We start from the raw sequence: 54,773 nt of genomic DNA, 5'->3' as shown, positions 1-54,773 counted from the left end.
ATGTCGGAGCCCATGTCGCGGCCGAACTGCTCGAACAGATATGGGTTGTGGTTGCGGTAGGAGCCGGGGTGGATTTGCAGGACGAGCCCGTCATCGAGGCTCATCTTCGCCATCTCGGTCAGCATCTGGCCGCGGAAGAGATCGGCATCCTCTGCGGAGAACTTGCCCTTCAGGATCTTGGCGAAGAGCTTTTCGCATTCGGCCGGGGTCAGGTTGGCGGTGCGGGCCGTGGCATGGCCGTGATCGGAGGAGGTCGCGCCGCGCTCGATGAAATAGCCGCGGCGCTTGCGATGAGCTTCGAGGTAGCCGTTCCAGCTCCCGACATCCTCGCCGGTGAGCTCGCCGAATTGATCGAGATTGTCCCTGAAGCCCTCGAACTCGGGATCGACGACGCTGTCGGGACGATAGGCCGTGACGACCTTGCCGCCCCAGCCGGACTCCCTGATCATGTCATGCCACTTCAGCGGGTCGAGCGCGCCCTCGGTGGTGGCGATCGCCTCGATCCTGAAGCGTTCGAACAGCGCGCGCGGGCGCATCGCGTCCTGCTCCAGCTGCTCGGCGATGCGGTCATAGATGCGGTCGGCGCTCTCGGCCGAGAGGCGCTCGGTGATGCCGAAGATCGAGAAGGCGGCGTGCTCGAACCAGAGCCGCGTCGGCGTGCCGCGGAACAGGTGCCAGTTGCTGGCGAAAAGCCGCCAGATCTGGCGCGGATCGGCCTCGACCTCGCCACCATCCTTGCGGGCGATGCCGAGCTGCTCGAGCCTGATCCCCTGCGAATAGAGCATGCGGAAGATGTAGTGGTCAGGCTTGACGAACAGCGTCGCCGGATCGGGAAACGGCTTGTCCTCGGCGAACCAGCGCGGATCGGTGTGGCCGTGCGGCGAGATGATCGGCAGGTCGCGGACGCCGGCATAGAGGCGGCGCGCAATGCCGCGCGTCACCGGTTCGGCAGGCAAAAGACGATCGTCGTGCAGCAGCATCGCTGGCGTTTCCTCTATCGGGCCGGACCATAGGCCCGGCGCTGGTGATGTCAATATACTAATATACTAGTATGCGCAGCTTGGCCGTGGTACGCCCTGATTGGCCGCGGAGCGCGCATCGTGGTCCAATAAGGAGGCGATCATGGCCGGGATAGGACGATGTCGGAGGCGCTAGGGATAGGCGAGACCGGGGGCTCGCGTCGCGAGCGCAAGCCGCAGCGCCTCGCCGGAGCGTCGGCAGGCCGCGCCACGGCCGCATCCGTCGTGCAGGACGACCTGCGCCGCGAGATTCTCGACATGGTGCTGCGGCCGGGCGTGCCGCTCTCCGAGAAGGATCTCACCGCCCGTTTCGGTATGAGCCGTACGCCGGTGCGCGAGGCGCTGATTCGGCTGAAGGAAGAGGGGCTCGTCGAGATCTTCCCGCAGGCCGGCACCTTCGTCGCCCGTATCCCGACCGGCGCGATCCCCGAGGCGGTGTTCATCCGCCAGGCGCTGGAATGCGCCACGGTCGAGGTGCTGGCGCGGACGGCCACCGCTGACGACATCGCCCGGCTCGATGCGACGATCGCCGTGCTGCACGAGTCGCATGAGGCGAACGACCAGGAGCGTTTCCACCTCGCCGACGAGGAGTTCCACGAGGTGCTCGCCGACATCGCCGGCTATCCCGGCGTCTGGAAACTCGCCCAGGCGGCCAAGAGCCAGATCGACCGCTGCCGGCGGATGACATTGCCGGTGCCGGGGCGGATGGCGATGGTGATCCGCGAGCACCTCGCCATCGTCGACGAGATCAGGCGGCACGATGCCTCCGCTGCGGTCGTCGCGATGCGCCAGCATCTCGGCACGCTGCTGCCCGATCTGGTGCATCTCAAGGCGAGCTATCCGGATTATTTCGTCTGACCGGGTTGCGCGCCGGCGCTCTTGCCTCCCGCTTCGTTCCCGCGCCATCTTGCGCCGCAACGACTATGGAGGCGGGACGATGACGACGCGACGCGATCTTCTGGCGGGAGCGGGCCTTGCCGCGCTCGCAACCCAGCTTCCGCTCGCAGCGCTCGCGCAGGCCAGGGACAGCGTCACCATCGGCATGACGCTCGAGCCGCCGACGCTCGATCCGACGTCGGGGGCGGCACAGGCGATCCGTGAGGTCGTGCTGCAGAACATCTTCGAGGGGCTGGTGGCGATGGACCGCACCGGCAAGCTCGTACCGGCGCTGGCCGAGAGCTGGACGCTCGCGCCCGACAACCTCACCTACACCTTCAAGCTCCGGCCGAATGCCCGCTTCCATGACGGCACGCCGTTCTCCTCGCGCGACGTGAAGTTCTCCTTCGAGCGCGCGGTCGCGCCCGATTCGACCAATGCCCAGCGCTGGATCTTCACGCCGATCGCGAGCATCGAGGCTCCCGATCCGGTCAGGCTGATCATCACGCTGAAGCAGCCGACGGCGAATTTCGTCTACGGGCTCTCCTGGGGCGATGCGGTCATCGTCTCGCCGGCAACCGCCGCCAACAACAAGACCGATCCGGTCGGCACCGGCCCGTTCAAGTTCGCGCGCTGGAACCGCGGCGACCGGCTCGAACTGACGCGCAATGACGAGTACTGGGGCGCCAAGCCTTCTCTGGTGAAGGCGACCTTCCGCTTCATCTCCGATCCGCAGGCGCAGGTCGCGGCGCTCAGGGCCGGCGACATCGACGTCTTCACCAATCTCTCGGCGCCGGAGGCGATCCCGCAGCTCAAGGCCGATCCGAAGCTCAAGGTCACGCTGGGCAAGACCGAGGGCGAGACCATCCTCGCCATCAACAATGCCAAGGCGCCGTTCAGCGATATCCGGGTGCGCCAGGCGATCTCGCATGTGCTCGACCGCAAGACGATCGCGCTCGGCATCTACGGCTTCGATCTCGACTATATCGGCAGCCATTTCTCGCCGCTGCACCCGGCCTATGTCGACCTGACCGGGACCTATCCGGTCGATCTCGCCAAGGCGAAGGCCCTGCTCGCGGCAGCCGGCTTCCCGAGGGGCTTCGAATGCACGCTGCGTTTGCCGCCGCCGGCCTATGCTCGGCGCGGCGGCGAGATCGTCGCGGCGCTGCTCGCCCAGATCGGGATCACCGCCAAGATCGAGCCGCTGGAGTTCCCGCAATGGCTGGAGCGGGTGTTCAAGAACAGGGATTTCGACCTGACGATCATCTCGCATACCGAGCCGCTCGACATCGCCAACTACGCCCGCGACGACTATTACTTCCAGTACCGGAATCCCGAGTTCAAGGCGCTGATCGAGACGATCGACCGGACCGTCGACGAGGCGCAGCGCAACAAGCTCTATGGCGACGCCCAGCGCATGCTGGCGCGCGATGCGGTCAACGGCTTCCTCTTCATCCTGCCGAAGATCACGGTGACCAGGGCCGATCTGGAGGGCATGTGGACCGACTGGCCCCTGCCGCTGACGCCGCTGGCGGAGGTGCGCTGGCGCTGAGGCCTCCGCGATGATGGGTTACCTCCTGCGCCGGCTGGTGGCGTTCGCCCTGACGCTGCTCGGCGCGGCGATCGTCATCTTCCTCGTGCTGGAGATCCTGCCGGGCGATCCGGCGGCGGTGACGCTCGGGCTTAATGCGGCGCCGGAGGCGCTTGCGGCATTGCGGGCCGAGATGGGCTTGGACCAGCCGGCCTTGCTGCGGTTCTTCTCCTGGATCGGCGGGCTCGTCACCGGCGATCTCGGCCTCAGCTACACCTATCGCGTGCCGGTGACGCAACTGATCGGCGAGCGCATGGTGGTGACCTTGCCGCTCGCCTCGATGGCGATCCTGCTGGCGTCCGCCATCGGCATCCCGCTCGGGGCGCTCGCCGCGGCCAACCACAACCGCGCCGGCGACGCGGCGGTGATGGTCTTCGCCCAGGCCGGGCTCGCCATCCCGAATTTCTGGTTCGGCCTCCTGCTGGTTCTGGTTTTCGCCGTCGGCGCCGGCTGGCTCCCGGCCGGTGGCTTTCCGGGCTGGCAGGCCGGCTTCTGGCCGGCGCTGAAATCGCTGCTGCTGCCGGCGGTGGCGCTCGCTCTGCCGCAGGCGGCGATCCTCGCCCGCGTCACCCGCTCGGCCATGCTGGAGACGATGCAGGAGGATTATGTCCGCACCGCCCGCGCCAAGGGCGTCAGCCGGCGGCGCACCATGCTGCGCCATGTGCTGCGCAATGCGCTGATCCCGGTCGTCACCGTACTGGGCCTGCAATTCTCGGTGCTGCTGGCCGGCGCGATCATCATCGAGAACGTCTTCGCCTTGCCGGGGCTCGGCCGGCTGGTCTTCCAGTCGATCGCCCAGCACGACCTGATCGTGGTCAAGGACCTCGTCATGCTGTTCTCCGCGCTGGTCGTCTTCATCAATTTCGCGATCGAGCTGCTCTACGGGCTGATCGATCCGCGCCTGCGGCAGGCGTCATGAGCGCGGTCGCGCCTCGCTCCCGCCCACGGCGCTGGTGGGCCTCGCCGTCCTTCCTTGCCGGATCGCTGCTCGGCGGGCTCGTCATCGCGATGGCGCTGGTCTCCTATCTCTGGACGCCCTATGAGCCGACGCAGATGGCGATCCTGAAGCGCCTGCGGCCGCCCTCGGCCGAGCACTGGTTCGGCACCGACCAGTTCGGGCGGGACGTGTTCTCGATGATCATGGTCGGCGCGCGCAATTCGCTGGCGGTGGGCCTGGGCGCGGTCGGGCTCGGACTGACCGTCGGCAGCGCGCTCGGGCTGATCGCCGCGATCCGGCGCGACGGCCTGCTCGACAATCTGATCATGCGCATGGCCGATTTCAGTCACGCCTTCCCGGCGGTGCTCTCGGCGATCATGATCAGCGCGGTCTGGGGCCCGGGCATGATGAACGCGGTGATCGCGATCGCGATCTTCAGCCTGCCTTACTTCGCACGATTGGCGCGCGGGGCGGCGCTGCAATGCTGGGCGCTGGACTATGTGCTGGCGGCGCGTGCCGCTGGATTGACCGAGATGGCGATCACGCGCCAGCATGTCCTGCCCAACATCGCCGGCGTGCTGGTGGTGCAGGCGACGATCCAGTTCGCGCTCGCCATCCTCGCCGAAGCCGGCCTGTCCTATCTCGGCCTCGGCACGCAGCCGCCTGCGCCGAGCTGGGGGCGGATGCTCAACGAAGCGCAGACCTTCATGGCGGCGCAGCCCTGGCTCGCAATCTTCCCGGGCGCTGCGATCGCGCTCTCGGTGCTGGCCTTCAATTTGCTGGGCGATGGCCTGCGCGACGCGGTCGATCCGCGCATGCGCCGTTCTCGCGATTGATTACGGATATGCTTGCGGAGTTTCACCCATGATCGAGTTCGCCGATCTCAGCGCCGTCGACATGCTCCGGGCCTTCCGTTCGCGCGAACTCTCGCCGGTCGAGGTCACTGAAGCCGTGATCCAGCGCATCGCGCTCTGGGAGCCGTCGCTGAAGGCGCTCTACGCCTATGACCCGGATGGCGCCCGCGCCGCCGCCAGGGAAAGCGAGGGCCGCTGGCGCCGGGGCGAGGCGCTGCCGCTCGATGGCGTGCCCTGCACGATCAAGGAGAACATCGCGACGAAGGGCGTGGCTGTGCCGCTCGGCACGGCGGCGATGGAGCTCGCCCCCGCTGCTGCGGACGCGCCGCCGGCGCAGCGCCTGCGCGAGGCCGGCTGCGTCATCCTCGCCAAGACGACCATGCCAGATTACGGCATGCTCTCCTCCGGCCTGTCGAGCTTCCACGCGCTCGCCCGCAACCCGTTCGATCTCTCGAAGAACCCGGGCGGCTCCTCGGCCGGCGCGGCGGCGGCCGGTGCGGCCGGCTACGGTCCTTTCCATGTCGGCACCGATATCGGCGGCTCGATCCGCCTGCCGGCCGGCTGGTGCGGGCTTGTCGGGCTGAAGCCCAGCTTCGGCCGCGTGCCGATCGACCCGACATATTACGGCCGCGTCGCCGGGCCGATGACGCGCACCGTCGCCGACGCGGCGCTGATGATGGGCGAACTCTCCAGGCCGGACGAGCGCGACCCGATGTGCCTGCCGCCGCAGGAGATCGCCTGGACCGATCTGGAACGCGAACCGCGCGGGCTCAGGATCGGCCTTCAATTGGAAGCGGGCATCGGCCTGCCGGTCGAGCCGGAGGTGCGGGCGGCGATCGCCAGGGCAGCCGATGCCTTTCGGCGGGTAGGGGCGATCGTCGAACTGGCGCCGCCCTTCCTGACGCAGGACATGCTCGACGGGCTCGACGATTTCTGGCGCCAGCGCGCTTGGGCGGAGATCGGTTCGCTGCCGAGGGAGCGGCAGGACAAGGTGCTGCCCTATATCTACGCCTGGGCCGAGCGGGGCCGCTCGCTTACCGGGGGACAGGTGCATCGCGGCATGAGCCAGATGCTGGCGATCCGCCATGCGGCGCTGAAGGCGGCCCAGCCCTTCGATTATGTGCTCTCGCCGGTCTCGCCGGTACCGAGCTTTGCCGCCGAGCTGGCCTCGCCGATCCATGATCCCGAGCGGCCCTTCGAGCACATCGTCTTCACGGTCGCGGCGAACATGTCGGACCAGCCGGCGATCTCGGTCCATGCCGGCATGACCGCATCCGGCCTGCCGATCGGCCTGCAGATCACCGGCAAGCGCTTCGACGATCTCGGCGTGCTGCAGATGGCGCGGGCTTGGGAAAGGCTGCGCGGGCAGGGGCCGGAGTGGCCGCGCGCTCCCCGGCACGCGGGTTGATCAGGCCTTCTTTGGTTTCGTCCCGGCGGTATTCAGCGCTACTGCCGCTTGGATCAGCGCCGCCAGGGCCGCCTCGTCGATCGCAGCGCCCTCATGGATGTCGATGGCGCGCCTGGTGTTGCCGTCGAGGCTGGAATTGAACAGGCCGGCAGGGTCGGGCAGCGAAGCGCCCCTGGCGAAGGTCAGCTTCACCGCGCCTTTGTAGGTCTCGCCGGTGCAGATGATGCCGGCATGCTCCCAGACCGGGACGCCGCGCCATTTCCAGGTTTCCTCGACCTCGGGATCGGCCTGCCGGATGATGGCGCGGACCTTGGCGAGCGCAGCTCCACGCCAGTCGGTCAGTTCCGCGATCCGGGCGTCGATCTGTCCGGAGGCCGAGATTGCATCCCCGGCCTTGTCGTTCGCCTTCGTCATCGGGCCGATATCCTCATAGTCGTCACATCTTCTCGCCGGGCAAGGCGGCGGCCTGCTTCACCCAGGCGGTGAACTGCGCCTCGTCGAGCTCGCCTTCATGGATGTCGAGATAGCGGACATCCTCATATTTCGACCTGCCCAGCGGCGCGGGCTCGAGCGCAGCGCCGCGAAAGAAGGTCACCTTCACGTATCTGTTGAAGCAATGAAAGCTGACGAACCAGCCTTGGCTCTCGTCCGCAACACCATAGAAGGGCGAGTTCCACTTCACCGCCTTCCTGACGCCGGGGACGGCAGCGCTGATCAGCGCATCGAGGCGGGCGCCGAGAGCGCTCTTCCAGCCCGGCATCGCGGCGATATAGGCCTGCACCGGCGCCTCGCCATAGCCCTTGGCGATCTGCGGATTGCCGCCCGAGAGCAGCACGGGCTGCCCGCCTTCGACTTTCGGTTTCGCTGCCGCTTTCGAGGTCTTGCCAGCCATCGCGCTCCTCCTAGCCTTCCGCCCGTCGCCCTTGTCGCCAGCCGGCGGCATAGGGCAGGGCGAACATGTAGAGGCCCGAAAACATCAGCAGGAACAGCGGCGGCAGCGGGGAGTAGACGATCCAGGCCGGCGGCTGTCCCAGCGCCATGGCGACGAAATTGGCGATGACGGTCGCCGTGAAGATGATGGCGAGCCAGCGATGGCCCTGCCGGATGACGTTGTTCAAGGTCATGAGTGCGCCCTTACAAACATGGCAGTCGGCATGGTCATTCTGCCCGCTCGAGCACCTGCTCGAGCTTGCCGAGGAATTCCTGCCAGCCGGCTTTGGCGCCGCCGAAGGCCTGCTTCTGTTCGGGCCGGAAGCCTGCCTGCTCCATGCGCAGCAGCGTGCCCCTGGGCGTCGGGGTCAGGGTGAAGGTCACCACGCTCTTCAGGTTGAAGGCCGGATCGTCATGGGCGAAGTCCTAGCTGTAGGACAGCATCCGGTTCGGCTCGATGTCGAGGACCTCGCAATCGAGCACGCCGCCCCACTCGCCGCGCAGGTTGAAGCGATGGCCGACGACCGGCGCGAAATCGTTCTTCATCAGCCATTCCGCGATCAGATGCGGCTGGGTCAGGGCGCGCCAGAGCCTTTCCGGCGGATGGGCGATCTCGCGCTCGACGATGACGGAGCGGGTCTGCGTGGCGGTGGTCATTGATCCATCCTTGCGAGCAAATTTTCGAGGTCGTCGAACCGCGCCTCCCAGAACCCGGCCATCTGGCTGGTCCAGTCGATCAGGGGGCTGAGCGCGCCGAGCTGGGCGCTGTAATGGGTCTGCCTGCCGGCCTGCCGGTCACGCACCAGCCCGGCCTGCTTCAGCACGCCGAGATGCTTCGAGACCGCCGGCTGCGAGACGCCGGCCTGCGCGGTCAGCGCGCCGACGGTCAGCTCGCCGTCGCGGCACAGGCGCTCGAAGATGGCGCGCCGCGTCGGGTCGGCGAGCGTCCTGAACAACATGTCGTGGGCGTCTGCCATCTCAATCAATAACCCGTTGGCTATGAGTTAATTCATAACCAATGAGATATGAGTTAGTCAAGCGCCCTCGCGAGCAAAGCAGAACGGGGCTGTGAGAGGCGCGCTGGACCAGGTCGTGCGGCTCACGCAGGATGCCCTCGAAACTGCGGGGACCGTCGCAGTCCACGCGCCCCGCCATCCCGCCTTCGAGGACCTCACCATGGATCTGATGCTGAACGGCAAGCGCGCCCTGGTCACGGGCGGCAGCAAGGGGATCGGCCGCGCCATTGCGCGCCAGCTGGCACTGGAGGGTGTCGATGTCGTCATCGCCGCACGCAATCAGGCGGAGCTCGACGCCGCCGCAACGGAGCTCGCGCAGGAGACCGGCCGCAAGGTCGTCGGCCTGACCGTCGACACGCAGGACGATGCATCGGTCAAGGCGGTCGTGGCCGGCGCCGTCGCGGCGCTGGGCGGGCTCGACATCCTCGTCAATGCCGCGGCGAAGCCGGGCGGACAGGCGCCGCCGCCCAAGCTCGCCGAGATCACCGACGCGCTGTTCTTCGACGACGTCAACGTCAAGGTGATGGGCTATCTCAGGATGGCCCGCGAGGCCGCGCCGGTGATGGCGGCGGGCGGCTGGGGCCGGATCATCAATATCAGCGGGCTGGCGGCGCGCCTGACCGGCTCGACCATCGGTTCGATCCGCAATGTCGCGGTCGCGGCGCTGACCAAGAACCTCGCCGACGAGCTCGGCCCGCAGGGCATCAATGTCACCGTGGTGCATCCCGGCACGACGCGCACGGAGAAGACGCCGGGCGTGGTCGCGGCACGAGCGGCGGCATCAGGGCTGGCGGCTGAAGAGGTCGAGCGCCGCATGGCCGCCAATGTCACGATCGGCCGGCTGGTCGACATGGCCGAGGTCGCCGACATCGTCGCCTTCCTCGCCTCGCCGCGCAGCGTCGCGATCAATGGCGACGCCATCGCCTGCGGCGGCGGCTCGAAGGGCGCGATCCACTACTGAGCGGATCGCGCTCGATCAGAACAGCGCAGTCGGTGCGACCTCGGCGACCACCATCAGCGCGAGCCCGAGCGCGCCGAGGCCGACGCCGGTCCAGGCGAGCAGGGCGACGCCGGTGATGATCGCGGCCGAGGCGACGACGATCGCGATCTGCAGCAGGCCCGAGACGATGTCGTATTTGTCGTCGCGGGCACTTGAGATGTCGCGCCTGGCCTCGGCCGCCTTGGCGCGGACGATCAGCTCCTTGCGGCCCTCATTGGTCTCGGGCTCGGAGTCGTAGCGGGCGATCGTCGCTTTCCAGCCGTCGATGCGCTTCTGCAGGCGCTCGCGTATGGCCGGGTCGGTCGCGCCGGCGAGCTCGACCTCCATCGCGTCGGTGGCTGTGCGCAGCGTCGTGCCGCGGATCGTCTTGGCCTGGAAGAAGGCCCAGAGATTGGACGCCTCGATGTTCCTGGCGAGCGCGTCCTGCTCGGCGTTCTTGCCGCCGATCTCGGAGAAGGCGAGCAGGAGCGCGAGCACGCCGATCAGCAGGGCGATGCGCTTGTTGGTCTTGCTGGTCGGCTGATTGTCTTCGGTGACGTCTGTTGCGGCTGAGGCCATCGGTGATTCCCTCGGAAAGGCCGGGCCTGATGGCTGGTCCGTGAGACGGAATCAAGACGATTTTACCGAAGGTAAGGGAGTTATCCGCGGGCTCGTGGATGGGCGGAATCATAGGCCGCGAGTAGGCGGGCGGAATCGATGCGGGTATAGATCTGTGTCGTCGAGAGCGAGGCATGGCCGAGCAACTCCTGGATGGCGCGCAGGTCCCCGCCGCGACCGAGCAGATGGGTGGCGAAGGAATGGCGCAGCGCATGCGGCGTCGCGCTGCCCGGTAGCCCGAGCGAGCCGCGCAGGCCCTCGACCGCGAGCTGGATGATGCGCGGCGAGAGCGCGCCGCCTTTGACGCCGACGAAGAGCGGGCCGTCGGGCGCGAGCCGCCAGGGGCATTGCGCGAGATAACCGGCGATCGACTCGACCACGACCGGCAGCACCGGCACCATCCGGGTCTTGCCGCCCTTGCCGAGCACGGTCAGCGCATCGGCGGTGCTGACCGGCGCCTGCGAACGCTTCAGGCCGAGCGCCTCGGAGATGCGCAGGCCGCTGCCATAGAGCAGCGAGAGCACGGCGGCATCGCGGGCCAGCACCCAGTCGGGGCGTTCCTCGCCGGCGCGGCTGTCGGGTCTGGTTACCGCGGTGGCGGCCTTGGCGTCGAGCGGGCGCGGCAGGCCCTTGCCGAGCCGTGGCCCGCGGGTCGCGGCGAAGGCGGCGGCAGTCAGTCGTCCGCTGCGCTCACCGAAGCGGGCGAGCGAGCGCAGCGCCGCGAGCTGGCGCATCAGCGTGCGGTTACCGACGCCGTCACGGCGGCGATAGCCGAGAAAGGCGCGCAGGTCGGCCGGTTTCAGTGCGGCGACCGCCTTGAGTGTCGGCGGGGCATCGAGATGGTGGCTGAGGAAAGTGGCGAATTGCTCGATGTCGCGGCCATAGGCCTCGAGCGTCTTCAGCGAGAGCCGGCGCTCATGGCCGAGATGGGCGAGCCAGTCGCGCCGCAGGGTGTCGAAATCGCTCATGCCGTCGATCTTGCCGCGCGAGGCTTAACAAGCGTTGTCCGGCGCGATCATCGCCTGCTATGAACCCTGCAGACATTGTTCAGGGCTGACCAAATTGCACGCTCCCGATCCGCACGGCCTGACCTTCCCCTTTCTCGAACCGCCGGCCCCGGGCCAGCTGATCGAGGTTGCGCCCGGCATCTTCTGGGCCAGGATCGCGCTGCCGTTCCGGCTCGACCACGTCAACATCTACCTGATCGAGGACGGCGACGGCTTCGCCGTAATCGACACAGGCATCGGAGACGAGGCGACCAAGCAGGCCTGGCTCGCGCTGATGGCCGGGCCGCTCGCCGGCAAGCGGTTGACCCGGCTCTTCGTCACGCATTTCCACCCTGACCATATCGGGCTCGCCGGCTGGCTCTGGGAGCGCTTCGGCACGCCGCTCCTGACCAGCCAGACCGGCTATCTCGGCTGCCTCAACATCTCGCTCAGCCCGGGTGCGTCCGAGGCGCCGGTCTACAAGCAGTTCTATCAGCGCCACGGCCTGTCGGCCGAGGTGACGCAGGTCGTCTCGACGCTGGGCCATGGCTATCTCCGGCAGGTCACGCCGCTGCCGCCGACCTTCACCCGCGTGGTCGCCGGCGATGTGCTGCGGATCGGCGGCCGCGATTTCTTCGTGCTGGCTGGCGATGGCCATGCGCCGGAGCAGTTGATGTTCCATTGCCCGGAGGCGAACGTCTTCCTCGCTGCCGACCAGATCCTCGCCAAGATCACGCCGAACATCAGCGTCTGGGCCGTCGATGCGGAAGGCGATCCGCTTGGCCTTTATCTGCGTTCGCTGCGAGCGCTGCCGCAGGCGATCCCGCCGGGGACGCTGGTCCTGCCCGGGCACCAGCTGCCGTTCTATGGATTGCAGGAGCGCTGCGCGGCGCTCGCCGCCCACCATGCCGAACGCTGCCGGCTGATCGCGGGAGCTGTCGCCAAGGGGCCGCATTCGGTCGCCGAGCTGGTGCCGGTGATGTTCACGCGGCCGCTCGATCCGCACCAGCTCTCCTTCGCCTTCAGCGAGGTCTTCGCGCATGTGAACGCGATGCTGAGGCTCGGCGAACTGCGCTGGGCCGAGCCGCAAGGCGGGATCATGAAGGTGATGGCGGCCGGCTGATCGCGGCATCGTCCTCCCCGCGCGGGCGAGGGGAGGAGACACTCATCCTCTCAGGCCGCCGCCATGGCCTGCTGCTCGACCGCGGTCACCGTGAGCACATGCTTCTTGCCGTCGCGGGCGGTCCAGGCGATCGACTGGCCGGCGGCAAGGCCGATCAGCGCCGCGCCGATCGGGGTCAGCACCGAGATGCGGCCCTGCTCGATATCGGCCTCGCCGGGATAGACGAGCTGGACGCGGCGATGCTGGGCGCTGTCGGAATCGAAGGTGACGAAGGAGCCCATGCGCACGACGTCCGCCGGCAGCTTGGCCGGCGCGACGACCTTGGCGCGATCCATCTCGGCGAGCAATTCCTCGGCGACCTCCGGAATGCGCTCGAGTGCGGTGGTGGCGAGGCCGGTCAGGCGCTCATGGTCGATCTCGCCGACGATGATCTTCGGCTTGCGATGGGTCTTCTGGTTCGGCTGGGTCATGGGTCTGGTGTCCTGCGATGACGCGCGCGACGGCGGCGCCAGGGCGCGACCGGCAAGGTCTGGAAGGTTCTTTTTTGGGGGGAGACGCCTTGGACAATCGTGCTGCCATGACGGCGGACAGCATCGACGGCACCCCTGGACTCGGGGCGCGCTCTGGCCGAGTCCGGGGCTAGGATTCCGCGATCGGGGCGACCCGGAACACGAGGCGATGCTTCGTCGTCATACCCATAGAGTTGGGCGCGGACGCGTTGCTGTCAAGGCCGGGAAGGCTTGCCGCCGACCGATGACGAAGTGAAGAGAGATCACAGGCGAGCGAGCTTTCGACAACTCGCTCGATAGCGATGAGAGAGGCCTTTACCGCCAGCTCAGCGGCGTGCCTGAGGCCGGCGCACCGGAACCGGGATCGGCTTCAGCTGCGGCTGCGCGGGGGCGAGGAGGGCGCCGAGGCGGAGAATGAAGCGGGTGAGCAGGTTCATGGCGTCCCTCAGTTCTGAGCAGCGGAGATCGCGAGAATCAGCTCGCCACCATCGATCTTCACTGCATCGTTCCCAGCAATATGGTGCTTCGATGTCGACGGCGCCACTGCATCGGTGGGAACCGTGAACAGATTCGACGATGGAAGCGTGGTCATCGGCGCTGGCATTCCGCGTGGCTGATAAGGCTCAGGATCCCGCTGAAAATACTTCAAATGCCTTACGCTACAGAGGCTTATCGACCTATAGCCTTAACGATGTGCTGCACCGGGCAGCGAAACTCGCCAGCGACGGCGCAGCGACGAGCGCGGTCGGACGCTTTTGCGAGCAAAGCAGCGATTGAACCGCGTCGGCGGCTCGCTTATGGCTAATGAATCGTTAACCGGGGCGTCATCCGAATATGGCCAGCCTGTTCCGGCTCGTGCCCGATGCACGCGCCGAACTCCTGCAGCTGAATTCCTGGGCTCGGCCGCATCAGGCCGGCTTTGCCGCAGCGCAACGCGCGGCGCGCTATGGCGCGGCCGGGCCGGAAGCCTCCGCCTTCATGGCGGCGCGGCGCGAGGCGGCTCTGACGCGGCTTGGCGAAGGCGCAGCAGCCTGGAATGGCTGGGCGGGCGAGATGCTGCGCTTGCGCGGCCGGATCGGTGCCGACGGCGCGCTAGAGGCGCTCTGGCGCCTCTTTGCCGATGTCGAGCTGATCGACGAGATCTTCGAGGGCGATTTCAATGTCGCCGGCATCATCTTTCCGGCCGCTGCCCGCTTTTCCGGCAGCGCCTTCTGCGGCGACGCTTGGTTCACCGAAGCGCATTTCCATGGGCCGGCCAGCTTCCGCGATGCCAGCTTCCGTGCCGATGCCTTCTTCGACAAGGCGCATTTCGCCGGTGATGCCGATTTCGGCGCGGCGACCCTGCACGGCACCGCCGAATTCCGTGACATGCGCTGCGAGGGCGTAGCCTGCTTCGTCGAGGCGGAGTTTGGTGGCGATGCCTGGTTCCGCGGCTCGCGCTTCGACGGCGTGACGCAGTTCCGCGGCGTGCGCCATGCCGGCGAGGCGGGCTTCGGCGATTGCCGCTTCGCGGGCGCGGCCGATTTCGGCGAGGCCGAGTTCGCCGGCAATGCCGGCTTCGAAGAAGCCCGTTTCGGGCAGATGGCGAATTTTGCCGCCGCCCGTTTCGAGCGTGGCGCCTGGTTCAGCAACGCCGCCTTCGACGGCCGCTCGAATTTCGAGCGCGCCCGCTTCCGCGGCCGCCGGCATTTCGAGGGCATCTCGCTGGCGGCGCAGGTTTCGCCCGTAGCGCAGCAGATCGCGGCGCTGGAGCAGTTCCGGCTCGGCCGGCGCTGAGCGCGTAGTCTCTTCATCTCCCGGCCGTTCTGGCCCGTGCCTTGCTAGTCGTCCCGCCGACGGCCGTCACCCGCGGCTGCGACCGGCGAGGACGAGATGAAGCGCGAAGAGCTCACCGAGAAGATTCTCGACATCAAGCGCGAGAAGGGCTGGAGCTGGAAGCACATCACCGACGAGATCGGCGGCATGTCCGAGGTGCTGGTGATCGGCGCGTTGCTCGGCCAGATGAAGCTGGTGAAGCCGCTTGCCGAGAAGGCGGCGGCGCTGTTCGGCCTCTCCGAGTCCGAGAAGCGCATGCTGAACGAGGTGCCCTATCGCGGCACCGGTACGCCGATGCCGCCGACCGACCCGCTGATCTATCGCTTCTACGAGATGGTGATGGTCAACGGCCCCGCCTGGAAGGCGCTGATCGAGGAGGAGTTCGGCGACGGCATCATGTCGGCGATCGACTTCAACATCGCCTTCGAACGCGAGCCGAACCCCAAAGGCGACCGGGTCAGGATCACCATGTCCGGCAAGTTCCTGCCGTATAAATATTACGGCAACGAGCAGGGCATTCCCGACTATGGCTTCAAGGAGGAATAGGCCTCCTCAGGGCATCTGGCCGGGCTCCAGCGTGCCGTCCTTCTGCAGGGTCCGTTGCAGCCCGGGCCGCTCCATCATCCGGCCCATATAGGCCTCGAACACCGGCAGGCGCGGCAGCACGCCGACGATGTTCATGCCGAAATGGATGCCGGCGCCGAGCTGGGTGTCGGCGGCGGTGAAGCGCTCGCCGGCGGCATAAGGATGTTCGCCGAGCTTCTTCGCGAGATTGGCGACCGTGTCGGCATGCGAGCCGAAGGAGAAGCCGCGCGCCTCGTACTGGAACTTGTGGACCGAGGTCGCGATGATCGGGTCGAGCACGGCGTCGGTATAGACCAGCGAGGTGAGGAAGGCCGGGCGGTCGGCATCGCCGATGGCCGGCGCCAGCCCGGCGTCCGGGAACTGCTCGGTGAGATAGAGGCAGATCGCGGCGCGTTCGGTGACGGTGACGCCGTCATGGACGATCGCGGGCACCTTCTTGTGCGGCTGGATGGCGCGATAGCTCTCCGGCGGACCGCTCTGCGCGCGGATGTCGACGATCTCCATCTCATAGGGCTGGCCAAGCTCCTCGAGCAGCCAGAGGATCGAGAAGGAGCGCGACTGCGGCGCGTGATAGAAGGTCAGCATGCGATGTCCCTTTCGGCGTTTCCTCGTGCGATGACGAGGCTGATAGGGCGGCGATATGTCAGGAGTTGTCAGGAGAGTCCTGGCTTGCCCGATGCTCCCTGATCGAAACGCGAGCGTGTGCGAATAGCTCCGTCCGGTCCCGCCTTCTCACGCTATGTCCTGCGCGCGACGATGAAGGGGCGAGTGTCCTTGCCCTTGCTCGCATGGCGTTCCGTGCTGGCGACCTCGAAGCCTGCCGCGGCGATGAGGTCGTTCAGCTCCTGCGCGCTGAAGACGCCGGCATAGGGAGCCTTCCCGATCATCTGCATAAGGGGCAAAGCGAGCTTGATCAGCGGGTTCATGTCGCCGAGGCAGGGTGTCTTGGAGATGAACAGGCCTCCGGGCGCGAGCAGGGCATGGATGCTGCGCAGCGTGCCGGTGAGGTCGCGGACCATGTGGAGATAATTGAAGCCGAGAACCGTATCGAAGCGAGCGGCTTCTGAAGCAAGCGCCTCGGCCGTCGCGGCGCGGAAGGCGAGACCTGCGATCGGGCTTGCGGCGAGCTTCTCCTGCGCAATGGCGATCATGCCGGCGGAGAGATCCGCTGCCAGATAGCTCTCGACCCCGTCTGCGAGGCGCAGCGCCGTCGTCCCGGTGCCGCAGCCGAGTTCGAGCACGCTGTCGTCCGGCTTCAACAAGCCGCTCGTCCGTTCCAGTGTGCGCTCATATCCAGCCTGATCCGAGATCCGCGACCTGGCATAGCTCTTCGAAGACCGGTCCCAGAAGCGGGCGTCGCTTGCGGTGCTCATGCATTGTCTCCCATCGCGATGCGGGCTTAGCACAGGTCCTGCTACAGTTCGTTGCTTGCCGGATGCAGGAAGAAACCAAGTTCGGCTTCGACGATCTCGGCAATATTGAAGTGTTATAACATAACAAATATAACCGAGATCTCAGTAATCACCCTGTCATCTGACGCTCCTAACGCTCTGCCGACCTGGCTTTCCCATGGGGCGGAGACGATCATGCAGAAGCGAACCTGGCTGATGGCGGCGGCGATGCTCGCCAGCGTGGCGCCGGCGACGGCGCAAACCATCTATCCGCTGACCCGGGCCGAGATTCTCGAGGGCTCGCGCTTCGACTTCAAGGTCGAGTTCCCGAACGCCCCGGCCTCGGCCGACGTCAAGGTCACGATCAACGGCAAGCCGATCGCCGAGGCCTTCGGCCGCGAGGTCCAGTTCATCCAGAACGAGGAAGGCCAGAAGCATTCGGCGCTGTGGCTGCGCGGCGCGCAGCTGCCGGCCGGCCAGTACGTCATCGAGGCGACGCAAGGCAGCGAGAAGGCCACCGTCAACTGGACCGTCTACGCGACGGCTGAGCGCAAGGCCAAGAACGTCATCCTCTTCGTCGGCGATGGCCTCTCCGTTGCGCATCGCACCGCGGCGCGCATTCTGTCGAAGGGCTGGGAGCAGGGCCTCTATGGCGGCGAGCTCGCCATCGACGACATGCCGCACATGGCGCTGATCTCGACCTCGGGCACCGACTCGGTCGTCACCGACAGCGCCAACTCGGCGAGCGCCTACACCACCGGCCACAAGTCCTGCGTCAACGCGCTCGGCATCTACTGCGCCAAGAACGCGCTGACGCTCGACCATCCCAAGGTCGAGACGATCTCCGAGGTGATCAAGCGCAAGCGCTCGGGCATGGCGATCGGCGTCGTCACCAATGCCGAGATCGAGGATGCGACCCCGGCCGCGATGGTCGCCCATACCCGCCGCCGCTCGGACTACAACGACATCGTCAAGATGTTCTTCGACGTGAAGCCGGACGTGATCATGGGCGGCGGCTCGCCGAACTTCCTGCCGAAGTCGACCCCGGGCACCAAGCGCACCGACGATCTCGACTTCATCGCCAAGTTCAAGGAGGCGGGCTACACCCTCGCCACGACCAAGACCGAGATGAACGCGGCCGTCGCGGGCGGTTCCAAGAAGCTGCTCGGCCTCTACAACACCTCGAACATCGACGGCGCCTTCGACCTGCGCCTCGCCAAGAAGGGCTCGATCTCGAAGTTCCCGGATCAGCCCGACGTGGTCGAGCAGACCAAGGCCGCGATCGAGATGCTCAAAGGGGCACAGGACGGCTTCTTCCTGATGGTGGAATCGGCTCGCATCGACAAGTACAGCCACTCGCTCGACTGGGAGCGCGCGGTGTTCGACACGATCATGCTCGACAACGCCGTCAAGGTCGCCAAGGAGTTCGCCGGCGATCGCAACGACACGCTGATCATCGTCGTGCCCGACCACGCCCATCCGATATCGATCATCGGCACCTATGACGACGATCGCCCGGGCCAGCTCCTGCGCGACAAGCTCGGCACCTACCACGACTCGCTGCCGCCGAACTACGGCCCGCGCGATGCCGATGGCTACCCGACCAAGGTCGACACCTCGCGCCGCCTTGCCATCGCCTTCGGCAGCTATCCGGACACCTGCGATACCGGCCGGCCTTATCTCGATGGCGAGCGTGTCCCGGCCGTGAAGGGCCCCGACGGCAAGACCAATGTCGCCAACGAGAAGGACTGCACCTTGCCGCTCGCCACCCGCAAGCAGGGCAACCTGCCCTTCGACGCCAATTCCGGCGTCCATGCGGCCGACGACGTGCTGCTCACCGCCATGGGCCCGGGCGCCGAGCGCTTCCGCGGCCACAAGCCGAACGTCTTCGTCTTCCGCGTCATGGCGGAGGCGCTGGCCCTCGGCGGCAAGTGATAAGCGACGCATCAGACCGGCGCCCGTCAGGGCGCCGTGCACTCTCCCGCCGCGGGCTCCTCACCGGGCTCGCGGCGTTGCCCGTTTCGCTGCGCGTAGTCGCGGCCGAGGCAGAGATTCTGACCTTCGACGGTCTCTACAAATCCTTCGGCGTGCTCGGCTTCCAGTTTTCCGACCGGGCGACCTCGCTGCGCGGCAAGCCGGTCAGGATGCTCGGCTACATGGCGCCGCCGCTGAAGCCGGAGAGCCATTTCTTCGTGCTGACGCGCGAGCCGCTGGCGATCTGCCCGTTCTGCCAGTCGGACGCCGATTGGCCGGTCGATATCGTCGTGGTCTTCATGCGCGCGGCGACGCCAATGGTCAGCGCTGGCCAGAAGGTCGCGGTCAGCGGCCGGCTCGAGATCGGCTCCTCGACCGATGCCGAGACCGGCTTCGTCAGCCAGGTCAGGCTCGTCGATGCCGGCTTCCACAGTGTCTGAACGGCTAGTCAGCGCGGCGCAGCCGCTGAATTTCTCCGGCATCCAGGTCGATCATCGCGACGGTGACGGGCGGCCCTTCCGGGTGCTCGACATTCCCGATTTCAGGGTGCCGCCCGGTGCGCTGATCGGCCTGCGCGGCCCCTCCGGCTCAGGCAAGACTTCGCTGCTGCATCTCGCTGCCGGGTTCTTCCTGCCCGATGCCGGCAGCATCGGCTGGGGCGATGTCGTGGTCTCCGCATTGCCGGGGGCGGCGCGCGATCGCTGGCGGCGCGAGACGGTCGGCTTCGTCTTCCAGGATTTCCATCTCGTGCCCGAGCTCGACGTGCTCGCCAACATCACCCTGCCCGCAAGCTTTTCGGGCTGGCGGCAGACGAGCGATCAGGTCGCGCGCGCCACTTTCCTCGCTGAGCGCATGAGGCTGACCGATCTGCGCCGGCGCGCCGCCGTGCTCTCGCGCGGCGAGCAGCAGCGCGTCGCGATCGCACGGGCTTTGTTCAACGCACCGGCGCTGATCCTCGCCGACGAGCCGACGGCGAGCCTCGATCCCGTCCATGCGGCCGAGGTCGGCTCGCTGCTGGTCGAGGTCGCCAAAGAGAGCGGCGCGACGCTGCTCTGCGCCGCGCATGATCCGGCGCTGCTGGCGCGGATGCAGCATGTCGCGGCGATCGGCGACGGGCCGTTGATTCTGAAGGTGGCGGCGTGAATCCTTTGCCGATGGTCATCGCCGACCTCAGGGCGCTGCGCTGGACGGCTGCCGCGATCGTGACGCTGGTCGCGCTGGCGGTGGCGATCGGCGTGTCCATCAGCGCTCAGGAGCGGGCGCTGCGCCAGGCCTCGGCCCGGGCGGCGGACGATTTCGACCTGCTGATTGGCGCGCCCGGAAGCCAGATGCAATTGCTGATGTCGGCGATCTACCTGCAGCCGGAGGCGCTGCCGCTGATCGGCGGGCGCCTGCTCAACGAGCTCGCCCGCGATCCGCGCGTCGCCGCCGTCGCGCCGCTCGCCTTCGGCGACATCGCCCGCGGCCATCCGGTGATCGGCACGACGGTCGCCTTCGCCAGCCGCTGGGGGCGCCTGCAGCCGAGCGAGGGCCGGCTGTTCGTGCGCGCGGGTGAGGCGGTGCTCGGTGCCGACGTCACCTACCGACTCGGCGACAAGATCGAGCCCTCGCATGCGATCGCCGGGCATTGGCCGAAGCGCGGCGTCGCCGATGCCGAAGAGGCGAGCCATCGCCATGAGGGCCATGCCTATGTCGCGGTCGGCCGCCTGCCGCGGCTGGGCTCGCCCTTCGATCGGGCGATCCTGGTGCCGGTAGAAAGCGTGTGGGAGGTGCACGGGCTCGGCAACGGCCATGCCGGGGAGGGCGCCGCGCTCGGCCCGCCCTTCGACGGCCAGCGCATTCCCGGCGTGCCGGCGCTGGTGGTGAAACCGAAGGCGGTCGCCGACGCCTATGCGCTGCGGGCGCGCTACCGGCAGGGCGGCACCATGGCCTTCTTCCCGGCCGAGGTGCTGGTCGGGCTCTATCGGACGCTCGGCGATGTCGGGCAGGTGCTGAGCGTCGCCTCCGTGCTCAACGCCGTGCTGATCCTGGCGGCGATCTTCCTGCTGCTCGTCGCGGTGACCGGGCTGAGACGGCGGCGCTATGCCGTACTGCGCGCGCTCGGTGCGCCGCGAGCCTACGTCCTGCTGGTGGTCTGGCTCGGCATGGTCGGGCTGGTCGCGGCCGGCTGCCTCGCCGGGCTCGGCCTCGGTGCCGCGGCGACGCTCGCGGTCTCCGGCCTGTTCGAGGCGCAGACGGGCCTCAGGCTCTCCTTCGCGCTGGGGTCGGCGGAGCTCGCCCAGGTCGGGCTCATCCTGCTGCTCGGTTCGCTGGCGGCGCTCATTCCGGCGGCGCTGTCCTATCGCCGCTCGATTACTGCCGGCCTGCGCGGTTGAGCCGGGGTTGACCCTGCTTTGCCTCTTCCGGTTAAATCCCGGCGGGGGGCGTTGCAGGGATCATCATGCTGCGCGCCATTGTCTTGACTGCCGCCACTCTCGCTTTCGCTACGCCTGCGTCGGCCTATTCCAACCCGATCAGCCGCGGCCTCGCGGACTTCCTCAACATCTTCAGCGAACAGCCGGTGCCGCGCCAAATCGTGCCATGGAGCGGCAAGCAGGCGCCCGGCACGATCGTGGTCTCGACCAGCCAGAGGCGGCTTTACTATGTGCTCGGACGGGGGCAGGCCATCCGCTATGGCGTCGGTGTCGGCCGGCAGGGTTTCAGCTGGTCCGGCACCAAGATCGTCTCGCGCAAGCGCGAATGGCCGGACTGGCGCCCGCCGGCGGCGATGCTGAAGCGCCGACCCGACCTGCCGCGCTACATGGAAGGCGGGATGGAGAATCCTCTCGGCGCGCGGGCGATCTATCTGGGCTCGAGCCTCTACCGCATCCATGGCTCGAACGAGCCCGACACGATCGGGGCCGCGGTCTCGTCGGGCTGCATCCGGATGACCAATCGCGACGTGACGGATCTCTACGATCGCGTCAGGCCGGGGACCAAGGTGATCGTGCAGCGTTAGCCATCGCTATGGCCGCGCCTGATGCGGCGGACCATCAGCCAGACGGCGAGGATCGCGACCGGCACGAACAGCGCGGTCGCGATGCCGACATCGACTGGCAGGAAGCCGGCGTCCTTGGCGCCCTTGGCGAGATAGCCGAACAGGCTGACGACGTAATAGCCGATCGCCGCGACCGAGAGCCCCTCGACGGTCTGCTGCAGGCGCAATTGCAGCCGGGTGCGGTCGTTCATCGCCGCGAGCAGGTCGCGGTTCTGCTGTTCGAGCGCGACGTCGACGCGGGTGCGCAGCAGGTTTGCGGCGCGGGCGAGCCGGCGCGACAGGTCGAGCTGGCGCTGCTGCAGCATCTGGCAGGTGCGCATCGCCGGCGCCATGCGCCGCGACAGGAAGGCGGCGATGGTCGGCCAGCCGCCATAGGGCGCTTCGCCGATCGCCACGAGCCGCTGCTGCACGATCTCGTTGTAGGCCCGGCTGGCGCCGAAGCGGAAATTGGACGCAGCGACCTCGGATTCCAGCGTCGCGGCGAGGGCGGTCATCTCGTCGAGCAGGGCATTGTCGGCGGCTAGCCCGTCGGTCTGCATCATCGTCCCGGCGATGCGCACCAGCACCTCCTCGGTATGGCGCACGGAAGGAGCGAGGCGGTGTGCGTCCGGCAGACCGAGCAGAGCAAGAACGCGATAGGTCTCGACCTCCAGCAGCCGTTGCGCCAACGCGCCGGCCTTGGCCGGGGTGAGCTGGCGATCGAGCACGAGGATGCGGACGAAGCCGTCGGCCCCAGCGCGGAAATCGGTCGCGGCGATCGCCGCCTCGCCATCGACCAGCGATGCGGCCAGGCTGGCCGCATCGAACACGGCATCGAGTTCGGGCGCCGCCCTTTCCGGCAGCAGATGCAGGTCGACCGCCACTAGATGCGGCCCCGGCTGCGGCAGGGCATGCATGCCGTGCGGCAGGACGGCGGTCGCCGGCAGGAAGGGCATCGAGCCTGGCGAGGACAACTCCCAGGTATAGGTGGTGAACTCGCTGTGCTGCTCCCAACGCAGGCTGGTTTCGCCGAGCCTGGTGCGATGATGCTTGGCGCCCTCTGCCGGGCCGGGCACGCCCCGCTCGATGCAGAAGCGTGAGAGCGCGTCTCGGTCGGCGGCGGCCTGGGCCTGGTCGGTCATGAAGGCGAAATGCAGCAGTCGCTGCGGGGTCGAAAGCGGCGCGAAGGGGCGGGCGTGGATCTCGCCGAGGATGGCGCCGCGCGAGGGATGCGCGAGCAGCGGCGGCGCGCCGTTTTCGGTGGTCCCGTCCATGCAGCTTTGCCCCTTCGTGCGCCTGCTCTCGGCTTTGTCCGCACGCAAGCAGCTTGCCGGAAAGCGCCGCAGCCCGCGAGCCCGGCACGGTGTCGCAAGGAAAGGTGTCGCAAGGAAAATGGAGGGGCCATGCCCCGGTTCGCTTTGTACCGGGGCATGTCCGCGCTATTCTCGTCGACGTCAGCGGGAGCGCGATGATGGGCTACGCCAAGCAGAAGCCGCTTTACGAACCGGCTTCGGATTACGAGGCTGATTTTTATCTCTGGAGCTACGAACAGGCGGAGCTGCTGCGTCAGCGGCGGTTCTCCGAGCTCGACCTGCCGAACATCATCGAGGAGATCGAGAGCTTGGGCCGCAGCGACAAACGCGCTCTCTCCTCAGCCTATCGCGTGCTGATCCGGCATCTGCTCAAATGGCAATATCAGCCGGAGAAGCGAAGCGTTTCGTGGCAGGTCACGATTCGGGCTCAGCGGACCGAGATCGACACGTTGGAGGATGAAAGCCCGTCCTTGGCGGCCAAGGCGGGCGAGATCGTGTCGCGCGCCTATGCCAAGGCACGCTCCGAGGCTGCGGAGGAGACGCTTCTGCCGCTCGCGACATTCCCGGAGAGCTGCGGCTATCTGCTCGCGCAATTGCGCGATTTCGACTGGCTGCCGGGAGAGCCGAGCAAAGGCTGATGACGAAATCGGGCGCGGGACGCGGTTAGGCTCGCTCCATGCCCCTGCCCAACCGCGTCCGCCCCGATGGCTCGCTCTTCGCCGATCCGGCACGCGGGCTGCTGTTCGGCAATCGCGGTGGCAAGTTCCATGATCCGGCGACGAAGGCACTGCCGATGCGGCTGTTCGCGACCAGGCAATGGATCTGCTGCGTGCTCTCGTTCAAGGGCCGCCAGCGCGATGTCTGGGGCCGCTACTACACCGAGCTGTTCTTCTGCGACGAGGTGACTGCATTGGCCGCAGGACACCGTCCTTGCGTCGAATGCCGACGCGGTGATGCGCATGCCTACCGGGCAGCGCTGGTCGCAGGGCTCGGGCTTCCCGAAGTGCCGCTCTTCCCCGCGATCGACGAGCGGCTCGATAGCGAGCGCCGGACGGGCCGCGGGAAGCGCCTGCACCGGCTGCCAGCGGAGAGTTTGCCGGATGGGGCGATGTTCGTCACGCCCGAGGGCGAGTTCCACGCCTTGCGTGACGGGCAGGCCCTGCTCTGGTCGCCGTCGGGTTATGTCGCGAGCAGGCCGCGGCCTGCCGGTCCGGTCGCCGTTGTCACGCCGCCGTCGTCCCTGGCCGCGCTTGTGAACGGCTATCAACCTCTCTGGCACCCGACCGCAGCCGAACCGGCCTGAAACGCGGCTTGCCTGCCTTGTTATCGCGGCGGGCTGTGACACACCCTCGGGCTCGGCGGATCGCGGCGCGCGCAGGGGCGCGCGGCCTGGTCGATCCCGGGGGAGAACACTCATGTTGAGGAAGACCGTCTTCGCGCTGGCGCTTGCGTTCGCCGGCTTTGCCGGGCTGCCGGCCATGGCCGGAGCGCTCCAGATCACCGAAGCCGATCCGGTCGCGGTCGTCACGGTGCCGGACGCCTGGACGACCGCGAAGGTCAAGCGCGGCGTCGAGATCAAGACGCCCGACGAGGAGATCTATATCTGGTTCGAGCTGATCGCGCCCGACGAACTCGATGCGGTGCAAAAGGAGCACAACGGCTATTTCGACAAGCAGGGGGTGACGATCACCGGCGCCTCCGAGACCATGAAGCAGGAGGTCAAGGGCAAGGCCTGGTCCTTCACCGAGCTCAAGGCCAAGAGCAAGGACGGCGATTCGATCATCCGCTACATCGCGATCAATCCGAACGTGGCGAGCGGCAAGATCATCATGATGACCTATTGGGCCTCGCCCGAGGGCGACAAGGAGCATGACGCGGCGATGAAGGCGCTCGTCGACAGCATCGCCTATAAGTGAGATCGACTCCCGGCGGCGGAACCGCCGGCGGCGTATCGACGTTGTCCCGTCATCTTCATCCGATGGCAATCAAGGGGGTAGCGTCGATGCGTTCGATCATTCTGTGGCTGGTGGGCGTTCCGATTCCGATCATCATCCTGCTCTGGTTCTTCATGCGCTGACAGGATCTGGTAGAAGGACTTGCTATGGCCGGGCTTGCCCGGCCATTCTTGTTTAGCGGGATGTCGTGCCGGCAGGGCGAAACGGCACCATCCCGCCTTCACCCATTTGCCGTGCTGCGAGTATAGCGTTCGCCCATGCAACCGATCATCCAGATATCCGGCCTGTCGAAGACCTATGCGTCGGGCTTCCAGGCGCTGAAGACCGTCGACCTCGACATCAGGCGCGGCGAGATCTTCGCCCTGCTCGGACCGAACGGCGCCGGCAAGACGACGCTGATCAGCATCGTCTGCGGCATCGTCCGGCCGAGCACCGGCACGGTTCTCGCCGACGGCCACGACATCATCCGCGACTACCGTGCCGCGCGCAGCCGGATCGGCCTCGTGCCGCAGGAGCTGACCACCGACGCCTTCGAGACGGTCTGGGCGACGGTGTCGTTCAGTCGCGGCCTGTTCGGCAAGCCGAAGAACCCGGCCATCGTCGAGCAGGTGCTGCGCGACCTCTCGCTCTGGGACAAGCGCGACAGCAAGATCATGACGCTGTCGGGCGGCATGAAGCGGCGCGTGCTGATCGCCAAGGCGCTGGCGCATGAGCCGCAGATCCTCTTCCTGGACGAGCCGACCGCCGGCGTCGATGTCGAGCTGCGCCAGGACATGTGGAAGCTGGTGCGGCGGCTGCAGGAGAGCGGCGTCACCATCATCCTGACCACGCATTACATCGAGGAGGCCGAGGAGATGGCCGATCGGGTCGGCGTGATCAGCAAGGGCGAGATCATCCTGGTCGAGGAGAAGGCCGAGCTGATGCGCAAGCTCGGCCAGAAGCAGCTCACCTTGCATCTCCAGACGCGTCTGGATGCAGTACCGGAGCCCCTGTCCGGCTACGGGCTGACGCTGCAGGCGCAGGGCGAGGAGCTCGTCTACACCTACGACACCAAGGCCGAACGCACCGGCATCACTGCGCTGATGAAGGACCTGGCCGAGGCCGGCATCCGCTTCAGGGACCTGCGCACCAGCCAGTCCTCGCTCGAGGACATCTTCGTCGGCCTTCTGAGGGCGAACGCATGAGCGTCAATCTCCACGCGATCAAGGCGATCTATCGCTTCGAGATGGCCCGCACCTGGCGCACGCCGCTGCAGAGCGTGCTCTCGCCGGTGATCTCGACCTCGCTTTATTTCGTCGTCTTCGGCGCGGCGATCGGCTCGCATATGCAGGCGATCGACGGCGTGCCCTATGGCGCCTTCATCGTGCCGGGCCTGATCATGCTCTCGCTGCTGACGCAGAGCATCGCCAACGCCTCTTTCGCGATCTATTTCCCGAAATTCGTCGGCACGATCTTCGAATTGCTCTCTGCGCCGGTCGCGTGGTGGGAGGCGGTCTTCGCCTATGTCGCAGCGGCGGCGACGAAGTCGGTGCTGCTCGGCCTGCTCATCCTCGCCACCGCCTTCCTGTTCGTGCCGCTGAAGATCGCGCACCCGGTCTGGATGCTGCTCTTCCTGATCCTGACGGCGGCGACCTTCAGCCTGTTCGGCTTCATCATCGGCGTCTGGGCCGACGGCTTCGAGAAGCTGCAGGCGATTCCGCTGCTGGTGATCACGCCGCTGACCTTCCTCGGCGGCTCCTTCTACTCGATCGACATGCTGCCGCCGTTCTGGCGGGCGGTGACGCTGGTCAATCCGGTCGTCTACCTGATCAGCGGCTTCCGCTGGAGCTTCAACGGCACGGCCGATGTCGGCATCGAGGTCAGCCTGGCGATGACGCTGGTCTTTCTCGGGGCCTGCATCGCTGTGATCGCCTGGATCTTCAAGACCGGCTACCGGCTGAAGAACTGACGATCGGGCGGCCGCTTCAGGCCGCCTTGATCTGACTGAAGAAGGTCGCGACGGCGCCGCGCAGCGCCTCCGCCTCGCGCGCCAGGTTCTCGGCGGTGCGCAACGTGTCGGAGGCGGCGCTGGTCGCCTCGCCCGAGGCGGCGGCGAGGCTGCCCAGCGCCAGGGCCGCGGTCGCGGCGCCGTCGGCGGTCGCCTGGGCGCTGCGGGCGATCTCCGAAGTGGTGCTCTTCTGCTGCTCGGTCGCGGCGGCAATGGCCCCGGTGTGCTGCGAAACCTCGGTAATCGTTGTGGCGATCGCGCCGATCGCGGCGACGGCATCCCTGGCTTCGCTTCGGAAAGCCTCGACCTGGCTGGCGATGCCGTTCGTCGCCTCGGCCGTGCGGCTCGCCAGAGTTTTCACCTCGGCGGCGACGACGGCGAAGCCACGCCCGGACTCGCCGGCCCGCGCCGCTTCGATCGTTGCATTGAGTGCGAGCAGATTGGTCTGCTCGGCGATGTCGCGGATCAGGTCGATGACACTGACGATGCGCTCGGAGGCATGTGCCAGGCCGTCGACGCGGCGGCTCACATCGCGTGCTTCCTGGGCCGCGCCGCTGACCATGGCGCTCGCCCGCGTCACGCGGTCGGCGATCTCGGCGATCGAACTCGACAGCTCCTCGGCCGCGACCGCGACATGCTGAACCTTGTCGGAGGCATCCTGGGAGGCGTTCTGCGCTCCGTCGATCTGCACGGTGCGGGCGCTGGCGATCTCGCTCACCGCTCGCGCCGCGCCCTCCAGGGTGTGGGCGCCGGTCTCGACGGTCTCCAGCGCATCGGCGAGCCGTGCATCGAAGGCGGCGACGACCTCGCCGATCCGCTGCTGACGTGCGGCGCGGCCGGCTTCGGCCTGCGTGGCGGCAGCTTCGAGCGTCTCGCGGGCCTGGGCGTGATCGCGGAAGATCTCGACGGCGCGCGCCATGTCGCCGATCTCGTCCCGTCGCTGGACCAATGGCACCGAGGTGACACAGCCGCCACTGGCCAGATCGCGCATCGCCGTCGCCAATCTCTGCAAGGGACGCGCGACCCGCCGGTTCACCACCAGCAAGGCGAGGCTGAGGCCGATCAGGACGGCGAGCGAGCCGACGCCGATCTGCAGGTCGACGCTGTCGCGCTGCATCGCTTCGAGGCTGGTGTCGAGCGCGGCGCTGCGACCGTCATAGCTGCCCGCGATGCGCCTGAGCCCGTCGTTCAGCATCTTGCGATTGTCGCGATTGGCCTCGTTGTTTCCGAGTTCACGCGCGGCGGCGATCGAGCCGGCCCGGCCCAGGCGGACGATCTCGCGCCGGAAGCGGATGAAGTCCTGCATGCCGGTGTCGACGCTGGCGAAGGCGGCACGGTCCTGATCGTCGACCAACGGCCGCCATTCCTCCATCAGGAGCGTGATCTCGGCGAGCCCTTGCAGCAAGAGCGGCGCGAAGCGCTCTGCCTCGGCACTGTCGGCGCTCATATAGATGCCGCGTGATTCCATCACCACGCCGTTGACCAGACCATTGATGCGCTCTGCGATGCTGGAGCGGCGCGAGGCCGCCTGCATCTCATCGGTCACCCTGGCGTATTGGCCAAGGCTGTGGACGCCGAGGCCGATGGCGAGAGCAGCGGCAATGACGAGAAGCGATATCGCGGCGAGGATTTGGCTCGAGATGGTGCGCAGCGTGGCCATCTGTGTCGCGAAGCGGCAGGCTGCGGCTTCGTCTCGGTGCGCAGCGGGAAACCCGGCAGCCACGATGGCAGGGTTTGGTTAAATTTGCGTTGGAACGCATGTCATGAACGCAGGGATTGTCGCATCGCGATGACGCTTCGCGCGATTGACTCGCGCGGCCGCATCCTGTCTTGACCACGCCATGACCGATCTTTCGACCATCGACAGCGCGACGACCGCGGCGGCGCCCCATGCGCGCCGGCGGACCTTCGCCATCATCTCGCACCCGGACGCGGGCAAGACCACGCTGACCGAGAAGCTGCTCTATTTCGGCGGCGCGATCCAGCTCGCCGGCGAAGTGCGGGCCAAGGCCGGCCGGCGCCAGACCTCGTCCGACTGGATGAAGATCGAGCGCCAGCGCGGCATCTCGGTCGTCACCTCGGTGATGACCTTCGAATATGACGGGCATGTCTTCAACCTGCTCGACACGCCCGGCCACGAGGACTTCTCGGAAGACACCTATCGGACCCTGACGGCGGTCGACTCGGCCGTGATGGTGATCGACGCGGCCAAGGGCATCGAGGCGCGCACCAAGAAGCTGTTCGAGGTCTGCCGTCTCAGGGACATCCCGATCGTCACCTTCATCAACAAGGTCGACCGCGAGACGCGAGACCCCTTCGACCTGCTCAACGAGATCGAGACGACGCTGGCACTCGACGTCGCGCCGATGACCTGGCCGGTCGGGCGCGGGCGCGAGTTCGTCGGCACGCTCGACCTCGCCAGCAACACGCTGCGCCGCAACCAGAAGGGCGACGAGAGCGATGCCGGCCAGAAGGTCGACGGCGAGGACGACAAGCTCTTTGACGAGCTCCTGCCCCATGGCGCCGCCGACACCTTCCGCGAGGAGGTTTTCCTGGCGCGCGAGGGCTGCAAGCCCTTCGATCTCGAAGCCTTCCGCGAGGGCCATCTGACGCCGGTCTATTTCGGCGCGGCGCTGCGCGACTACGGCGTACGCGACCTGATCGACGCGCTCGGGCGCCTCGCGCCGAGCCCGCGCGCTCAGCAGGCCGACAAGCGGGCGATCGAGGCCGGCGAGCCGAAGATGACCGGCTTCGTCTTCAAGATCCAGGCGAACATGGACCCGAACCATCGCGACCGCATCGCCTTCATGCGGATCTGCTCGGGCAAGCTCTCGCGCGGCATGAAGGCCAAGCTGGTGCGGACCGGCAAGCCGATGCCGATCAACGCGCCGCAATTCTTCTTCGCCCGCGATCGCTCGATCGCCGAGGAGGCTTTTGCCGGCGATATCGTCGGCCTGCCGAACCATGGCACTTTGCGCATCGGCGACACGCTGACCGAGGGCGAGGACATCGTCTTCCGCGGCGTGCCGAGCTTCGCCCCGGAAATCCTGCGCCGCGTCAAGCTCAAGGACGCGATGAAGGCCAAGAAGCTGCGCGAGGCGCTGCAGCAAATGGCGGAGGAGGGCGTCGTCCAGCTCTTCCTGCCGCATGACGGCGCTCCGGCCATCGTCGGCGTCGTCGGTGCGCTGCAGCTCGACGTGCTGAAGGAGCGCATGGAGGCGGAGTATTCGCTGCCCGTCGATTTCGAGCCCTGCCAGTTCGCCATCGCGCGCTGGGTCTCCAGCGACGACAAGGCGGCGCTGCAGAAGTTCACGGCGGCCAAGCCGTCCTCGATGGCGGACGATCTCGACGGCGACCCGGTCTTCATGGCCTCGTCGCAGTTCACGCTGAAATACGACGCCGAGCGTGCGCCGGAGATCAGCTTCTCCGATGTGAAGGACTACCAGAAGGTGTCGGGGGGCTGAGCCCAGCTGCGGCCGCGCCGTTCCGTACTGCCGCCATCTGTCCCGATCGATGATAAGCGTGGCGCCATTCGGTGGAGACCGGCCAGGCCATGCGACGAGATGGTGAGGTTCCCAGGCGCTCGTGGCGTCGGAGCGGGCTCAGGCTGCTGGCTGGCGTGGCAGCTTTGCTTGCCCTCGTTGCAGTCCCTCTCGGCGTCATCCTCTATCCGATGCTGAAGCCCTATCCGGCGGCGAGCGGTTCCGCGGCCGCCTCCCAGCGCGACAGGAACCTCCAGGACCTCACCCATCTGCGCCGCCTGCCGGAGGTCGAGCGCAGTTTCACCGCGCAAAGCCGCGTGGCGTTCGACCAGGCTGTCGCAGCGCTCGAGCTGCGCGCCGGCGAGCTCGACCGGGCCGGTCTGGCGATGGCGGCAGCGAAGGCGGTGGCTCTGGCCGACAACGGCCATACCAATGTGCTCGGGCTTGCCGGCGATCGCGGCTTCAACGCCGTGCCGATCCGACTGAGCTGGTTCGCCGACGGGCTGTTCGTGATCGCCACGGATTATGAGCGACGTCAGCTCCTCGGCGGCGAGGTGCTTGGCGTGAACGGGCGCTCGATTGCCGCCCTGGTCGAGGCGTTGCGCCCTCATGTCGGCGGCCCCGCCAATCTGGCGAGGGAGTTCGTGCCGAATTTCCTGATCTCGCCAGAGCTCTTGCATGCTGCCGGCTTGGCAGTGACGGCCGATGGCAGCACCTTCGAGATCCGCATGGCTGGCGGAAGCGCTGGCTCGGTGGATATCGCGGCCAATGCGGCTACGCAGGCACCTCACAATCGCTTTTTATGGCCGAAGGGCAATTTGAGTCCTCTAGGCCTGGCGAACGGATGGCGGCATGTGCTGGATGGCGTCGCGTTGCCGACCTATCTCACGCGCCTCGACGCAAATTACTGGCACGCCTATCCGGCTGATGATCTTCTCTACGTCCAAATCAACCGGGTGGGCGATCAGCCCCCGGTCGGTCTATCCGCCCATCTGGCCAACATTCTCGATGCCGCGGCGAAGAAGCCCGTTCGCGATGCCATCGTCGATCTGCGTTTCAATTCCGGCGGCGACTACACCCTGACCGCCGATTTCACGCGCCGGCTGCCGGAGCTTCTGCCGCCGGACGGCAGGCTCTTCATCCTGACCAGCGCGAACACGTTCTCGGCGGCGATCAGCACGGCGGCGCGGCTGAAATATTATGCCGGAGCACGCGCCGTCATCTTCGGAGAGGCTATGGGCGACCGTTCGCGGTTCTGGGGCGAGGGCGGAGCCACCTTGCTGCCCAATTCGAAGCTTGCGGTGCGCTACACCACCGCCTTCCACGATTGGGAACACGGCTGCAGCCTGTCGCAGATAAAGACCTGCTTCCTGCTGAACTACGTTTACGGCGTGCCAGCCGGCGATCTCCGGCCGAACGTGACGATCGCGCCGCGTTTCGCCGACTACGCTGCGGGCAAGGACCCTGTGATGCTCGAGGTCACCCGGCAGCGGGCATCGAACCCGCGGCGTTGAGGCGCTCGTCTCGCCTCAACCCTGCCAGCGGTTCAGCGCGTCGCCGATCGTCTGGTTGCCGGCGCTGCCCTTCTCGAAGGTGATGATGCCGCGGCGCCCGGAGGCGAAGCGCACCGGCACGTCGAGCCAGTTGCGATTGCGCAGGAGGTCGAGATTGCGCTCGGCCTCGACCGGCACGTTCGACAGGGCGGCGACGAACAGGTTTTCGCCCAAGGCCGAGGCGATCGCCGAGAGCGGGGCACCGCGCTCGCCCTCCTCGAGCTTGAACTGCGGCACGCCGACCTCGCGGATCGTGTCACTCGCGGCCTCGCCTGTGGTGGTGAAGCGCATGCCGATGATGTGCGAGGCCGGGAAGGCGGTATCGGTGTTGCGCCGGATGGTGAAGTCGAGCGAGAGCCCGGCATCGGCGATCTCGATGGTGGCGCGCACGATCGTCTCGACCGGCCGGCCGGCACCGGCGCTGTCGCTGTCGAGCCGCCAGAGAACGCGACCCTGGACGGTACGCGGCTGCTGCGGCGCGTCTGGGACCTCGATGTAGAGGATGGCGCGCTGGGCGACCGTGATGTCGTTGCCTGCCGGGCTGCCCGCCTGCTGGTTCGGGCGCTGGCCGGAGGATTGGCTCGGCGCTGGGGCCTGTTCGCCGCCGGCGCGTTCGCTGATCTTGCCGGCCTGTTCCTGTTGCGCCTGCGGCGCCTGCGTCTCGACGCGCGGCGGCCGGACCTGCTGGTCCTGCGGGGCGATCTTGTTGACGTAGTAGGCGGCGCCGGCGATCACCGCCACGGCAAGCGCGACGCCGCCGCCGACGATGGCGGTGCGGACATGGCCGGGATTGACGCTGCGCTCGCGCCGCGGGGCGACGCGTGGACGGATCGGCTGCGCATCCTCATGCGAAGCGGTCCGCTCTTCGAAACGCGGCGTCTCCTGCGACATTGCCGGACGCGGCTTCGGTTCCGGCGGAGCGGCAGGAGCCGGCGCCGGCTCGTCCAGGGGGAGAGGCGGCAGGCTCGGCTCGATCGCCTCGGCGAGCGCGATCTCGGCCTCGATGCGCGACACGGCCTCGTCGAGCGAGAGCCGCTCGCGGGTGATGTCGGCTTCCGAGAGCGGCGGGTCGAGGCTGCGCAATTGCGCGAGCAGCGCCGTGCGCGCCCGGTCATAGACGGCGCGGCGCGCTTCCGGCGACTTGTCGGTCAGTCCGGCGATCGCACGCGCCAGAATGGGGTGGAAATCGGCCATTGGCCTCACATGTCCGCGTTGGCCCGGCCCGTCAACCCTCGAACGGGTTCTGGACCAGGATCGTATCGTCGCGCTCGGGGCTGGTCGACAGCACCGAGACGGAGGCGCCGATCAGTTCCTCGATGCGGCGCACATATTTGATCGCCTGCGCCGGCAGCTCGGCCCAGGAGCGGGCGCCCGCCGTCGAGCCTTCCCAGCCCTCGATCACCTCGTAGATCGGCTCGACCCTCGCCTGGTCGCGCTGGCCGGCCGGCAGATGCTCGAGGATCTCACCATCGAGCTTGTAGCCGGTGCAGACCTTGATCTCCTTGAAGCCGTCGAGGATGTCGAGCTTGGTCAGCGCGATGCCGTCGATGCCGGAGGTCTTGACCGTCTGGCGCACCAGGCAGGCGTCGAACCAGCCGCAGCGGCGCTTCCTGCCGGTGACGACGCCGAACTCCTTGCCCTTCTGGCCGATCAATTCGCCGATCTCGTCGAAGAGCTCGGTCGGGAACGGGCCCTCGCCGACGCGGGTGGTGTAGGCCTTGGCGATGCCCAGCACATAGCCGACGGCGGAGGGGCCGAGGCCGGAGCCGGTCGCGGCCTGGCCGGCGACGATGTTGGAGGAGGTCACGAAGGGATAGGTGCCGTGGTCGACGTCGAGCAGCGCGCCCTGCGCCCCCTCAAACAGGATGCGCTTGCCGGCGCGGCGCTGCGCATCGAGCAGGGCCCAGACCGTGTCGGCATAGGGCAGCACCTGCGGCGCGATCTCGGTGAGCTGCTTCAGCAGCTCGACGCCGTCGATCTCGGCGATGCCGAGGCCGCGACGCAGCGCGTTGTGGTGGGCAAGCAGGCGCTCGATCTTGGCCTTCAGGACCGTCTCGTCCTTGAGGTCGATGACGCGGATGGCGCGCCGGCCGGCCTTGTCCTCATAGGCCGGGCCGATGCCGCGCTTGGTCGTGCCGATCTTCAGCGCCGAATTCGAGGTCTCGCGGAAATGGTCGAGCTCCCGGTGCAGCGGCAGGATCAGCGTCGCATTGTCGGCGATGCGCAGGTTCTCAGGACTTATCGCGACGCCCTGCGCGCGCAGCCGGGCGATTTCCTCGACGAGGTGCCAGGGATCGACGACGACGCCGTTGCCGATCACCGAGAGCTTGCCGGGGCGCACGATGCCCGAAGGCAGCAGCGAGAGCTTGTAGACGGTGCCGTCGATGACGAGGGTATGGCCGGCATTATGGCCGCCCTGGAAGCGCACCACCACATCGGCCTGGCTCGACAGCCAGTCGACGATCTTGCCCTTGCCCTCGTCGCCCCACTGGGCGCCGACCACGACCACGTTCGCCATGGAGGAGATTCCCTCTTTGCTGTTGGCGCAAGCGCCCGCACGAACAAAAACCCCGGCGCAAGGCCGGGGTTTCGGGTGAGGTCCTTGCAAGCCCTCTTCGGCCAAGAGAATGGCAAGGTCAAGGCTGACGGGCGCAAAGCCGGGGAAAGAATTTCACGGGCCCTGTCGATTTCACGGTTCCTGCTTCGACGTCAGGGCAGAAGGGGCAGCGCAACGCTGCCCGGCGGATCGCAGGAGAAGCAGCATGCGCAAGCTCGTCGTCACCCAGTACATCTCGCTCGACGGCGTCATCGAGGATCCGGTCGGCATGGAGAATTCCGGCCTCGGCGACTGGACCGGCCCGTTCACGCGCGGGCCGGAAGGCGAACGGCTGAAGCAGGAGGAACTCGATGCGGCGAGTTCACTGCTGCTCGGCCGCCGGACCTATGACGCCTTCGCGGCTGTCTGGCCGCATGTGACCGACAGCGCGTTCGCCGACCAGATCAACGCCTTGCCGAAGCATGTCGCCTCGACGACGCTGACGAGCGCCGAGTGGCAGGGTACCTCGATCCTGGCGGGCGATGCGCTCGCCGCCATCGCGGCGCTGAAGGATGGCACCGGCGGCGACATCCTGGTCTATGGCAGCCTGAAGCTCGTCCATGGCCTGCAGCACGCCGGGCTGGTCGACGCCTACAACCTCATGGTCTATCCGGTTGCGCTCGGCGCCGGCGGGCGGCTCTTCGCCGACGGCGCGCGCAGCACTCTTTCGCTCACCGAGGCGCAGACGCTGGGCGACGGCATCCAGTGGCTACGCTACGAGGTCAAGCATTGACGGGCAGGGCAGCCCTGCGGCGATCGCGGTTGCGGCTGCCGCCAGGGCGGATTAACCCGGCGTCTTCGAGACCGGGAACAAACGCCGATGCTGCCCATCGCCATTTCGACGCTCACCATCTGCGGGATCGAGGAATTGCCGGCGCAGAGCACGCGCAAGGTCAGCCATGTGCTGTCGCTGCTCGATCCCGACCTGCCGGAGCTGCAATCCTTCGTGGCCTATGAGGCGCATGAGCGGACGACGCTGCGCTTCCACGACATCATCACGCCGCAGGAAGGCCGAGTGCATCCGACCGACGCCCACGTCGCCGAGATCCTCGATTTCGGCGCGAAGCTGCGCGAGTCGGCCATTCAGCGGCAGGAGGGCCATCTGCTGGTCCATTGCCATATGGGCATTTCGCGCTCGACCGCGGCGATGCTGTCGCTGATGGCCCTGGTGGAAGCTGAGGAAGGCGAGGATGCCCTGTTCGCGCGCCTGCGGACGATCCGGCCGCAGGCCTGGCCGAACTCGGTGATGATCGGCTTCGCCGACGCGCAATTGAAGCGCGGCGGCCGGCTCACGGACGCGCTGCGCCGGCACTATGCTCATCAGCTCGAGATGCAGCCGCGCTATCGCCAATGGATGGCCGATCTCGGCCGCGGCGCCGAAGTCGCGATGGCGGGCTGAGCGCCTTTTCCCAGGTAGCCCGTTTGGAACCTCAGCCCTCATCCTGATTCGCCCGCAGGGCGCGTCTCGAAGGGTGCTCCAGTTGTCTCCGGAGCCTCCTGGAGCATCCTTCGAGACGGCCGCTGACGCGGCCTCCTCGGGATGAAGGCTTCGGGAAACGTCTACTCGGGCTCCAACCACTCCGACCGCCGTCACTCCCCGGAAGCATGGCTGTTTTGCCGTGCTCGCAGAATGACTTGGCGCCGATCGGGCGTATGAGACAGAGAGGGCGGCGACAGGCGATGGCATGAGCCATGCCTGCACAAGAACGCCGCAGGCTGGGGAACGACATTCATGACGAAGCTCGACGACTGGCTCGGCGCGCACCACGCCGAGTTCACGGCGATCCGCCGTGACATCCACGCGCATCCCGAGCTTGGTCTCGAGGAGTATCGCACGGCCAAGCTCGTCGCCGACAAGCTGCGCGAATGGGGCGTCGAGGTCACGGAAGGCGTCGGCCAGACCGGCGTCGTCGGCGTCATCCGCGGCAACCAGCCGGGCCAGCGCGCCATCGGCCTGCGCGCGGATATGGATTGCCTGGCGCTGGACGAGCTGACCGGGCTGCCGCACGCCTCGAAATTTCCCGGCCGGATGCATGCCTGCGGCCATGACGGCCACACCACCATGCTGCTCGCCGCCGCCCGCTACCTCGCCGAGAACCGGGATTTCGGCGGCACGGTCAACCTGATCTTCCAGCCGGCCGAGGAAGGTCGCGGCGGCGCCAACGCCATGCTCGCCGACGGGCTGTTCGCGCGCTTCCCCTGCGATGCGATCTACGGCCTGCACAATACGCCCGGCCTGCCCGCCTCGCATTTCGGCACGGCGGACGGCCCGTTCCTGGCGGCGGCCGATTCCTGGCGGGTGACCTTCCGCGGTGTCGGCGGCCATGGCGGCTCGCAGCCGCACCGCTCGACCGACATCACCTATGCACAGGCGCATTTCGTGCTCGGCCTGCAGGGCATCGTCGGCCGCAATGTCGCGCCGCTCGACACGGCCGTGATCAGCGTCGGCTTCATCCATGGCGGCGACGCGAACGCCTCGAACGTCATCCCGTCCGAACTCGTCATCGGCGGCACGGCACGGACCTATTCGAAGGAGGTGCGCGATCTGGTCGAGCGCCGCATCGCCGAGCTCGCCGCCGCGACGGCACAGGCCTGGGGTTGCGAGGCGCAGGCCCACTACCATCGTGGCACCAGCCCGCTGGTGAACGCGGCCGAGCAGGTCAGGGTCGCGGTCGCAGCAGCCTCGACCGCGGTCGGGCCCGAGCATGTCAACGGCCAGATGCTGCGCGGCACCGGCGGTGAGGATTTCGCCGAGATGATGCTGGTCTGCTCCGGCGCTTTCATGCGCATCGGCAATGGCGTCGCGGCCGACGGCTCCTTCGCCGGCCTGCACACCCCGCTCTACGATTTCAACGACGAGATCATTCCCGCCGGCGTGCGCTACTGGGTCGGGCTGGTCGAGCAGGAGCTCGGTCAGGGCTGGCAGGCGATCGCGGCGGAATGACACCGTCATGGTCGGGCTTGTCCCGACCATCCACGTCTTCCTTCACCGAGCCCAGTGTTCAAGACGTGGATGCTCGCCACAAGGGCGAGCATGACGGAAAGCGCAGCGCGACCCCTCATCCGGCCGCTACGCGGCCACCTTCTTCCGCAAGGGGAGAAGGGAATATCTACCGCCGCGGCTGATCGAAGATCACCTCGCGGTCGCCGGGATATTTGATCCTGTAGGCCAGGCGGATCTCCTTCTGCGCGCCCGGCGCCAGCTCGAAGCTCCAGGCCGAGACGCCTCGCTTGTCGCCGACCTGCTTTTCGGTCGGCGGCGTGCTCTGCGACAGCAGTTCGACGGTGATCGCACTGTTCTCGGAGAAGGGCACGCGCTCGGTCACGGTCAGCTTGACTGGCTGGGCGTGCAGGCTCTTCACCACCGTCTTGAACTCGCGCTGGTCGGTGCGCGCCTGGCCGAGCCAGCCGGAATCGTTCTCGCGCCGGCGCACCGGTACGCGCGTCACCTTGAGGCGATCATCGGCGCCGAAGCCGAGCTCGACCTTGTCGCCCGGCGCGACCTGCCCGAGCCGGCCCTTGCCGATATAGGCGCCGTCGCGGTGGAGATGGACCTCGCCGGCGAGCAGCGGCGCCTCGTCCTCATGAGTGAAGCTCGCCTCGAGATAAGCCTTCTCCTCCAGCTCTGGCGTGGCGCGCGCCGAGAGCTCCGGCTTGATCTTGCCTTGCGTCAGCACCACCGCCTTGCTGGAGCCGTCTTGCGGGACGGTGACCCGGCCCGGCACCTTGAAGCTCGCCTGGTAGGCGCCGGCGCTGACGCTGGCGGTCTGCACCTCCGCCGGCTTCGGCGCGGCGGCGCCTATAGCCTGGTCGGGCGCGGCGGGCGCCGGTGCGATCGCAAGAGCAGGCGGCCGCGCCGCACGCTCGGAGTCCTGTCTCTGCAGGCGCGCCCGCTCCTCATAGACCACCGGGGGCTCGTAGAAGGCGATGCGCAGCGGGTTGAGCTCCGGCGCCCGCGTGCCTTGCGCCGAGCGTGTGGTCGAGAGCTCGACCGCGACCTCGCTCCAATCCTCGCCGGAGCGCTGGCGCAATTCGGCGCGACGGGTGAAGGCGATCTCGGCGCCGCCACTGGCGTTGCCCGTCGTCAGGCGTGCCTCATAGACCGGCAGCCAGCTTGCGCCGGCGACGCGGTAGCTCACGGCGATATCGGCCGCGACCGGCGCCTTCGCCTCGACGGCGATGGTGACGTCGCGCTTGGGCTGACTGGCGCGCGGCGCCACGGGCCTCGCCTTCTCAAGCGCGGCGATCTCGGCGTCGAGATCGGAGATGCGGTTGCGCAGGCCGAGCAACTCGCCCTGGACCTTGACCAAAGCGGTGCCGATCGCGTCGAACACAGCCGGCCAGTCGCTGACGGGCAGGACCTTGCCGTCGGGACCGAGCTTGTCGGGTCCGATCTTGCCGAAATTCTCGATGGTGGCGCGCTTCGTTTCGATCGCGCTGACCTCGCCGGTGAGCTTGGCCTTCTCGCCCTGCAGCGCCCGGATCTTGCCTTCGAGCACCTGGTCGAGGGCGGGACGGGCCTCGCCCGGAACCTGGCGGACATCAACCGCGCCGATCGAGAAGGCCCCGTCGCCCTGCGCCTCGACCCGGATCGACGCAGGGTCGACGCTGGCGGGCAGGCCGCGCAGCACGATCTGCGAGACACCTTCCAAGAGGGAGGCCTTGCCGAGCCGGGTCACCACCGCGCCGTCGGGGTAGACGGTGACGCGGTCGATCTTCGAGGCGAGTTCGATCTCGGCGGCGCCGGCGAAGCTCGGCACGAACATCAAGGCTGCGGCCAGTCCGGTCTTCATCATGGTGATCCCCCGACAAATCAAGCGGCCGCGATTTGTCCGGTGGATTTCGGCGCGGCGAGGGCGGAATTGAGCCGGAACGCGGGACAGCGCCGCGAGAGCCGGATCCGATCAGGTTGAACCAACCTGATCGGCGAATCCGTCTCTCACTTTTGGTTAGAGACCGCTTTTGCCGATCAGCTTGCGGTGCAAGCTGATCGGAACGGGCTCTAGGCGCCATCACCGCCCGGCGATGATGGCTCGCCCTTGCCGACGCCAGCGCGGTTTTCGCTGCGTCAATGCTTGGCTGGCGCCTTCACCCCCTCAAGCCAGGTGCCTCCTGGCCGGTGCTGGCGACGTATTCGGTGTAGCCGCCGCCATAAAGGTGGACGCCTTCCGGCGTCAGCTCCAGCACCCGGTTGGAGAGCGCCGCCAGGAAATGGCGATCGTGGCTGACGAAGAGCATGGTGCCCTCGTATTGCGCCAGCGCCGTGATCAGCATCTCCTTGGTGGCGATGTCCAGATGGTTGGTCGGCTCGTCGAGCACCAGGAAATTCGGCGGGTCGTAGAGCATCTTCGCCATGACAAGCCGGGCCTTCTCGCCACCGGAGAGGAAGCGGCAGCGCTTCTCGACATCGTCGCCCGAGAAGCCGAAGCAGCCGGCGAGCGCGCGCAGCGAGCCTTGCCCCGCCTGCGGGAACGAGCCTTCGAGCGACTGGAAGATGGTGGCGTCGCCGTCGAGCAGTTCCATGGCGTGCTGGGCGAAATAGCCCATCTTGACGCTGGCCCCGATCGCGACCGAGCCGCTGTCCGGCTGCGAGGCGCCGGCGATCAGCTTGAGCAGCGTCGACTTGCCGGCGCCATTGACGCCCATCACGCACCAGCGCTCCTTGCGCCGGACGTTGAAGTCGAGCCCGTCATAGATGGTCCTGGCGCCATAGCGGACATGCACGCCCTTCAGCATCGCGACGTCGTCGCCCGAGCGCGGCGCCGGCTGGAACTCGAACTGCACGGTCTGGCGGCGCTTGGGCGGCTCGACGCGCTCGATCTTGTCGAGCTTCTTGACGCGGCTCTGCACCTGCGCCGCATGGGAGGCGCGGGCCTTGAAGCGCTCGATGAAGGCGACCTCCTTGGCGAGCATCGCCTGCTGGCGCTCGAACTGCGCCTGCTGCTGTTTTTCGGCAAGCGCGCGCTGCTGCTGGTAGAACTCGTAGTCGCCGGAATAGCTGGTCAGCGTGCCGGCATCGATCTCGACGATCTTGCCGACGATGCGGTTCATGAATTCGCGGTCGTGCGAGGTCATCAGAAGCGCGCCGTCATAGCCCTTGAGGAAGCTCTCCAGCCAGATCAGGCTCTCGATGTCGAGATGGTTGCTCGGCTCGTCGAGCAGCATCACGTCGGGGCGCATCAGCAGGATGCGGGCGAGCGCGACGCGCATCTTCCAGCCGCCGGAGAGGGCGCCGACATCGCCCTCCATCATCTCCTGGCTGAAGCCGAGGCCGGCGAGCACCTCGCGGGCGCGACCGTCGAGCGCATAGCCGTCGAGCTCCTCGAAGCGGCCCTGCACCTCGCCATAGCGGGCGATCAGCTCCTCCATCTCGTCGGCGCGGTCGGGATCGCCCAGCGCCGTCTCCAGCTCCTTCAGCTCGGCGGCGATAGCGCTGATCGGACCTGCGCCATCCATCACCTCGGAGACGGCGCTGCGGCCCTTCATGTCGCCGACATCCTGGCTGAAATAGCCGATCGTGGTGCCGCGATCGACGCTGACCTGGCCTTCGTCGGGCAGGTCCTCGCCGGTGATCAGCCGGAACAAGGTGGTCTTGCCGGCGCCGTTGGGCCCGACGAGGCCGACCTTCTCGCCCTTCTGCAGCGCCGCCGAGGCCTCGATGAAGATGATCTGCTGGCCGTTCTGCTTGCCGATGCTTTCGAGGCGAATCATGATGTCCGGGACGCTGGAGAACTGGGGTTGCGGCGCGTTTACAGGGCCGGCGGCGCGTGGGGAACCCCGCAGACGGCTCGCTAGCCCTTCGCGCTGCGCGCGACCATGGCGGTGATCGTCTCGAACAGCTCCCGCTTCGCCTCGTCGGCGCCGATCTCGTCCGTCGCGGCGGCATGCGACAACCCTTCGGCGGCGCCCAGCATGGCGCGCAAGCCGGCGGTCGGGATCGCCCGGCCGCCGGCGAAGGGGGCGAGCAGGGCCCGGCAGCGCTCGAGGAAGATCAGGTCGCAGTCGCGCTTGACCGCGGCGAGCTCGGGCGAGCCGGCCAGGGCCGCGACGACGCCTGGAATCTCGCGGCCCTGGGTCAGGACGCAGTCGACATAGGACGAGGCGATCGCCCCCGCCTTGCCTGCGAGGCTGGCTTCGCTGGCGTCGAGCGCCGCTTCCATGATCGCGTATTCCCTGGTGTCGAAGTCGCGATAGAGCGCGATCAGCAGGCCATTGCGGGTGGTGAAATGGCTGTAGACCACCGGCTTGGCGACGCCGGCCCGCTCGGCGAGGCGGCCGAGCGTCAGGGCATCGGTGCCTTCCTCGCCGACGATCCGCCAGGCGGTCTCGATCAGCTGGCGCTGGCGATCCTCGCGTGTCAGGCGCTGACGGCGCGGCCGGTCGATATCGAGGCTTGACATATCTTATGTACCAAAAGTAACTTACGAAAAGTATATAGCGATCCACGATGGACCGCAATCACCGCAGGAGACATCCCATGCACGCCCTCGTCGTCGTCGCCCATCCCGACCCCGCCTCCCTCAGCCATGCCGTGGCGCAGGCGCTGGCCGATGGCGTTTCCGGCGCCGGCCACAGCGTCGAGATCGCCGACCTCGCCGGGGAAGGCTTCGATCCGCGCTTTTCGCTGAACGATCTTTCCGTCCACCGCCGCGAGATCGCCCAGCCCGCCGACATCGCCTTCGAGCAGGCGCGGGTGGATCGGGCCGATGCGCTGGTGCTGGTCTATCCGATCTACTGGTGGTCGATGCCGGCGCTGATGAAGGGCTGGATCGACAGGGTCTTCTCGAATGGCTGGGCCTATGACGAGCTCGAGGACATGAAGACGGTCAAGAAGCTCGGGCATTTGCCGGTCCATCTCGTCGCGCTCGCCGGAGCGGACATGCGCACCTTCGCCCGCCACGGCTATTACGGCGCGATGAAGACGCAGATCGACCACGGCATCTTCGGCTATTGCGGCGCGCCGGTCGTGACCTCGGAGTTCCTGGTGCCGGTGCCGGAGATGTCGGAGCATCTCGACACGGCGCGCAAACTTGGCGGAAAGCTGTTCGGAGCGGCAGTGAGCGAGGTGGCTGACGCCGCATAGCCCGTCGCTCCAGACGATGTGGTATCCGTCATGGTCGGGCTTGTCCCGACCATCCACGTCTTAGCTTCGCTAGTCGAGCGTTGTGTTCAAGGCGTGGATGCTCGCCACAAGGGCGAGCATGACGGGATCAAGCCCGCCCGCGCACGCTCGCCTGCGGTTTCACCCGCATCTCCAGGAAGTTGCGCAGCTCGGTCACGCGCTTGACCGGATCGAGCACCTCGTCGTCCAGGCCATGCGCCCAGGCGAGGTCGCGGCGGGCGGGATCGGCGTCGAGCGCGTCGAGATCGGCGAGCCAGGCATTCGTGTCGGCCTCGTCCCGGCGGAAGCCGCGCTCGATCAGGATCTGGCTGTGCCGCCGCAGGATGGTGGCGACGAGGCGCAGCGAAAATTCCGGATGGTACTGCACGCCCCAGAAGCTGCCGCCGTCCTGGCGGAACTCGGCCGCCTGGATCGGGCTCATCGCGTTCGAAGCGAGGATGGTGGCATCGTCCGGCGGGGCGACGATGCTGTCGAAATGGATCGCCGGGGCGTCGAAGGCGGCGGGGCGGCCTGCGAGGAGCGGATGGTTCGCGCCGGCTTCGGTCAGGCTGATCCGGCGGGCGAAGCCGATCTCGAGGCCGTTCGGGTTGAGCGTGACCGTGCCGCCGGCTGCGACGGCGCCGATCTGGATGCCCCAGCACGAGCCGAAGCAGGGCGTGCCGCTCTTGTAGATGGCCCGCATCAAGTCGATCTGCCGGGTCACCGCCGGCTCGGGACTGTCGATGTGCAGGGAGGAGCCGGTCAGGGCGATGCCGTCATAGGAGGACAGGCCGGCGCCGTCGGGCAGATTGGCGCCTTCGTCCGCAGGCAGGCAGATGTCGGTCACCGAGGACGGCTCGATCCGGCGCAGTTCCGCCGCATAGGCCTCGGAAGGGGTCGCGCCCCAGTCGCGGACATACTCCTCGCGCTGCTCGCGCTTGTAGCCGTCGACGACGAGGACCCGGAGCGGCTTGGGGCTGAACACGTTCATGGCTTCCTCGGCACGTTTGCGTCCGGCGACGGGCTGTGTTGCGCGTCCTCTCATAGGACAAGCGCTGCGTGCAAGGCTATGCAAGCGCTCCGCAGACATGAGGACCATGCATCTTGCAGCCGGCGACCTCCCTCCCGCAGCGAGTCTGGGCAAACGCCTATCTGCTGCTGACGCTGACCACGCTGATGTGGGCCGGCAACGCCGTGGCCAGCCGGCTCGCCGTCGGCGAGATCGCGCCGATGACGCTGACCGCGCTGCGCTGGGTCTTCGTCTGCGCGGTGATGCCCTATCTGTTCCGCCAGGGCCTGCGCCAGCACTGGCCGGCGCTGAAGGCGAACTGGCTCAAAGTGACGCTGCTCGGCGCCTTCGGCTTCACCGCCTTCAACACGCTGATGTACGTCGCCGCCTATTCGACCACCGCGATCAACATCGGCATTCTGCAGGGCTCGATCCCGGTCTTCGTGCTGCTCGGCGCCTTCTTCGCCTTCCGCACGCCGATCGGCGGGTTGCAGGCGCTCGGCGTCGCCGTGACGATCGTCGGCGTGCTGGTCACGGCGAGCCGCGGCGACTGGCACGTCCTCTCGCAGCTCAGCTTCGTGCCGGGCGATCTCTGGATGATGATCGCCTGCATTTTCTATGCGGGGTACACGGTCGGCATCCGCACGCGCCCGGCGATGCCCGGGCTGATCTTCTTCACGGCGATGGCGATCGTCGCCTGCCTGGTCTCATTGCCGCTGCTTGGCGTCGAGATCGCCAGCGGCAAGGCCTTCTGGCCGACGCTGAAGGGCTGGCTGATCCTGATCTATGTGGTGATCGGCCCCTCGATCCTGTCGCAACTCTTTTTCATGCGGGCTATCGAGCTGATCGGCCCCGGCCGCGCCGGCGTCTTCGTCAATCTGGTGCCGGTGTTCGCGCCGGTGCTCGCCGTCGCAATCCTAGGCGAGCAGATCGCGCTCTATCATGGCCTCGCGCTCGCTCTGGTGCTGGGCGGCATCTGGATCGCCGAGCGGAAGATTTGAGGTTCCCGCCCAGGGAACCCGCTACTTGGCTGCCGCCACTTTAGCGCGACGAGCTTTGGGCACCTTGACCGGTGCGTTCTTCGCCGCTTGGGCGGCGGCTTCAGCATCCGCCGCCTCCTTGGCGAGCCGTAACGCGCGCAACCTCGCAGTCTTCTCGGCGACGGCACGCCTCTCGGCCTGCACCGCCTCCATGGCGTTCTCGGCATCCTGTCGTCGCTGCTCGGTCTTGGCGAAGTTCCGTTCCGCGCGCAGCTTGGCCTGCTCGGCGGTCAGTCCTTTTGTTGCCATGGCAGCGGCTCCTCTGATCAGGATCAGGACGCGACGGCTGCCGGACGCGGCGGCCGGGCCGGACGCGGCTTCGGCTTGGGCGCGGCGATCAGGCCCTCGCGCTGCGCCTGCTTGCGGGCGAGCTTGCGGGCACGGCGGATGGCGTCGGCCTTCTCGCGGACGCGCTTCTCCGAAGGCTTCTCATAAGCAGAACGCCGCTTCATCTCGCGAAACACGCCTTCGCGCTGCAATTTCTTCTTCAGGACGCGGATGGCTTGCTCGACATTGTTGTCGCGGACGAGAACCTGCATTCGGACTTCCTTCTGGTCTAACCAGCTCTTAGAAATAAAAAGGGCCGGGCTGATCCCGACCCTTCCTCAGCTATCCTGCCTGGAGCGGGCCTGGCGCCGGTACATCCGCGGTCGCCTGTCCCTGATCTCTCACGCTGGACAGCGTATCAGCTCACTCGGCGCGCAGATTGTCGGCCGACATCTTGCCAGAACGCTTGTCCTGGACGAGCTCGTACGAGATCTTCTGGCCGTCGCGCAGATCGCGCAGGCCGGCGCGCTCGACAGCGCTGATGTGGACGAACACGTCCTGGCCGCCATCATCCGGCTGGATGAAGCCGAAACCCTTGGTGCCGTTGAACCATTTCACGGTGCCGTTGGCCATGCCATGCCCCTTTGTCGCAAGTGATCGTTCACGCATGGCGACCGCCATGCGTGTTTCGATGAGGAGAATGTCGTCAGCAAAGCGCACAAAGGCGCGGGCCAATTCGTTCGGCCTAGATCGAGCTAACACAAATGGGGGCTTGTCCCCCATTTGTCAACGCAACTTTGCCGTGCGCTGCTGGCGGCTGCGGCAAAAGCCGCCGCGCTGGGGCAGTCTAGCGCAGGCTTTCGACCGCCAGCCGTGCCACCGCGGCATGGGCTGCTTCGCGCTCCTTTTCGCCGACCTGCGCGCCGGCGAGATAGACGGCGATGGCGAAGCGGCGGCCGTCCGGCAAGGTGACGATGCCGATGTCGTTGGTGGCGTGGTTGAGCCCGTCCGCGCTCGGACCGAGGCCCGTCTTGTGGGCGAAGCGCGCACCGGCCGGCAGCCCGGCCTTGATCCGGTTCGGGCCGGTCTTCGCCTCCAGCATGATCTTGTCGAGCAGCGCGGCATTTGCGGGGTCGCGCAGCCAGGTGCCCTTGGCGAGGCCTTCGAGGAAGGCGATTGAGGATTCGGGCGAGGCGGCGTCGCGCTTGTCGGTCAGCGTCGCCGCGAGGCGCTTCTTGCGCTCGGCAGCCGGGATCGCCTTGATCGCGGCGTAGAACTTGGCGGTGTCGATCGCCTCGTTCCAGCCATAGCCCGGCAGGCCGAGAATCTCCGGCTGGAAGACGCGCTCATAGCGATCGACCGAGATGCCGGTGACGCCGCCATCCCTCAGGATCGCGGTCAGCGCCTGTGGGCCGCCGATCAGGCGTAACAGAAGATCGGCGGCGGTGTTGTCGCTCTCGCCGGTCGAGCGGGCCAGAAGCTCGCGCAGCGGATAGTCGTTGCGCTCGCCCTTGAAGGCCTTGGCGAGCGGGCTGTGATAGAGCGAGAGATCGTTGCGGGTGACGGTGATCGGCTGGTCGAGCTTGAGCTTGCCGGCCTCGATCGCCTGCAGCACGCCGATCGCGAGCGGCAGCTTGAAGACGCTCTGCAGCGGGAAGGGCTCGGCCCCGCGGTAGGACCAGCTCTTGCGATCCTTGAGGTCGGTCAGGCCGACGCCGAGGCGGCCTTTCGTGCTCTGTTCGATGGTCTTGATGCCGGCATCGAGCTTGGCCTTGTCCCAGTCGGCGAAGGCAGGGGAGGCGGCGAGGAAGGCAAAAGCGGTGGAGCAGAGGTAAGCGAAGGCGCGGCGGGTCGGCATGGACAATCCCCTGTGGCGGGCCGCCACAGGGGAGAAAGATTGCGGCGCCGTTTGGGCGTTCAGAAGGCTTTCGGCAGACCCGCCTGTTTCAGGATCTCATTGGCTGTGTGGCGCGACTTCGTGCCGGCATCGAGCGAGACCTGCTTCTTGGTCTCAGGATGGCGCCAGATCTCGTGATCGCCCTTGGCTTGGCGATAGTATTCGTAGCCCGCCTTCCGCAGGATGCGCTTCAGCCGTGGGCCGATCTCGACCATCAGGCTGCCTGGACGACGTCCGAGACCTTGATGTCGAGGTCGAGCCGGAGCTCTTCCTCGGTTTCCAGGAAATCCGGCACGAGCAGCTTCAGCCGCTCGCGCAGGGCTTCGATCGTCTCCGCCTCGGTGACGATGCCGGCGTCGCTGGTCGAGCTGGCGTACCAGACGCCGGCATCGTCATCGCGGCGGACGTCGAAGGTGACGATGCGCATGCAAAAGTCTCCGTTCCGGAGAGATATAGCATGCGCACCATCGTTTCGCAGCGCCCGTCAGAACTTCAGCCGGCGCGCCCGCTTGACCATCGGGATCTCGTGGATCTTGGCGAGCAGCTCGTCCGAGACCGGCTCGTCGACGGCGACATAGCAGATCGCGTCGCCGCCCGGCTTGTCGCGGCCGAGATTGAAGGTCGCGACATTGACGCCGGCCGCTCCGAGCAAGGAACCGAACTGGCCGATGAAGCCCGGCTTGTCGGCGTTGCGGACATAGAGCATGTGCGGCGCGAACTCGGCGTCGACCTGGATGTCGCGGATCTCGATGATGCGCGGCTTGCCGTCATGGAAGACCGTGCCCGAGGCATGGCGCGGCATGTCCTCGGCCTCGACGACGATGCGGATGACGCTTTCGAGATTGCCGGCGACCTCGCGGGTCAGTTCCTCGACAACGATGCCCTTCTCCTTCGCCACAAAAGCCGAGTTGACCATGTTGATCTCGGGCAGGAACGGGCGCAGCACGCCGGTGATCGCCGCGGCCGAGATCGCCTTCAGGTTCAGGCTCGCGACCGCGCCCTCGTATTCAATGCGGATGCCCTTGACCGGTGCTTCCGTGAGCTGGCCGAGGAAGGAGCCGAGCTTCTCGGCGAGATCGACGAAGGGCTTGATCCGGGGGGCCTCTTCCGCCGAGATCGACGGGAAGTTCACCGCATTGGTGATCGCGCCCTTGAGCAAATAGTCGCTCATCTGCTCGGCGACCTGCAGGGCGACATTCTCCTGCGCCTCATTGGTCGAGGCGCCGAGATGCGGGGTGCAGACGACATTGTCCAAACCGAACAGCGGGTTCTGCTCGGCCGGCTCCTGCGAGAACACGTCGAAGGCCGCGCCGGCGACATGGCCGGACTTGATCAGCTCCGCCAGGGCGGCCTCGTCGACCAGCCCGCCGCGGGCGCAGTTGACGATGCGCACGCCCTTCTTGGTCTTGGCGAGGTTCTCGGCCGAGAGGATGTTCCTGGTCTTTTCGGTCATCGGCACGTGCAGGGTGATGAAGTCGGCGCGCTTCAGGAGATCGTCGAGTTCGACCTTCTCGACGCCCAGCTGCAGCGCCCGCTCAGGCGAGAGATAGGGGTCGAAGGCGATGACGCGCATGCGCAGGCCGATGGCGCGCTCGGCGACGATCGAGCCGATATTGCCGCAGCCGATCAGGCCGAGCGTCTTGGCCGTGATCTCGACGCCCATGAAGCGGTTCTTCTCCCACTTCCCGGCCTGGGTCGAGGCATCGGCCGAGGGGATCTGGCGGGCGAGCGCGAACATCATCGCGATGGCGTGCTCGGCGGTGGTGATCGAATTGCCGAAGGGCGTGTTCATCACGATCACGCCGCGGGCGGTCGCGGCCGGGATCTCGACATTGTCGACGCCGATGCCGGCGCGGCCGATCACCTTGAGGTTCGTCGCGGCTTCGAGCAGCTTGGCGGTGGCCTTGGTCGCCGAGCGGATGGCGAGGCCGTCATAATCGCCGATGATCGCGGCGAGCTTGTCCTTGTCCTTGCCGAGATTGGGATCGAAGGTCACGTCGATGCCGCGATCCTTGAAGATCTGGACTGCGGCGGGGGAAAGGGCGTCGGAGATCAGGACGCGAGGTTTTGTCATGAGGATGGCTCCGGCTGCGCCGCGCTGCACGAGGAGCGTTCGGCGCTGAGAAGGGGGAGGGCGCCCCCGCCTGTCATTCCGGGGCGGCGAAGCCGAGCCCGGAACCCATGACGGGGTACGATGCTGCGGTTCTGGATCAAGCGGTGGAGAGGGCTCGCCCGGTCGTGGGTTCCGGGTTCGCGGGCGAAAGCCCGCGCCCCGGAATGACAGGGCAAAGCGCCTCAGGCCGCCTTCTTGCCCAGGCCCGCCTTCGCCTCGTTGAAGGCGTACGCGATCCACGGCATCAGCGCCTTGAGATCGCGGCTCTGCACGGTCGCGCCGCACCAGATGCGCAGGCCGGGAGGGGCGTCGCGGTAATGGCCGAGATCGTAGCCGGCGCCGGCCTTCTCGATGATCGAGACGACCTGCTTGGCAAACGCCGCCTGCGCATCGGCCGGCAGCGCCGTCACCGCGGGGTCGGTGAACTTGAGGCAGACCGAGGTGTTCGAGCGCGTCTTCGGCTTGACCGCGAGGAAGTCGATCCAGTCGTTCTCGCGCACGAACTTGGCGATGACGCGGGCATTGCCGTCGGCGCGCTTCACCAGCCCGTCGAGCCCGCCGACTTTCTTCGCCCAGGCCAGCGCATCGAGATAATCCTCGACCGCGAGCATGGACGGCGTGTTGATCGTCTCGCCGGCGAAGATGCCCTCGGAGAGCTTGCCGCCCGAGGTCATGCGGAAGATCTTCGGCAGCGGCCAGGCCGGCTTGTAGGTCAGGAGCCGCTCGACCGCGCGGGGCGAGAGCACGATCATGCCATGCGCAGCCTCGCCGCCGAGCACCTTCTGCCAGGAGAAGGTGACGACATCGAGCTTGGGCCAGTCGAGACGCTGGGCGAAGGCGGCCGAGGTGGCGTCGCAGATCGTCAGCCCCTCGCGGTCATCGGCGATCCAGCTGGCATCGGCGACGCGCACGCCCGAGGTGGTGCCGTTCCAGGTGAAGACGACGTCGCGGTTCTTCGTGTCGACCTTCTTCAGGTTCGGCAGTTCGCCATAGGGGGCGGTGAAGGTGCGCACATCCGCCAGCTTGAGCTGCTTGGCGACGTCGGTGACCCAGCCCTCGCCAAAACTCTCCCAGGCGACCATGTCGACGCCGCGGGCGCCTAAGAGCGACCACATCGCCATCTCGACGGCGCCGGTGTCGGAGGCCGGCACGATGCCGATGCGATAATCGGCCGGAACCTGCAGCACCTCGCGGGTCAGGTCGATCGCGAGTTTCAGCTTGTCCTTGCCGATCTTGGCGCGGTGCGAGCGGCCGAGCGCCGCGTCACTGAGGGCTTTGAGGCTCCAGCCGGGGCGCTTGGCGCAGGGGCCGGACGAGAAATGCGGCACGCGCGGGCGCGCTGCCGGAATCGTATTCGCCATCGATGTCTCCATCCTTGCAGATGGGCGCGCCGCGTTGGGGCGGCGTGTCCCGTCGATGGGCGTAGGATGGGAGGGGGAGGGGAGTCAATCAGAAAGATAAACTGCACGAAACGGCTGATTGACTTCAGACCACCTCGAAATCAGGACCTTCCACAGGAGCGCCCTGCATCCTCTTCTCAAGTCGAGCGATTAGTCTGCTGATATCGGGCTCTCCTAACTCGACCTCTGCGCGCTTCAGTGCCTTCAATGCGTCATCGAAGAAACTAGGGTCTTTCGTAAACTTGTAATAAAGTATTCCGCACTCTGCGTATTCATGTAAAATACCTTTATTATTTCTGAATTTGGACAATCCAGATACAGCTAATGATCGAGCTGATTCCAGTATTTTTATACGATCTTCTGTCATTATTCCAGGAGATTCAGAAGCTCTTGAATTTAGAAGGGCTACTTTGTACCTAAATGTTGGTCCGTCTATGCCGAAATCTTTCTCAAATATTCTGATCTCAATCTCTGCTTTCTCATACGATCCCTGCTCAATAAGATTTCTTACCAATCTATGCCTCGGCACTCGTTCGGCTGGGGCTGACGACATAAGTTGGCGGAGTAGTTTATTCTGGGTATTCTTATCAGAGATTCGAGGTATCCCAGAAGTTGCATTGCACAATTCACGAATGGTTCGAATTTCGATTTCGTAAGTTGGATTAATATTTTCAATAACATTCTCGAAAAGATTTATCATCTGGTCTTCGTCAGAGAATTTGTACTTTGTCACAATAGCCGCTATCGCTGCATGGCGCGTATCCCACGCGTATATGCCTTCTTTACGATTTAACTCAGTTTCATGAATAATATCTGTCAAGTTGTCAAGTAGAGCTGAAATTGTTCTAAGTGGAATTCCAAGAATTCTTACCAAGAGCTGCCTATGAACTCTAATGCCAGCATTTTCCATTGCGGCAACATATCTATACACATCGCGAAGATTTTGATCGAGATCCGCGTACTCTCGTAGAATAATGTCATCGAAGCTTTCGCTTGCAAATATATTTTTCAGGCAGACAAACATGTCTGATTCGCATCGGTCTATTAGACGGCGGCGGCGTTGCTGCCGTGAGAACCCGCTAAAATTTTGCTCAATTAGGTCTCGGACAGATCGATTTGCGTCAATAAGGTTAAGTAAGGCTTCAATTTCAGTTTGATTTAAGCGAGCAATCAAAAATTCCTGCCCCGCTTTATATAAAGCAGGAGATTTCATTCGCGGGTTCCACTGATGTCTCGTTGATACAACAATTAGCTTTAGGTTGAATATTCCGGACGAATTAAGCTGGTCGGCTAGTGAGTTTAGCTCGAACAAATGCGCATGCGCATCATCAATCATGAGAATGCCAAATTGCGATTTGTCTTTTAAGTTTTTTGCTGCGGAAAACCAATCTTGGCTAGGTAGGGTGAAGTCTGATTTGTGTTCCCAGCAGTATACGCCCTCGCTGCGGATTTGTTGTAGGGCTTGCCTACAAGCGGTTGATTTTCCAACTCCGCTAGCGCCCAGCACTATTGCTGCCAACGAATCTTCTCTCTTGAGGAAGGTGACAATTTCGTCGGCTGATGTCCGCGCAAATGTGTGCCCCGCAAGGATGTCGGCGTGCGAAGCCGGCCAGCCCGCGAACATCGCCTTTACATCGGATTGGCGGCTTTCCGAAGAGTGGGCTACGTCAGTGGTAACAGCGCTCAGGCGCGGGTATCGATCGATTGGCGTGTCGCCGGGCAATTTGCTTGGTGCATTGCCCGCTGCTTTTTGAGCGAGACCTGCGAAGAATTCATCAATTCCACCGAAGCAAATCTTTATACCTCTCCGTTCAATTAGGGCTGCTCGATCATTGTCTTGCTGGAAAAGAAATAAAATAACATCGCCATTTATCTCGGATTGTGATTTTATTTCGATAACTTTTTCTATTAAGTCTTTGATATGCCTGTCTCCTAAGGAATGGCCTATTATAATCAATTTCGCGTCCATGAGGTCTCCGCGCAGGCGCGCGTACATCATCTTTCGATAGTCAGCAAGGTGATCATAGTCATTATCTGTGATGACTATCCTTGCATTGTGTCCATCAACGATGTCTTTCTCAATGGTTCCGTGTATCTTGAAAAGTCGTGTGATGTGCGGCGGCGCGGGATTGCTAAAATCGTAATCCGATGCGCAAACCGAAATCTCCTTCCCTTTGCGTCTGTAGCTTTGTTCAATTATGTTATCGTAATTTGTCGTATATATCGCTTTCCAATTATACAATGGAATATTCAATAATCCACCAGTCGGCTTGATTCTAGTGAAAAGATCTCTGAGTAATTTTATTAATTCATGGCGAGAATTCTTCATCTCTGCGAGGCTGGCGATTTCACTGAGCTGATAGCCGTTCTGGGTAATTTTAAAGGTGTTAGATATGTCGGCAACTAATTGGCCAGCGCTTGGAGCTCCTGAGGGTATTGAAGACCCTGCTCCGAAGAAGAGAACGGTGCGCTCGGGGTCCAGAGTGTCGACCAAATTCTGCAAGGAGATTGGCATTTCGGACCATCGCGTGAATCGAATCGGACAAGGCATTTAAGTCGGTCACAAAGGGGCACTTTCCGCAATCTCTGATTGCAGGGTGCTGGGTTTCTTATTCACAGGAGTTTGAGGTCCTTAGGTAAGGCGATTGGTTGTAGGTGGTGTAAGCCCGATATTCACTAGCAATTGGGTATGCGTTGACCGTTCCCCTCGCCTTTTCTCGCGGTCGCCGCGCCTAACGGGCATTGACCGCAAACTTATCCCCGGCCTCCGAACCTCCCGTATAATCGCCCGCATCCCATCCCCGAGGGGCGGCCAACCGGAGGCATGTCGTTTGGCGGGGTGGGTGCGGCGCCTGCGGGCGAGGGTTGCGCCTCGCTCCCGGGAGGCTTCGGGAACCGACCTGGGGACACTACGATCCCTGCGCGAGGAGCTCGCTAGACCGTGCCGGCTGCACAAGCCGGCGTGACAGAAGCGCGGCCCGGAGCTTTCAAATCGCCGCTGGCGGAGCGCCACGGGGCGTGCGGATGTAATCCATCCGCGCCGCTTCCTGGCTCAATGGAAGCGGATCACCAAACGCGCCTCGCGGCGCTCCGCTGCCCCTCGATTGTGAGAACGCCCGCAGGATGAGCCTGCGGGCGGGGAAAAGCTTGGGCGCGGGAAGCGCGGCGGAAAACCCCTCCCCCTTGTGGGGAGGGGCAGGGGTGGGGTCGCAAAGCCGGAGCGATTGGCAGGACCAGACAGCGCCGTCGCTGCTGCCAAACCCCATTTTCTGCTGGCGATCACCAGGCGGCACCACCCCCATCCCCAACCCTTCCCCACAAGGGGGAAGGGAGTTCGCGTCGCGTCTTTCACCCTCACCCGAGCCCACTGGAAAGGAGGACACCCCATGCCCCGCAATCCCGACCATCGCGGCGCGACGAAGGAAGAGTTCGAGCGCTTCCAGCGCGAGCGGCCGATCATGCTGCGCAAGATTGCGACCTTGATGCAGTGCTGGCGCTTCTGCGGCCGCAAGGATTGCCGGCGGGCCAAGGCCAGTGTCGGGCCGGATGGCGGGCAATGCTCGGGCAAGTTCATGCAAGGCCTTTCCGACGAGATGCGCGCGATCTTCCGTGAGGCGATCCGCCTGCGCCTCGAAGGCGTCGAAGGCAGGGAGGCCTGGTACGAGGCCGAGCGGCGCATCGCCAGGCACAAGACGCAGCTCGAGGCGATTCCGCTGCGGGGCGGGAGGTAGGCGAGGGAAGCGCGGGGAACCCCTCTCCTGGAAGGAGAGGGGCAGGGGTGAGGTGTTCGGAGTGGAATCGCTAGCTGCAACGTAGCCGCGGTCAGCGCTCACGGAACTGGTCCGATCTCCCACACCTCACCCTGCCCTCTCCTTCCAGGAGAGGGTTCCCCGCGCCTTTTCCGGGCGGCTTGCGCTAAACTCCCCGCCAACAGCGACTCACCGAAAGCCCGCGTCATGGCCAAAAAGACCCCCGAACAGCTCACCAAGGAATTCGAGGGCCGCAAGGCCAAGGGACTGGCCAAGGGCGGCGCGGCCTATTGGCCGAACGTGCTGTCGAACGCGGTGCTGAAGCTCGTCGCCAGCGGCGGCGAACTCAGCGTCGCGGCGCTGGCCGAGCGCGTCGCGCAGGAGGGGCAGGTGACGGACCCGGCGGTGAAGGCCGGCGCCGAGGAAGCGCTGGCGCGGCTGAAGCAGGCGGCGGCAAGGGCGGCGGAGTAGGGGCTCTTCCTTCTCCCCTCGGGGGAGAAGGTGGCAGCGCGTAGCGCTGACGGATGAGGGAAGGATGGCTCACCCGGTCGAGCCGCCCTCATCCCCCTGCCGGGACCTTCTCCCCTCGGGATTCCTCTGCGAAACGCGGCTGAGGCCGATTGTTTGGGGTGCTGGTTTGGTGGGCGGTCTTCAGCGGCTGGCTTGGAGGGCTCGCAGTCGGCC

57 protein-coding genes and 1 pseudogene (1 of these 58 running past the window's edge) are annotated in these 54,773 nt (G+C 66.2%); 29 read left to right on the top strand and 29 right to left on the bottom strand.

Translation table 11 applies throughout. The features are described from left to right. Positions 1-980 carry the 5' portion of a glucuronate isomerase gene (uxaC, locus tag BMZ69_RS26900; RefSeq protein ID WP_092162734.1) on the bottom strand. The gene continues 424 nt to the left of window position 1, outside the view, so only the first 980 of its 1,404 coding nucleotides appear in the window; the start codon lies at positions 978-980; its stop codon lies beyond the left edge, outside the window. Positions 981-1,139: 159 nt separating this feature from the next. Here uxaC and BMZ69_RS26895 point away from each other — a divergent pair, with 159 nt between their 5' ends. The 5 genes from BMZ69_RS26895 to BMZ69_RS26875 all read left to right on the top strand — a co-directional run bounded on the left by BMZ69_RS26895 (position 1,140) and on the right by BMZ69_RS26875 (position 6,685). Next, on the top strand, positions 1,140-1,877 hold the full coding sequence (locus BMZ69_RS26895; protein ID WP_092162732.1) for a GntR family transcriptional regulator: 738 nt from the start codon (positions 1,140-1,142) through the stop codon (positions 1,875-1,877). 184 nt (positions 1,878-2,061) lie between these two features. Then, entirely contained in the window at positions 2,062-3,447 is a 1,386-nt protein-coding gene (locus BMZ69_RS26890; protein WP_244543561.1) for an ABC transporter substrate-binding protein, read from the top strand. A 10-nt stretch (positions 3,448-3,457) separates the two neighbouring features. Beyond that, the gene (locus tag BMZ69_RS26885) at positions 3,458-4,405 is read left to right on the top strand and encodes an ABC transporter permease (protein WP_092162728.1); all 948 of its coding nucleotides are present in this window, start codon (positions 3,458-3,460) and stop codon (positions 4,403-4,405) included. Beyond that, positions 4,402-5,259: an ABC transporter permease gene (locus BMZ69_RS26880; RefSeq protein WP_092162726.1), complete on the top strand. Its 858-nt coding sequence runs from the start codon at positions 4,402-4,404 to the stop codon at positions 5,257-5,259. The genes BMZ69_RS26885 and BMZ69_RS26880 overlap by 4 nt, the downstream gene beginning before the upstream one ends. Before the next feature lie 28 nt (positions 5,260-5,287). After that, positions 5,288-6,685, top strand: coding sequence for an amidase (locus tag BMZ69_RS26875; protein WP_092162725.1), 1,398 nt, complete (start codon positions 5,288-5,290; stop codon positions 6,683-6,685). Here BMZ69_RS26875 and BMZ69_RS26870 read toward each other — a convergent pair whose 3' ends face one another. The 5 genes and pseudogenes from BMZ69_RS26870 to BMZ69_RS26850 form a co-directional block, all read right to left on the bottom strand. Beyond that, positions 6,686-7,099, bottom strand: coding sequence for a DUF1801 domain-containing protein (locus BMZ69_RS26870; protein WP_092162724.1), 414 nt, complete (start codon positions 7,097-7,099; stop codon positions 6,686-6,688). It lies immediately after the preceding gene. A gap of 22 nt (positions 7,100-7,121) precedes the next feature. Beyond that, the gene (locus tag BMZ69_RS26865; protein ID WP_092162723.1) at positions 7,122-7,577 is read right to left on the bottom strand and encodes a DUF1801 domain-containing protein; all 456 of its coding nucleotides are present in this window, start codon (positions 7,575-7,577) and stop codon (positions 7,122-7,124) included. Positions 7,578-7,587: 10 nt separating this feature from the next. Beyond that, a complete protein-coding gene (locus tag BMZ69_RS26860) occupies positions 7,588-7,809 on the bottom strand; it encodes a hypothetical protein (protein WP_175506994.1) in 222 nt (73 codons plus the stop codon). A 34-nt stretch (positions 7,810-7,843) separates the two neighbouring features. Continuing rightward, positions 7,844-8,272 (bottom strand): annotated as a pseudogene (locus BMZ69_RS26855) (SRPBCC domain-containing protein). Beyond that, on the bottom strand, positions 8,269-8,592 hold the full coding sequence (locus BMZ69_RS26850; protein ID WP_092162722.1) for an ArsR/SmtB family transcription factor: 324 nt from the start codon (positions 8,590-8,592) through the stop codon (positions 8,269-8,271). Before BMZ69_RS26850 ends, BMZ69_RS26855 begins: the two are co-directional and overlap by 4 nt. A 115-nt stretch (positions 8,593-8,707) precedes the next feature. Here BMZ69_RS26850 and BMZ69_RS26845 point away from each other — a divergent pair, with 115 nt between their 5' ends. After that, entirely contained in the window at positions 8,708-9,592 is an 885-nt protein-coding gene (locus tag BMZ69_RS26845; RefSeq protein WP_244543559.1) for an SDR family NAD(P)-dependent oxidoreductase, read from the top strand. Between the two features lie 15 nt (positions 9,593-9,607). Here the strand turns inward: BMZ69_RS26845 and BMZ69_RS26840 are convergent, their stop codons facing one another. Both BMZ69_RS26840 and BMZ69_RS26835 read right to left on the bottom strand, forming a co-directional pair. Next, on the bottom strand, positions 9,608-10,189 hold the full coding sequence (locus BMZ69_RS26840) for a DUF4337 domain-containing protein (RefSeq protein ID WP_092162721.1): 582 nt from the start codon (positions 10,187-10,189) through the stop codon (positions 9,608-9,610). Positions 10,190-10,269: 80 nt separating this feature from the next. Continuing rightward, on the bottom strand, positions 10,270-11,196 hold the full coding sequence (locus BMZ69_RS26835; RefSeq protein WP_092162720.1) for a tyrosine recombinase XerC: 927 nt from the start codon (positions 11,194-11,196) through the stop codon (positions 10,270-10,272). 94 nt (positions 11,197-11,290) lie between these two features. Between BMZ69_RS26835 and BMZ69_RS26830 the strand changes: the two genes are divergently transcribed. Then, on the top strand, positions 11,291-12,337 hold the full coding sequence (locus BMZ69_RS26830; protein ID WP_210188098.1) for an MBL fold metallo-hydrolase: 1,047 nt from the start codon (positions 11,291-11,293) through the stop codon (positions 12,335-12,337). A gap of 50 nt (positions 12,338-12,387) precedes the next feature. Here BMZ69_RS26830 and rnk read toward each other — a convergent pair whose 3' ends face one another. After that, a complete protein-coding gene (gene rnk, locus BMZ69_RS26825; protein WP_092162719.1) occupies positions 12,388-12,807 on the bottom strand; it encodes a nucleoside diphosphate kinase regulator in 420 nt (139 codons plus the stop codon). Between the two features lie 484 nt (positions 12,808-13,291). Next, on the bottom strand, positions 13,292-13,438 hold the full coding sequence (locus tag BMZ69_RS31765) for a hypothetical protein (RefSeq protein ID WP_175506993.1): 147 nt from the start codon (positions 13,436-13,438) through the stop codon (positions 13,292-13,294). A 242-nt stretch (positions 13,439-13,680) separates the two neighbouring features. On the opposite strand from BMZ69_RS31765, the gene BMZ69_RS26820 reads away from it, so the two are divergent. Beyond that, positions 13,681-14,622, top strand: a complete 942-nt coding sequence (locus BMZ69_RS26820; RefSeq protein ID WP_092162710.1) for a pentapeptide repeat-containing protein — start codon at positions 13,681-13,683, stop codon at positions 14,620-14,622. A 96-nt stretch (positions 14,623-14,718) separates the two neighbouring features. Continuing rightward, positions 14,719-15,207 (top strand): cyanase, encoded by a 489-nt coding sequence (gene cynS / locus BMZ69_RS26815; protein WP_092162709.1) that lies wholly within the window; start codon positions 14,719-14,721, stop codon positions 15,205-15,207. Between the two features lie 6 nt (positions 15,208-15,213). Here the strand turns inward: cynS and BMZ69_RS26810 are convergent, their stop codons facing one another. Both BMZ69_RS26810 and BMZ69_RS26805 read right to left on the bottom strand, forming a co-directional pair. Next, positions 15,214-15,831, bottom strand: a complete 618-nt coding sequence (locus BMZ69_RS26810) for a glutathione S-transferase family protein (protein ID WP_092162708.1) — start codon at positions 15,829-15,831, stop codon at positions 15,214-15,216. Positions 15,832-15,983: 152 nt separating this feature from the next. After that, on the bottom strand, positions 15,984-16,619 hold the full coding sequence (locus BMZ69_RS26805) for a class I SAM-dependent methyltransferase (RefSeq protein WP_092162707.1): 636 nt from the start codon (positions 16,617-16,619) through the stop codon (positions 15,984-15,986). Between the two features lie 213 nt (positions 16,620-16,832). Between BMZ69_RS26805 and BMZ69_RS26800 the strand changes: the two genes are divergently transcribed. The 5 genes from BMZ69_RS26800 (at position 16,833) to BMZ69_RS26780 (ending at position 21,609) form a co-directional block, all read left to right on the top strand. Continuing rightward, positions 16,833-18,572 carry an alkaline phosphatase gene (locus BMZ69_RS26800; RefSeq protein WP_092162706.1) on the top strand — a complete coding sequence of 580 codons (1,740 nt, stop codon included), beginning with the start codon at positions 16,833-16,835 and terminating at the stop codon, positions 18,570-18,572. 77 nt (positions 18,573-18,649) lie between these two features. After that, entirely contained in the window at positions 18,650-19,051 is a 402-nt protein-coding gene (locus tag BMZ69_RS26795; protein WP_092162705.1) for a hypothetical protein, read from the top strand. After that, a complete protein-coding gene (locus tag BMZ69_RS26790; RefSeq protein WP_210188097.1) occupies positions 19,044-19,754 on the top strand; it encodes an ABC transporter ATP-binding protein in 711 nt (236 codons plus the stop codon). Before BMZ69_RS26795 ends, BMZ69_RS26790 begins: the two co-directional genes overlap by 8 nt. Continuing rightward, the gene (locus BMZ69_RS26785) at positions 19,751-20,986 is read left to right on the top strand and encodes an FtsX-like permease family protein (protein WP_210188096.1); all 1,236 of its coding nucleotides are present in this window, start codon (positions 19,751-19,753) and stop codon (positions 20,984-20,986) included. Before BMZ69_RS26790 ends, BMZ69_RS26785 begins: the two co-directional genes overlap by 4 nt. A gap of 65 nt (positions 20,987-21,051) precedes the next feature. Continuing rightward, positions 21,052-21,609 carry a L,D-transpeptidase gene (locus BMZ69_RS26780; protein WP_092162702.1) on the top strand — a complete coding sequence of 186 codons (558 nt, stop codon included), beginning with the start codon at positions 21,052-21,054 and terminating at the stop codon, positions 21,607-21,609. On the opposite strand, the gene BMZ69_RS26775 is transcribed toward BMZ69_RS26780, so the two are convergent. Continuing rightward, a complete protein-coding gene (locus BMZ69_RS26775; RefSeq protein ID WP_092162701.1) occupies positions 21,606-22,901 on the bottom strand; it encodes a DUF3422 family protein in 1,296 nt (431 codons plus the stop codon). The genes BMZ69_RS26780 and BMZ69_RS26775 overlap by 4 nt on opposite strands. A 197-nt stretch (positions 22,902-23,098) precedes the next feature. Here BMZ69_RS26775 and BMZ69_RS26770 point away from each other — a divergent pair, with 197 nt between their 5' ends. The 6 genes from BMZ69_RS26770 to BMZ69_RS26750 all read left to right on the top strand — a co-directional run bounded on the left by BMZ69_RS26770 (position 23,099) and on the right by BMZ69_RS26750 (position 26,843). Then, the gene (locus BMZ69_RS26770; RefSeq protein WP_092162700.1) at positions 23,099-23,578 is read left to right on the top strand and encodes a DUF29 domain-containing protein; all 480 of its coding nucleotides are present in this window, start codon (positions 23,099-23,101) and stop codon (positions 23,576-23,578) included. Positions 23,579-23,616: 38 nt separating this feature from the next. Continuing rightward, positions 23,617-24,243: a hypothetical protein gene (locus tag BMZ69_RS26765; protein WP_092162699.1), complete on the top strand. Its 627-nt coding sequence runs from the start codon at positions 23,617-23,619 to the stop codon at positions 24,241-24,243. A gap of 112 nt (positions 24,244-24,355) precedes the next feature. Beyond that, positions 24,356-24,856: a hypothetical protein gene (locus BMZ69_RS26760; protein WP_092162688.1), complete on the top strand. Its 501-nt coding sequence runs from the start codon at positions 24,356-24,358 to the stop codon at positions 24,854-24,856. Next, positions 24,853-25,017, top strand: coding sequence for a hypothetical protein (locus BMZ69_RS31760; protein ID WP_175506990.1), 165 nt, complete (start codon positions 24,853-24,855; stop codon positions 25,015-25,017). The genes BMZ69_RS26760 and BMZ69_RS31760 overlap by 4 nt, the downstream gene beginning before the upstream one ends. A 135-nt stretch (positions 25,018-25,152) precedes the next feature. After that, on the top strand, positions 25,153-26,079 hold the full coding sequence (locus tag BMZ69_RS26755; RefSeq protein WP_092162687.1) for an ABC transporter ATP-binding protein: 927 nt from the start codon (positions 25,153-25,155) through the stop codon (positions 26,077-26,079). Continuing rightward, positions 26,076-26,843, top strand: coding sequence for an ABC transporter permease (locus BMZ69_RS26750; RefSeq protein WP_092162686.1), 768 nt, complete (start codon positions 26,076-26,078; stop codon positions 26,841-26,843). Before BMZ69_RS26755 ends, BMZ69_RS26750 begins: the two co-directional genes overlap by 4 nt. 16 nt (positions 26,844-26,859) lie before the next feature. Here BMZ69_RS26750 and BMZ69_RS26745 read toward each other — a convergent pair whose 3' ends face one another. Continuing rightward, positions 26,860-28,542, bottom strand: coding sequence for a methyl-accepting chemotaxis protein (locus BMZ69_RS26745; RefSeq protein ID WP_092162685.1), 1,683 nt, complete (start codon positions 28,540-28,542; stop codon positions 26,860-26,862). Positions 28,543-28,723: 181 nt separating this feature from the next. Here BMZ69_RS26745 and BMZ69_RS26740 point away from each other — a divergent pair, with 181 nt between their 5' ends. Further along, the gene (locus tag BMZ69_RS26740) at positions 28,724-30,346 is read left to right on the top strand and encodes a peptide chain release factor 3 (RefSeq protein ID WP_092162684.1); all 1,623 of its coding nucleotides are present in this window, start codon (positions 28,724-28,726) and stop codon (positions 30,344-30,346) included. 404 nt (positions 30,347-30,750) lie between these two features. Continuing rightward, on the top strand, positions 30,751-31,878 hold the full coding sequence (locus BMZ69_RS26735; protein ID WP_139219223.1) for a S41 family peptidase: 1,128 nt from the start codon (positions 30,751-30,753) through the stop codon (positions 31,876-31,878). 15 nt (positions 31,879-31,893) lie between these two features. On the opposite strand, the gene BMZ69_RS26730 is transcribed toward BMZ69_RS26735, so the two are convergent. Together BMZ69_RS26730 and BMZ69_RS26725 are read right to left on the bottom strand one after the other, a co-directional pair. Then, a complete protein-coding gene (locus BMZ69_RS26730; protein WP_092162682.1) occupies positions 31,894-33,111 on the bottom strand; it encodes a hypothetical protein in 1,218 nt (405 codons plus the stop codon). 31 nt (positions 33,112-33,142) lie between these two features. Beyond that, positions 33,143-34,435: an adenylosuccinate synthase gene (locus BMZ69_RS26725; protein WP_092162670.1), complete on the bottom strand. Its 1,293-nt coding sequence runs from the start codon at positions 34,433-34,435 to the stop codon at positions 33,143-33,145. Between the two features lie 244 nt (positions 34,436-34,679). Here BMZ69_RS26725 and BMZ69_RS26720 point away from each other — a divergent pair, with 244 nt between their 5' ends. The 3 genes from BMZ69_RS26720 to BMZ69_RS26710 all read left to right on the top strand — a co-directional run bounded on the left by BMZ69_RS26720 (position 34,680) and on the right by BMZ69_RS26710 (position 37,457). After that, complete coding sequence (locus BMZ69_RS26720) at positions 34,680-35,246, top strand: dihydrofolate reductase family protein (protein WP_175506992.1); 567 nt, start codon at positions 34,680-34,682, stop codon at positions 35,244-35,246. A gap of 87 nt (positions 35,247-35,333) precedes the next feature. After that, entirely contained in the window at positions 35,334-35,912 is a 579-nt protein-coding gene (locus tag BMZ69_RS26715; protein ID WP_092162668.1) for a tyrosine phosphatase family protein, read from the top strand. A 333-nt stretch (positions 35,913-36,245) separates the two neighbouring features. Beyond that, on the top strand, positions 36,246-37,457 hold the full coding sequence (locus BMZ69_RS26710; protein ID WP_092162667.1) for an amidohydrolase: 1,212 nt from the start codon (positions 36,246-36,248) through the stop codon (positions 37,455-37,457). 166 nt (positions 37,458-37,623) lie between these two features. Here the strand turns inward: BMZ69_RS26710 and BMZ69_RS26705 are convergent, their stop codons facing one another. The 3 genes from BMZ69_RS26705 to BMZ69_RS26695 all read right to left on the bottom strand — a co-directional run bounded on the left by BMZ69_RS26705 (position 37,624) and on the right by BMZ69_RS26695 (position 41,913). Continuing rightward, complete coding sequence (locus BMZ69_RS26705; protein WP_175506991.1) at positions 37,624-39,306, bottom strand: mucoidy inhibitor MuiA family protein; 1,683 nt, start codon at positions 39,304-39,306, stop codon at positions 37,624-37,626. A gap of 295 nt (positions 39,307-39,601) precedes the next feature. Then, the gene (locus BMZ69_RS26700) at positions 39,602-41,224 is read right to left on the bottom strand and encodes an ABC-F family ATP-binding cassette domain-containing protein (protein ID WP_092162665.1); all 1,623 of its coding nucleotides are present in this window, start codon (positions 41,222-41,224) and stop codon (positions 39,602-39,604) included. 80 nt (positions 41,225-41,304) lie between these two features. Continuing rightward, positions 41,305-41,913 carry a TetR/AcrR family transcriptional regulator gene (locus tag BMZ69_RS26695; protein ID WP_092162664.1) on the bottom strand — a complete coding sequence of 203 codons (609 nt, stop codon included), beginning with the start codon at positions 41,911-41,913 and terminating at the stop codon, positions 41,305-41,307. Positions 41,914-41,990: 77 nt separating this feature from the next. Here BMZ69_RS26695 and BMZ69_RS26690 point away from each other — a divergent pair, with 77 nt between their 5' ends. After that, positions 41,991-42,596 (top strand): NAD(P)H-dependent oxidoreductase, encoded by a 606-nt coding sequence (locus BMZ69_RS26690; protein WP_092162663.1) that lies wholly within the window; start codon positions 41,991-41,993, stop codon positions 42,594-42,596. Between the two features lie 127 nt (positions 42,597-42,723). On the opposite strand, the gene BMZ69_RS26685 is transcribed toward BMZ69_RS26690, so the two are convergent. After that, positions 42,724-43,605 (bottom strand): type 1 glutamine amidotransferase, encoded by an 882-nt coding sequence (locus tag BMZ69_RS26685; RefSeq protein ID WP_092162662.1) that lies wholly within the window; start codon positions 43,603-43,605, stop codon positions 42,724-42,726. 113 nt (positions 43,606-43,718) lie between these two features. Between BMZ69_RS26685 and BMZ69_RS26680 the strand changes: the two genes are divergently transcribed. Then, positions 43,719-44,624: a DMT family transporter gene (locus BMZ69_RS26680; protein ID WP_092162660.1), complete on the top strand. Its 906-nt coding sequence runs from the start codon at positions 43,719-43,721 to the stop codon at positions 44,622-44,624. A gap of 21 nt (positions 44,625-44,645) precedes the next feature. Here BMZ69_RS26680 and BMZ69_RS26675 read toward each other — a convergent pair whose 3' ends face one another. From BMZ69_RS26675 to BMZ69_RS26635, 9 genes are all read right to left on the bottom strand, one after another. Then, complete coding sequence (locus BMZ69_RS26675) at positions 44,646-44,912, bottom strand: hypothetical protein (protein WP_092162659.1); 267 nt, start codon at positions 44,910-44,912, stop codon at positions 44,646-44,648. A 23-nt stretch (positions 44,913-44,935) separates the two neighbouring features. Continuing rightward, on the bottom strand, positions 44,936-45,202 hold the full coding sequence (rpsU, locus tag BMZ69_RS26670; RefSeq protein WP_092162658.1) for a 30S ribosomal protein S21: 267 nt from the start codon (positions 45,200-45,202) through the stop codon (positions 44,936-44,938). Positions 45,203-45,353: 151 nt separating this feature from the next. Then, positions 45,354-45,563, bottom strand: coding sequence for a cold-shock protein (locus tag BMZ69_RS26665; RefSeq protein ID WP_091836184.1), 210 nt, complete (start codon positions 45,561-45,563; stop codon positions 45,354-45,356). Positions 45,564-45,777: 214 nt separating this feature from the next. Further along, entirely contained in the window at positions 45,778-46,788 is a 1,011-nt protein-coding gene (gene bla, locus BMZ69_RS26660) for a class A beta-lactamase (RefSeq protein ID WP_092162657.1), read from the bottom strand. Between the two features lie 59 nt (positions 46,789-46,847). Beyond that, complete coding sequence (locus tag BMZ69_RS26655) at positions 46,848-47,042, bottom strand: type II toxin-antitoxin system HicA family toxin (protein ID WP_092162656.1); 195 nt, start codon at positions 47,040-47,042, stop codon at positions 46,848-46,850. Further along, positions 47,042-47,254: a DUF1902 domain-containing protein gene (locus BMZ69_RS26650; RefSeq protein ID WP_092162655.1), complete on the bottom strand. Its 213-nt coding sequence runs from the start codon at positions 47,252-47,254 to the stop codon at positions 47,042-47,044. The genes BMZ69_RS26655 and BMZ69_RS26650 overlap by 1 nt, the downstream gene beginning before the upstream one ends. 57 nt (positions 47,255-47,311) lie before the next feature. Then, a complete protein-coding gene (gene serA, locus BMZ69_RS26645) occupies positions 47,312-48,901 on the bottom strand; it encodes a phosphoglycerate dehydrogenase (RefSeq protein WP_092162654.1) in 1,590 nt (529 codons plus the stop codon). Positions 48,902-49,122: 221 nt separating this feature from the next. Beyond that, entirely contained in the window at positions 49,123-50,301 is a 1,179-nt protein-coding gene (locus tag BMZ69_RS26640) for a phosphoserine transaminase (protein ID WP_092162653.1), read from the bottom strand. Positions 50,302-50,425: 124 nt separating this feature from the next. Continuing rightward, complete coding sequence (locus BMZ69_RS26635; protein WP_092162651.1) at positions 50,426-52,855, bottom strand: SIR2 family protein; 2,430 nt, start codon at positions 52,853-52,855, stop codon at positions 50,426-50,428. Between the two features lie 871 nt (positions 52,856-53,726). Between BMZ69_RS26635 and BMZ69_RS26630 the strand changes: the two genes are divergently transcribed. Beyond that, positions 53,727-54,071 carry a hypothetical protein gene (locus tag BMZ69_RS26630; protein WP_092162649.1) on the top strand — a complete coding sequence of 115 codons (345 nt, stop codon included), beginning with the start codon at positions 53,727-53,729 and terminating at the stop codon, positions 54,069-54,071. A 225-nt stretch (positions 54,072-54,296) separates the two neighbouring features. Continuing rightward, entirely contained in the window at positions 54,297-54,560 is a 264-nt protein-coding gene (locus tag BMZ69_RS26625) for a hypothetical protein (RefSeq protein WP_092162647.1), read from the top strand. Positions 54,561-54,773 lie beyond the last annotated feature (213 nt).

Origin of the sequence: Allobosea sp. CRIB-10, assembly GCF_900112185.1 — a bacterium.
Classification (GTDB): Bacteria; Pseudomonadota; Alphaproteobacteria; order Rhizobiales; family Beijerinckiaceae; genus Allobosea.
The sequence above is the reverse complement of the archived record's forward strand: the minus strand, read 5'-3'. Positions and strand labels throughout refer to the sequence as shown.

Coding starts and splice junctions, on each gene's coding strand:
- BMZ69_RS26895 (WP_092162732.1), top strand. CDS start 1,140: ATGTCGGAGGCGCTAGGGATAGGCGAGACCGGGGGCTCGCGTCGCGAG.
- BMZ69_RS26890 (WP_244543561.1), top strand. CDS start 2,062: ATGACGCTCGAGCCGCCGACGCTCGATCCGACGTCGGGGGCGGCACAG.
- BMZ69_RS26885 (WP_092162728.1), top strand. CDS start 3,458: ATGATGGGTTACCTCCTGCGCCGGCTGGTGGCGTTCGCCCTGACGCTG.
- BMZ69_RS26880 (WP_092162726.1), top strand. CDS start 4,402: ATGAGCGCGGTCGCGCCTCGCTCCCGCCCACGGCGCTGGTGGGCCTCG.
- BMZ69_RS26875 (WP_092162725.1), top strand. CDS start 5,288: ATGATCGAGTTCGCCGATCTCAGCGCCGTCGACATGCTCCGGGCCTTC.
- BMZ69_RS26870 (WP_092162724.1), bottom strand. CDS start 7,099: ATGACGAAGGCGAACGACAAGGCCGGGGATGCAATCTCGGCCTCCGGA.
- BMZ69_RS26865 (WP_092162723.1), bottom strand. CDS start 7,577: ATGGCTGGCAAGACCTCGAAAGCGGCAGCGAAACCGAAAGTCGAAGGC.
- BMZ69_RS26860 (WP_175506994.1), bottom strand. CDS start 7,809: ATGACCTTGAACAACGTCATCCGGCAGGGCCATCGCTGGCTCGCCATC.
- BMZ69_RS26850 (WP_092162722.1), bottom strand. CDS start 8,592: ATGGCAGACGCCCACGACATGTTGTTCAGGACGCTCGCCGACCCGACG.
- BMZ69_RS26840 (WP_092162721.1), bottom strand. CDS start 10,189: ATGGCCTCAGCCGCAACAGACGTCACCGAAGACAATCAGCCGACCAGC.
- BMZ69_RS26835 (WP_092162720.1), bottom strand. CDS start 11,196: ATGAGCGATTTCGACACCCTGCGGCGCGACTGGCTCGCCCATCTCGGC.
- rnk (WP_092162719.1), bottom strand. CDS start 12,807: ATGACCCAGCCGAACCAGAAGACCCATCGCAAGCCGAAGATCATCGTC.
- BMZ69_RS31765 (WP_175506993.1), bottom strand. CDS start 13,438: ATGACCACGCTTCCATCGTCGAATCTGTTCACGGTTCCCACCGATGCA.
- BMZ69_RS26820 (WP_092162710.1), top strand. CDS start 13,681: ATGGCCAGCCTGTTCCGGCTCGTGCCCGATGCACGCGCCGAACTCCTG.
- cynS (WP_092162709.1), top strand. CDS start 14,719: ATGAAGCGCGAAGAGCTCACCGAGAAGATTCTCGACATCAAGCGCGAG.
- BMZ69_RS26810 (WP_092162708.1), bottom strand. CDS start 15,831: ATGCTGACCTTCTATCACGCGCCGCAGTCGCGCTCCTTCTCGATCCTC.
- BMZ69_RS26805 (WP_092162707.1), bottom strand. CDS start 16,619: ATGAGCACCGCAAGCGACGCCCGCTTCTGGGACCGGTCTTCGAAGAGC.
- BMZ69_RS26800 (WP_092162706.1), top strand. CDS start 16,833: ATGCAGAAGCGAACCTGGCTGATGGCGGCGGCGATGCTCGCCAGCGTG.
- BMZ69_RS26780 (WP_092162702.1), top strand. CDS start 21,052: ATGCTGCGCGCCATTGTCTTGACTGCCGCCACTCTCGCTTTCGCTACG.
- BMZ69_RS26775 (WP_092162701.1), bottom strand. CDS start 22,901: ATGGACGGGACCACCGAAAACGGCGCGCCGCCGCTGCTCGCGCATCCC.
- BMZ69_RS26770 (WP_092162700.1), top strand. CDS start 23,099: ATGGGCTACGCCAAGCAGAAGCCGCTTTACGAACCGGCTTCGGATTAC.
- BMZ69_RS26765 (WP_092162699.1), top strand. CDS start 23,617: ATGCCCCTGCCCAACCGCGTCCGCCCCGATGGCTCGCTCTTCGCCGAT.
- BMZ69_RS26760 (WP_092162688.1), top strand. CDS start 24,356: ATGTTGAGGAAGACCGTCTTCGCGCTGGCGCTTGCGTTCGCCGGCTTT.
- BMZ69_RS26755 (WP_092162687.1), top strand. CDS start 25,153: ATGCAACCGATCATCCAGATATCCGGCCTGTCGAAGACCTATGCGTCG.
- BMZ69_RS26750 (WP_092162686.1), top strand. CDS start 26,076: ATGAGCGTCAATCTCCACGCGATCAAGGCGATCTATCGCTTCGAGATG.
- BMZ69_RS26745 (WP_092162685.1), bottom strand. CDS start 28,542: ATGGCCACGCTGCGCACCATCTCGAGCCAAATCCTCGCCGCGATATCG.
- BMZ69_RS26740 (WP_092162684.1), top strand. CDS start 28,724: ATGACCGATCTTTCGACCATCGACAGCGCGACGACCGCGGCGGCGCCC.
- BMZ69_RS26735 (WP_139219223.1), top strand. CDS start 30,751: ATGGCGGCAGCGAAGGCGGTGGCTCTGGCCGACAACGGCCATACCAAT.
- BMZ69_RS26730 (WP_092162682.1), bottom strand. CDS start 33,111: ATGGCCGATTTCCACCCCATTCTGGCGCGTGCGATCGCCGGACTGACC.
- BMZ69_RS26725 (WP_092162670.1), bottom strand. CDS start 34,435: ATGGCGAACGTGGTCGTGGTCGGCGCCCAGTGGGGCGACGAGGGCAAG.
- BMZ69_RS26720 (WP_175506992.1), top strand. CDS start 34,680: ATGCGCAAGCTCGTCGTCACCCAGTACATCTCGCTCGACGGCGTCATC.
- BMZ69_RS26715 (WP_092162668.1), top strand. CDS start 35,334: ATGCTGCCCATCGCCATTTCGACGCTCACCATCTGCGGGATCGAGGAA.
- BMZ69_RS26710 (WP_092162667.1), top strand. CDS start 36,246: ATGACGAAGCTCGACGACTGGCTCGGCGCGCACCACGCCGAGTTCACG.
- BMZ69_RS26705 (WP_175506991.1), bottom strand. CDS start 39,306: ATGAAGACCGGACTGGCCGCAGCCTTGATGTTCGTGCCGAGCTTCGCC.
- BMZ69_RS26700 (WP_092162665.1), bottom strand. CDS start 41,224: ATGATTCGCCTCGAAAGCATCGGCAAGCAGAACGGCCAGCAGATCATC.
- BMZ69_RS26695 (WP_092162664.1), bottom strand. CDS start 41,913: ATGTCAAGCCTCGATATCGACCGGCCGCGCCGTCAGCGCCTGACACGC.
- BMZ69_RS26690 (WP_092162663.1), top strand. CDS start 41,991: ATGCACGCCCTCGTCGTCGTCGCCCATCCCGACCCCGCCTCCCTCAGC.
- BMZ69_RS26685 (WP_092162662.1), bottom strand. CDS start 43,605: ATGAACGTGTTCAGCCCCAAGCCGCTCCGGGTCCTCGTCGTCGACGGC.
- BMZ69_RS26675 (WP_092162659.1), bottom strand. CDS start 44,912: ATGGCAACAAAAGGACTGACCGCCGAGCAGGCCAAGCTGCGCGCGGAA.
- rpsU (WP_092162658.1), bottom strand. CDS start 45,202: ATGCAGGTTCTCGTCCGCGACAACAATGTCGAGCAAGCCATCCGCGTC.
- BMZ69_RS26665 (WP_091836184.1), bottom strand. CDS start 45,563: ATGGCCAACGGCACCGTGAAATGGTTCAACGGCACCAAGGGTTTCGGC.
- bla (WP_092162657.1), bottom strand. CDS start 46,788: ATGCCGACCCGCCGCGCCTTCGCTTACCTCTGCTCCACCGCTTTTGCC.
- BMZ69_RS26655 (WP_092162656.1), bottom strand. CDS start 47,042: ATGGTCGAGATCGGCCCACGGCTGAAGCGCATCCTGCGGAAGGCGGGC.
- BMZ69_RS26650 (WP_092162655.1), bottom strand. CDS start 47,254: ATGCGCATCGTCACCTTCGACGTCCGCCGCGATGACGATGCCGGCGTC.
- serA (WP_092162654.1), bottom strand. CDS start 48,901: ATGACAAAACCTCGCGTCCTGATCTCCGACGCCCTTTCCCCCGCCGCA.
- BMZ69_RS26640 (WP_092162653.1), bottom strand. CDS start 50,301: ATGGCGAATACGATTCCGGCAGCGCGCCCGCGCGTGCCGCATTTCTCG.
- BMZ69_RS26635 (WP_092162651.1), bottom strand. CDS start 52,855: ATGCCAATCTCCTTGCAGAATTTGGTCGACACTCTGGACCCCGAGCGC.
- BMZ69_RS26630 (WP_092162649.1), top strand. CDS start 53,727: ATGCCCCGCAATCCCGACCATCGCGGCGCGACGAAGGAAGAGTTCGAG.
- BMZ69_RS26625 (WP_092162647.1), top strand. CDS start 54,297: ATGGCCAAAAAGACCCCCGAACAGCTCACCAAGGAATTCGAGGGCCGC.